Origin of the sequence: Nitrospira sp. SG-bin1, assembly GCA_002083365.1 — a bacterium.
In the GTDB taxonomy this organism is placed as follows: Bacteria; Nitrospirota; Nitrospiria; order Nitrospirales; family Nitrospiraceae; genus Nitrospira_D.
The window spans coordinates 1-57671 of the sequence record LVWS01000018.1 but is presented as its reverse complement, the minus strand read 5'-3'; the positions used below and the strand labels follow the sequence as shown (position 1 = coordinate 57671).

Below are 57671 nucleotides of genomic sequence, written 5' to 3'. Positions count from 1 at the left end.
CTCTTGACGACATCTCACAAATCCTACAAAAGCATGCTTTTTTTTGCCTTATGGATTATAGGTCGTATCTATAATTACCGGAACTTCCTATTATCGAAAGGAGAACCCCATGAGGCGTGGTTGGCTGTTGGTAACCGGTATGTTGTGCGTTGCTCTGTTGACCGCTCCCGTGGGCTGTCGCAAACAGTTTGTCAGTTCGTTTGCCGCTCAAGCGGTCAAGCCAACGGATCTGATGCGGATTAAACATCGCGTCCTGAAAGCAGGGGCCATAGGCACAGATACAGGATTCAAGTTGCTCTGGATTCCTTTCATCAGTCCCAGTGAGGCCGACGCCAAGGCTGATATGCTTGAAAGACTGAATAAGGAAGGAATCAGCACGGCGGGGAAAAATATTGCCTTTTCGAATGTGACCGCAGATAGAGGCGGTTTCGGTTTTATCGGGCTCATTGGAGCTCCCTCAATTAAGTTGGGTGCTGACGTCATTGAGCTCTTGGGAGAGGAACCTTCCACGGCAGTTGTCCCACAGAATTGAGAAATAATTGTTGTGTGTCTCAGCCAAAGTCCTTTCGTGCTGTTAAGAACGATGAGACGTGGATGTAAAGGCACAATCGCGTTTAAGCTCTCAACTCATCATAATGGGGAGCTCACAGATTTGCTCGCGCGAGGCGCGGCGACAACGCCGCGCCTCCTCACTGAGTGATCATTACATGCCGGCCGCGGATAACCGTGAGCGAATCGCGCTGTCCAATCGTTGAATCCATCCGGTATAGTTCTGGTGGATGGTTTTTGCTGCAGCATCATATTTGAGATTGCTGCTGTCTTTGTAGAGAATGCTGTAGTTTTTCGTGGTGTAGGGGATGGCAACGATCGCTTGATGGCTGCGAATATTGTACGTGGCGAGTAGCTCCCCGGGTTTGACGTCTGTCATTTGCCATCCTGCGGCGACGCCTGCTGCCATGATCTCTTTTCTAACCTGCTCCAGTGTAAGCTCTTTCCCAGATGGGCTGGGAACTGGTGCGCTCTTCACTTCGTAAATTTGCGCGCCGCCTCTGCACGCGCTCAAAAATACCAGAATGAGACCGACTGCTATCCATCGGGAGATGGTGTGCTTCATGACTGTCCTCCTTATTCCTATGGTTGATTTCTGCAAGACTCTCCTGCTCTTATTACGGCTGTTTGCCTCAAGTCAAGGTGTTCATGCCCCGCCTCGGTGATCTGTGTCGGTATGAGCCCACGTTGAATAACATGCTTCAATAGCTGTTCAAGTAGCAGTAGGTTCTCAGGGCGCATCCCTCGCTGGTTCCATTTTGACATGGATCGTGGGAACTGTTGAGCTCTGGGATCTACGAACTCAGAGGGGTGACAGTAAAATACAAGGTGACGAGAATGCCGTCCGATCCAGCGCATCATGCGCTGAAGAATCGGAAGTCCAAGGGTGCGGAGCGTCGCGAGGTTGATCGGAAGGAGACATGAGGACGGCGCGATCTCGACGATGTTCTCTCCACCAGACTTGGCAAGATCATGGCGAGATGGACGGTATGGTTCGAGTGGAGCCCAAAAATACGTGAGATAATGGACACGCCCAAATCCCATATCGAAGCGTCGGGCAGGGATCGACGAGTCGTACCGATAGCCCTCGGCCTCCAGTGCTTTAAAGGTCACCGGACTGATCCATAGATTGGGTGCACGAAAGATGGTTGGGCGGACACCGGTCGCTCGTTCTACCGCGCGGGTTGCGAGGCGGATCCATTCGCGCTGTTGGCGATACTCTGCACGGCGGAAGTCTTCGTCTTGTTCCACACCTCCGTGGGCCCAACCATGGGTTCCTAGTTCATGGCCATGGGCATGGCATTGCCGAACGAGGTCGGGATAGGTATCGGCGAATCGTCCAGCAAAAAAAAAGGTACCTTTTATGTTCAGACGCTGACACAGTCTGAGGAGATGCTCGAGGCCGACCTGGGACCCAGGTACCCAGTCACAGTCCACCGTGAAATAAAATTTCGTATGGGCTTGGCTCCGATCGGCGTAATTCTTGGCAGGGGCTCGCGGCAGTCCTGGGCGGGACAACAGCGTGGAAGCTTTAAAGGATCCTAACATGCCGGTTTTGAGCCGGGGGTGACGACTGCCTCGATTTCGACCAGAAGCTCTCCCCGGCAGAGATCGCCTTGTAGAAACAGGGGCTGTGTTTTGGGTAGGAGAGCCTCCTCGATTATGTGTCGAATTGGTTCCACATCTGACTTGTGACGAACGTAGACCTTATAGTTTGCTCGGTGATGATCGATAAAAGAACCGGCATCAATGGCATCAGTCGCATGGCGCAGCAACGTTCGGATATTTTCTATAGTCTCGCGTGTCTGTGCTTCCGTGGAGCCAGTGTGTTGACTGGCATGGCCGACGACACTTGCCGTTCCGGCGACGAATAATTGGGTCGACCCATCCACCGAGGCTATTGTTGCGCGAGAAAATGAGGGGCTGCGCGGTCCGTAGCTTTTTGGATATTCATAGGCATGGATCTGACGCGGGTTCCCAAGATGTCGAGCTCGATGAGTCCCAGCCAGCGCATAGATCAGCAATGGGCCTGATGCAGTGCCGATTGCCGTGCCAGCCGGGAGTGAGGCCGGAAAATCCTGTAGTGTTTCCAGTAAGGCGTCATGGCGGCCCATACAAAAACGCTGGTACCGTTCAAGTCCATCCCTGTGGTCATTGATTCCAGGGAAATAATTCCACAGGCGCCAGACATTGGGATATCCGAGTGATCGTAACTCGGACAACAGACGGAGATAGGCGCGATAGGTTGTGGTTTCCAAGCTTATCCCTGGAGACTCTTCCACCGACAGAAACGCGGCAGCGACATTGCCGTTCATCCCCGCGCAGAAGTGATCACGTTGGACCACTGTCACCGGCTGAGTGCTGGTCCAAACCTCCACGAGAGGCGGAGTGGTCAAAGGTGTCAGATCGATGAACAGGCGTGGGCAGGTGATAGAACGAGGCAAGGCAGGAGGAAATCCGCCGAACGAAATGAGGGCGAGCAGATGAGAGGAGGTGCAGGAGAGCCATTCATCGAGCTCTCTTTCATCCACGAATGTGAATTGAGGACAGGATGTTTCTATGTGGCGACGCTCCACATATCGGGATTGTTTGTGCGCGTCGTGCCCATATGTGTCTGGAGCTTCAGGTTTGGTGATTGACGGCATAGTCAGTTACTGTAGTGACGGTATGAGGCACGCCTGTAATTCGCCGCCGATAGGCCATCCAATTCTCTCGGAAATTGAATAAGTAGACCAGATAATACGCGATCTTGAACAAGAGAATAGGAATGCGCGTAGGGGACTTGCCGAAGGCGTCGCCCGCCAAGATAGACAGCACGGCTTCTTCCATCTTGAAGATACTGCCGGTGGACATGAACAAGGCGCGGAAGGCAGGTTGTGTGAAGTGATAAATGAACCACGAGTAGGTTTTGACGCCCCGACGGACGCTTCGCTCGAACTCCTTGAGACGCACCGTATGCTCTGGTGCCCTTCGAAGAGCGGCATCCACTACCTCTGCACCTAGTGTGGCACTATTCAAGGCCAGATGGACACCGCTGGAGAAAACCGGGTCGATGAACGCAAAGGCGTCGCCAATCATGAGATACCCGTCACCGCTCATGGTTTCCCGACGATAGGAATAGTTGGCTGCGGCGTAGGCTTGTCCAATGAGCCGGGCTTGAGCCATCCGTTCCGCAACCGGGGGACAGAGAGCGATCGTGTCGTGGAGAAACTGTTCCAGTGATCCTTTGCGGGTGCTGAGGTATGAGGGCCAACACACGGCGCCGACGCTTGTCGTGCCGTCTTTGAAGGGAATGATCCACCACCAACCGTGATCGAACCACACGATACTGATATTCCCTTCGTCCAGGCCTGGCAGGCGCTGCACCCCTTCAAAATGACCGAAGATCGCGGCGCTGTTGTGACGCGGGTTTCTGTATTTTCCACCGAAGTGGTTGGAGAGAAATGTATCGCGGCCGCTGGCATCGATCACAAATTTCGCTTCCCAGGCCAAGGACTGGCCGGTCCGGTCCTCCGCCAGCACCAGGTGAGTGGATCCCGTGCGGAACTTAACTTGCTTGGCTTTGATTCCTTCATGGACATGGGCGCCCTTGTTCACGGCATTAGTGAACAAAATCTTGTCAAACTCGGCCCGCTTCACTTGATAGGCAAACGGCTGAGACCCGTCGAGCGCCTTTGAAAAATACAGCGTGCGGGAGCGGCCATGGTAGGGCGACACCACTTCCGCGCCATACTTCGTGATGCCGATTTTCTCAACATCCGGCAGTACGCCGAGGCGTTGCAACATCGGCAGGGTGTGCGGCAGTAGGGATTCGCCAATGTGGAACCGAGGATGCCGGTCTTTTTCGAGTACATGGACCGCCCAGCCCTTTTCCGCCAACAACGCAGAGATAGCTGAACCGGCTGGCCCGCCGCCTATAACGAGAACATCGCAAGGGATCGTGTGTGCGTCGTCACTCTGTCGTGAAGGCATAGTTAAAATCTGGCAATTGGAGTCTGGGAAAGGTGCACAGTATACCGAACATGAGTTGCTAGGGCTAGAGCTGTCTTGCTCCGACCAAAAAACCCCATCGCCATTTTGTTGACCGCTTTACATCGTCATGCTAGTCTCCGCCACCTAATGGGTACTCTCGTGAGTCTCAATCAACATAATAAGGGGGAGCGCGCATGAAAACAGCCAGTTTGCTTTTGGGCATGCTGTTGCTAATGGCAACCACCGCGTGCCATTCGACGCAAGTGAAAATTCCAACGGCTCCGGTCGGCCCGAATGAAAAATCCTTGGGCCCGACTGAGGGCAATAGTGTCGGGATGCTGCTGTTCGGTTTTATCCCGATCCGTCAAAACGAGCGGTTTGAGAATGCCTACAATCAAGCAGTTCAAAAGGCAGGGGGGACGAGATTGACGGACGTCACGATTTCAGAGCGATGGTGGTGGGGGTACGTGCTCAACGGATATGTCTTCAAAGTACAAGGAACCGCCGTCGCCAACAAATGATCCATTCTTTCGTCTAGGAGGAACACATGAAATCACTCGTCCTTGTTCTTGGAAGTCTCCTATTGCTTACGACTGTGGCGTGCCAGTCAACGACGTTGCGCTTTCCTGCGGCGCCGATAGGGCCCAATGAAAAGTCCTTGGGTCCGACTGAGGCGACCAGCGTCGGCATCATGCTTTTTGGGGTCATTCCGATCAATCAGAACACTAGGTTTGAAAATGCCATGCGCGAAGCTGCTGCAAAAGCGGGAGGCACGAGACTAACGGATGTCGCTATCTCTGAGCGATGGTTCTGGGCAGCAGTGCTCGATGGATTCATCTTTAAGGTTGAAGGGACAGCAGTCGGGAGCAAATAAGCGTCCTCGACAGGTCCACTTCTGGACAACGAGTGCTGCGTGTGTATTTGATCGGGCTCTGGCCTGTGTCATGATGACAGGCTAGAGCCCGATTCGTTTTAAGTGATTGTTTGAACGGCCAAGGGGATCAGTTCAGGCTCTTATCTCATGGTGAGGATCTTAGTTGTGAAGAAGAACGATCGGTAAAATGGCCATCCCGACAGGTCAGTCGATTCATGCTATGCTTTTGAAGGAACTTGGGGATGCATATGCGATTGTGGTTGAACTCGCGTTGGGTGCTCTGGTTGTTTCTGCCGCTGTGGGCCTCGCTAGCTTCCGTCGCGTTGGCTGAAAGGAGCCCAGCGAACAATCCAAGTGTAGCGGAACGGATCGGGAACACCGCTAAGAAAGTTGGGAATAAGATTGAGCAAGGATTTACGAAGGCAGCGAAAAAACTTAAGGAAAAGAAAGTGGGAGAAAAGATCGAGCGTAAGTTAAAAAAGGCGGTCACGAAGACCGAGGAAGGGTTCAAGAAAGCCGGTAAAAAGATCGACAAAAAACTCCGCTAACAGACCTCGCTTCAATCCACCACTCCTGTCATACTCCTTCAGAGCCTCGCAATCGCTGAAAATGCTCGGCAAGCACAGCATGAGTCTTCTCGACCAATTCTTCATCTACCATCCTGAACCGTGGCAAGACCGAGATTGGGCTAGGCTCAGTGGATTGCCGCTTGAAGATGTGTGGTTTCAGAGTTCTGATGGCGTCCGGTTGTTTGGGTGGTATGTCGAAACAACCGCCGACCGGCCGGTTCTACTGTGGTGTCATGGCAATGCTGGCAATATCATCAATCGGCTTGATAATCTCAGGTTTCTTTACCAGATGGGTCTTTCCATCTTCCTGTTCGACTATCGAGGGTATGGGAAAAGTCAAGGCGTCCGTCCCAGTGAGAAAGGATTGTATGAAGATGCGTATGGAGCCTATGATTACTTGACGAAGGGCAGAAAGATTCGCGCTGAGCGAATCGTCTTGTTTGGACGATCGCTCGGCGCCTCAGTGGCTGGCGAGTTGGCGACCCAACGACCCGCCACCGGGTTGATTCTTGAGTCGTCATTTTCATCAATCGAAGCCGTTGCCAGGTTGCATTACGGTGGGTTCCTGGCGCATTGGTTCCTGGGAGCAGAATTTCGATTAGTTGATCGTCTTCCGAATTTGTCACTGCCCAAACTAATTATTCACGGGGACAGGGACGATATCATACCCATCAAACTGGGACGCCACATTTTTGATGTGGCCAAACCGCCAAAGGAATGGTATGTGATCCAAGGTGCCGACCATAACAACACGTATCTGGTGGGCGGGCGAGCCTATTTTCTACGACTGGCAGAATTCATCAAGAAGGTGGTCTAGCAGATTGCGGTGTGCCGTTTAGTCGGCGGTTGCGTGGCTCCATCGATTCAATGTCTGTGATGGCCTAAACTTACCGCTCAATCTGTCCTCCGCTATGATCCTTGATTTCCACGTCCTAGTTTTCATGCTCAGCACCGTCATCGTGCTCCTCACTCCTGGGCCGACGAACACCTTGCTTGCAGCTGCCGGTCTAGGACAGGGTTTGTGGAAGGCGCTACCGCTGATAGCCTTCGAGCTGGTGGGCTACCTCATTGCGATATCGGGATGGGGAATTTTTCTCACTTCGATAGAACAATACTATCCATGGTTGAGCAATGTGGTACGCGTAGCCTGTAGCTGCTATCTTCTGTTTGTCGCCGTTAAGATATGGATTTCTACGGGGAAGCTTCCGATATCGGAAGAAGGCTCGATCGGACCAGCTACCGTGTTCATGACAACTATGTTAAATCCGAAGGGGTTGTTATTCGCTTCCACAATTTTCCCACCGCATGCGTTCGACAACGTGCAAATCTATTTGGCTGCAACGGTGTTGTTTATGTGTGTGGTCGTTCCGATCGGTGTTGCATGGGTGGCGCTGGGGGCAGTAGTTGGCAATGGACGTATGATGGCTATGGATCCATTCAAGCTGCAACGGACGGTTGCTTTAGTAATCGGCATATTTTCAATGACGATAGTGTGGACGACTGTTCATTAATATGCGTTGAAGCATCCAAAGTGGCTCTATGCATTTCCCATTTGCCGCAGGATGCCGAAGTTTCTAAGGTATTACCGTTTCGCTTCCGGTGGCGGCCAATTCATTTCCGTGTGTCGTCCGCAATAGTAGCATTGCAGGCGGTACCGGGCTTTACGGCGAGGGTTGGGTAAGGAGATGAAGGTAATGGGCGTGTCGTCGTATGAACAGGTCGGCTGTTCGTGGAGGAGATGCATTTCCGCCATTAAGGTGATGGAGGCCACGTCCCAGGAGGGCTGATGTTCTTCCTTGCCGGTGATTTTCTCGACCGTGTGACACCGTTCGCAGGTGGCTTCGTACGACTTGATGCGGGCGCTATGGGGAGTATGATCCTCCACGTCCATGGCTCCACCGCATCCCGGCTTCGGACAAGTCAGATGTTCATGCTGAAGGACTTGGACGAAACGACGGTGAGCTTCGCGTTCCTGTTCCGATTTCATCGGTACCCTCCCTTTCCTGAACTCTCTTCTCTCCAAAGAACGGCATGCAGGTTGGTTCCCCTGCGCACATCCTTCTCCCGCGAGGTGGGTATGTTGGCCTCACCTGCGCGCATGCACCGGGCACCGCCCTCTGACCGCCGTCAAATCATGTCTCGTGTGCGCGGTCCGCGAGCAACTGAGGTCAATATGCGCGCTCGCTCTTCATATTCCCCAGCCTCCGCTGATCTGAATATTGGCGCCGTTGACATAACGGGCTTCTTCGCTGAGTAAATAACGAACGGCTCCAACGGTATCCTCAACCGTTCCAATATACCCGGCGGGAATGCGTTTGGTCATGGCGGCAAGTTCATGAGGCGGCGCGCTGCCGGAATCGATGAAACCCGGCGAAATAGCATTGACGGTGATGCCGTAAGACGCCAAGAGTTTGGCTAATGTGCGGGTCAGAATAAGCACGCCTGCCTTGGCGACATAGTGGGCCGTCACATCGGGCTGCGCTTCCATTTGGTCGGCATTGGCCATGCTGAAGCTGATGATCCGGCCGGCTCTGCGAGCCTTCATGCCCGGTGCAACGGCCTGCGCGAGGTAGAAGATGGGATGCAGGTTGCCGGCGAACATATCGTTCCAACCCTCGACGGTTTCCTCGAACAGGTTGATGCGATGATAAGGCCCTGCGCCATTGATCAGAGCGTCGATTCGGCCCCATTCTTTTTCAACCTGCATGACCAGGTTTCTGGCTGCGACTGGATCAGAAACATCGCAGCGGACGGCCAATGCTTGTCCTCCTCGCTGCGTGATGTCCTGCGCCGTTATCTTGGCCTCGGCTTCGCTGGTTCTGTAGCAGAGGGCAATCCTCCACTGCCGTGACGCCAGGTCGAGTGCGATCCCTCGTCCGATGCCTTTTGCTCCTCCCGTGATCAGTGCAACGTGCTGGCTCATGTGGTTCCTCGGTTGAACGTTTGATGACGCATTATGCTCTTGAATGCAATCGTTTGGCGAGTGTTTGCAGTACTCCGGCCGTACGACTCGAAAACACACGCTCGTTCTTTGGTTTCTTCGCGTCGGCGATGCTGGATTCAATCATGGCTTGGAGATCGGCAGGTGTATCCACGTCACGCCATGGTTCCAGCAACGCAGTCTTGAGTCCGAGCGAGGAGGCTCTCTCTTGCGTGAGTGGTAACACCTCGTCGGTGGACCAAGGAATGTTGGTGAACAGTTCCGGGGCCAACCGCTTGAGGCCGATCAGACAGTAGCCTCCGTCTAAAGCCGGACCGAGTACGAGATCATGGTTTTCCAGCAGGGCCAAGGCTTGCTTGAAATGATCGAGAGGAAGCGTCGGCACATCAGTCCCGATAATCAGAACACGTTGATATCCACGCGCGAACATCGTCTCAACGGCCTGGTTCATGCGCGCACCGAGGTCGTCGCCGACTTGATCGATCAGCTTGACGCCCTGCCGTTCTTCCATGATCTTGAAAAAGACATGTGTTACAGACGGGACACAGGCGAGGCAGCGATCAAGCGGCAATTTCAGCTTGGCGACTGCGATCTTCGTCCGTTCCAAGGTATCCAGGATGAAACTTCCCTGGAGCGTGGCGGCTTCGTCGGGAGTGAGAGGAGGGCAAAGACGCGTCTTCACCTGACCGGGAACCGGCGCTTTGGCAAAGATCACCAGGGCAGCTTGGTGAGGGAGTAGGAACGGGAGGCCATGGGGTGTCGGTTTCATCGGATGGCGGCGTAAAAGTTCTGGAGTCGGTGAGGGCTGACTCCCGCCCAATACAGGAAGCGCAGAATCCACATCAGGAGAATGGTTCTCAGCGGGCCTTGGGTGTCCCAACGTCTAAACGAGGTGACGACGGTATCCCTGAGCGCCACGGTCGGACCAGCTTGTTGCAGTCGCGTGCTGAATTCGATGTCTTCCATCAGTGGAATCTCGGAGAAGCCTCCGAGCAGTTCGAACACGTGGCGTCGGACAAACAGGGCTTGGTCACCGGTCGCGATGCCCGTCAAGCGCGACCGGCGATTCATAAAGGAGCTGATGACTCGTCCCCACATCGAGGGGCTGTCGAATCGGACGTTGAAGCGGCCGCCGACCGCGGTCCGCTTGGACAACGCTGATTCAACGATCCGGCCGGCTTGCGCCGGCAACTGTGTGTCGGCATGCAAGAAGAGCAGAATCTCGCCCTGGCTGGCCTTCGCCCCCTCGTTCATTTGGCGCGCGCGCCCTTGCGGCGCTTCGATGACGCGAGCGTTGGCCGTACGGGCGCAAAACTCTTGAGCGAGACTCAGAGTGCCGTCGGTGCTGCCTCCGTCAACGATGATGACTTCGGCGAGGGTGGACGCCGACAGACACTCGAGAGTCAGGGGAAGGCTCTTTTCTTCGTTCAGGGTTGGAATGATGACGGAAATCGTCATCTGTGATCACGCCGTGGGTTTCTTGGGCTCAACGAACATGAAGTACATGACCGTGATGATGGTAGTCCAGAAGAGCACTTGCTTGTGCCAAAATAGGACTTCACCATAGTGAAAGAGGCCCAAAGCCAGCCCGATCGCCACGGCCATCACTCCATAACGGAAGGTCGGAGTTTCGATGGCCGCATTGGCCCAAATGGCAAGGCCGGCGAAATAGATGAGAAACGGCACGACATTGATTTCAAACCCGCCGCTGATGGACAAGAACACATTGAGAAAGCCGATAAACATCAGCGCGGTGCCGACCATCAAGCCGATGACGTGTATCTGATGGTCATTCCCGCTTCCCTGCTCTCCCGGTTCGGTCTGACGTGACGGGTGCAGGGATTCGTCTTGAGGTTGTGGTAGGTCGGACGGAGCCATGGTCAGACTTTAAAATGTTTACTGAGCGTCAAGGTTTGTTGCTGATAGGATGACCCCAACAGTGATCCATAGAGCTGTGTCGGCATCCCCGCCATCCTGTCGTAGACGACCTTGAAAAAGGTCTGCCCGTCATGGATCAAGAATGGCACGTCATGCGGGCGAACTTCCAGCACAACTTGCGTGCCCTTGATCTCTCCCTTCGAGCCATAGCCGAAGCCAGGGTCAAAAAACCCCGCATAGTGAGTCCGTAGCTCCCCGCAGGCTGCTTCATAGGCGACCATTTCAGCCGCGTAGCCGGCCGGCACACGAATACGCTCTTTCGAGGCCAGGATATAAAACTCTTCCGGCTCCAATAGCAAGCTGTCGTGGCGATGGCGATGGAGCGGTTCCCAAAAGTCAGCCGCCGCATAATGACCGACTTTTTCCAGGTCGATGACATGGCTGTTCTTCTTGGCACGGTAGCCGATCACCCGGGAGTCTCTCTGATCCGTTCCCGCGAGATCAATGCGCAGGAAGAGTCCACGTTCAACGCGAAAGTCTCGGCTCCCCACGGTCTTGGGGGAGGGAACATTGTGGTACAACAAGGGGGTATTCCGATGCAGCGCCTGCAGCGCTTGGTCCGAGACCGTGGCCTCGCCATGCAAAAATCGAATTTGGTTCAACGACTGCCCCGCGCGAACCTTGATGGCAAACGAGCGCGGGACGACCTCCAAAAACAACTGGCCCCGATAGCCGGCACGGATCTCATCAAACCCGGAGGTGAGATCCGTCACCACGCGGGTGAAGACATCCAGGCGTCCTGTCGTGCTCTTCGGATTCGCCCGTGCGCGGATCGTCTTCGGCAGGGCCAGCTGTTCCAGTAGGGGAACGAGATACACGTGGCCCTTCTCCAGAATCGCCCCCTGGGCAAGGTCCATTTCGTACATCACGAGGTCCGACTGATAGAAATCCATCACATTCAGTCTGGAGGAGATGGCCGACAACTCCGGTAGGAAGCTACTGATCAGACGATAGGCTTTGCGGCCTAGGCGGAGATCAAGGCTGGCCGGCTGGATCTGTCTGTCTTCGATTGTCGGAGAGGCGCTGATAGCTCGGCTCGCGATCAAGCGCTTGATGTCCTGATAGGGAAGAATCCCGGATCGGGGTGCATGAGTGGTCACAAGTCGTCCGCATCTCCGCCGCAGCTGTTACCCCAGGCGGCGTAACCGTCGCGATCAGGGTAGCTGTCACTGCAAGCCGCATAGGCTTCTTCCGAGTCATCGAGCGAGGAACGAACACCCACCATCGGAAGTTCCCGCCGATTGTCAACTCTCGGCTGGGGATAGTGGAACGTCTTCTGCTCATAATTCCGGAGGATCGCTCCGTCCTCGTCCATGTGAACGAGGTAGTCATCCGGCAGCAACGGGATTTTGCCGCCGCCGCCCGGGGCATCAATCACGAAATGAGGCACGGCCATTCCGCTCGTGTGGCCTTGGAGAGCTTTGATGATGTTCAGACCTGTTTCGACGGTCGTCCGGAAATGATTCGTCCCCTTCGTCAAGTCGGCTTGATACAGATAGTAAGGTTTCACCCTTGCAAGGAGCAGCTGATGGACGAGGCGTTTCATCACGTCCGGGTCGTCATTCACACCCTTGAGGAGGACGGTTTGAGCGCCCAAGGGAATGCCGGCATCCGCGAGCAGGCCGCAAGCCGATCTGACTTCCGGCGTCAGTTCGTCCGGGTGATTGAAGTGCAGGTTCATGTAAATGGGGTGGTACTTCTTCACCATGTCGCAGAGTTTAGACGTGATGCGTTGCGGCAACGTGCCGGGGACTCGCGAGCCAATTCTGATGAGCTCCAAGTGGGGGATCGTTCGAAGCGCCTTCAGCACGCGTTCGAGGAGATAGTCGGGGAGCAGCAGGGGGTCGCCGCCCGAGAGGATGACGTCGCGTACTTCCGTGTGTTCACGAAGATATTGGACGGCGAGATCCAACTCGCCTTTCTTGAGGAACCCAGGCTTGCCGACCAGCCGTTTCCTGGTACAGAACCGGCAATAGATCGGGCATTGATTCGTCACCATCAGCAACACCCGGTCCGGATAGCGGTGAACGAGGTGGGGCACCGGGCTCATCACGTCTTCTTCAAGCGGATCGTCGTCGGCCGCAATGTCGTCTAATTCCGCCCGGTCGGGGACCACCTGTTTCCAGATCGCATCATCCTTCGACTTGATGGTTTCGAGGACGGTCGGGGTGATCCGCATGGGATAAGGACCGACGATCGCTTCAAGCTCTTTTTCGTCGAGACCGAACCGCTCCGCCAAGTCCTTGGGCTTTACGATGCTCTTCGCCAGGACCTGTCTCCAGTCTTCCATGAATCATCCTTCGTTGATCAGTTAATCCGGCAAGAAGGGTGTTCGTCGTCTTCACCGGACATATCGGGCGTGGCGCGGACCTGCGACCGAAACTCTGTGCCAGCCGAGGTCCCTGCATGGTCGGCACGAGACCGTTCGTCAAGATAGGCCAGAATGTCGGCGGTTTCCGTCAGAACAAGATCGCCATCCTTGAGGACCGGCACATAATATTGCCCGGAGACTTCATAGACCTGCGTGCGCATCCGTCTGCTGTCGGGAACGACGACCTCGTCACAAGCCAAACCCACGTCAGCCAGTTTTTGACGGACGACTCGGCAGTCAGGGCACCAATCGACATGGAAAAGAGTCATAGCCACGATCGTATTAGGCTACCAGGAAAAAGGAGAAAGTGAAACGCCCATTTTATGGTTTATTGAAAAGGCGCGCATCAGCCGGATCGAAGGGCACAAGGGACCATGATCGCGTCTTGCATGCCATGAAGAATCTTTTTGTCCGCCGGGCAGATGGTGGCCAGGATACCGGCGAGTTCAACGTTTCCCTCAGAAACAAAGTAATAGGGCGAGAGCCGCGCACGGCCTGACATATGTACCATGGCGTGCCCATCTTCATCCAAGAAATCCATCTCGAACCGCCGCCCTTTGTGAAACTCCTGCAGGATATAGGGAGTGGTCGGGAAGGAGGCGAGCGCTGTTCGAAGCGCCTCAATCCATTCCGTCTGAGGTGTGTCATGACCGATTGTTACGCCCCGGCTGCCCCATGCGAGCTCGGAAAATCCGGAAGGCTTGACGACGAAATGCCGCTCCTTTTGCGTGGCTGTTTCAAGATCGGTCCAATTGGCAACCGGACGTCCACCGACTTGTAAGCCGGGGATGGTTGCAATCGCAGGAAGCGGTGTTGGGTCGAGAACCCAGGTCCTGGGCATGAGCGTGCCCAAATGCAGCAGGCAGTCTTCGCCGAGTTCCTTCTCCCAAAACGGTCGCAACACCGGGTGATGGAGCAAGGCGAAGGCCAGTTTTTCCTCCAGGGCCGGCTTGTAGGGAGGAGTCATGGAGACCCACCCTTTTTTCACGGCATATTGAACGAGTTCGGCCTTCGGGACGTTCAGCAAGTCGAACAGTTCATAAAAGCGGTAGATCACGCTGATCGCCTGTTCGGTACCGTCAGTATGAAGGCGGAGCCCTTCCTCTGTGAACCGAATCTCGCGCGGCTCGACGCACCAAGCGGATAACCCTTCTTCGCGAAGCCGTGCAGCCAGCCAGGACATTTCGGGCCGATAGTCCCGGGATTCATCCGAGACCACGATGGCAATGCATCCTGCCTGTTGGTCTTGCAGTGACCGCAACATGCGAGCAAATCCGCGGACCATCCCATCTCTCCCGCCGACGAGCCCTACGGCATGGCCCTCCAGGTCATGGTAGATCTGCGACAGACAGGCGGTAAGTCCGATGCCTCCCGGTACCGAATCGAGCTCGGTGATCACCATGCCATCCTGCGACGGGATGATATCCGGCCGGATGACGCCGGGCAGAACATCGCGAAACCGTTTCATCCGGCTGTATTGCACCAACGCCGGCGGTTTGCCCTGATCGAGATACTTGGCGACCCAGGTCGGTTGAATGCCTTTGACGCTTTCGATGTACAGCCGATTCAATCCCCGATAGAACGACAACAGCTGCGGCCCCAAATCGGTGAAGAAACGCAATTGTTCGGATGACAGGTAAAACGGGCAGGGGCTGATTCGCCAGGAGGCCGTCGCCTGCAATTCTAAGGCGGATCTCTGTTGGGAAAACGCCGATTGAGCTCCAAACAGATTCGCGCGGTGCAATTGCTCGCGAATGGCCCGGCCCCGGTCACGTGCGGTTTCAGGAGAGAGTGTCGGACAGGAGGATTCAGTCTGTGCCAACGAACAATCCTCAGCTTAGGTTCGGGAACGGCGTTAGATGGGCGAAGTCAGCCATGCTAGCACGCACATCGGGGAGCGACAAGAGGCCAGTGGACCGTCCCCCTGGCGTCGGAACTCGCGAGTCGGAAGAAAATAAGTGAAGCGGTCCTGAGCTGACCGGAAGCAAACCTTCCTTGCTACCGTTCGGCATGCATCGTATGATTGGACCTCGATGGGCACCCGTACAGTGGATTCCAAACAAACCATGCCAGTTCTGCCCCAGCTGGTTCCTGATTCGGCGTGTTTCCGTTGCGATGTCTGTTGCCGTTTCCCGGAGGCCGATAGCTTTCTTCGTCCATATTTTACCCGTCGAGAAATCCGCGAGGCGGTAGCGCATGGAGTGGCCGATTCGTTCTTTCCCGACAAGTCGGGCGCGCAAGTCGACCTCGTCAAGAATCCGAACGGGGACGGATATCTCTGTCCCGCGTTTGATCCCACGTCGGGTCGTTGCGGGATCTACGACGTCCGCCCGTTGGATTGTCGGTTGTACCCGCTGGTCTTGATGTGGGATGCGTCGGGACGAGAAGTGTTGCTTGGGTGGGATTCCAAGTGCCCCTTCATGTGCGACGCATCCTCGAGTGCCATTCGCGAGTACGGAGAGCAGGTCGCGACCTTCCTCTTGGATGAAGCGACGATTGAAACGATCGCGGCCCATCCCCGCCTGATCGGTCGTTTTCAGGACGATGTGATCGTGCTCAAGGCCCTCCCGCACCTGACGGTTCGGCTTGCATCACAGCGAGTTGATCCTCGGCTCCGTCCGTTGACGTTGTCGGACGCATCCGCTTTCACGAAGGCTCTGGAACGCGCCCGAGTGATTGGGCCCGACACGCCGGCCGCGTTCGCGTTTCCGTACCATTATATTTGGACGTCGGTGCTCCCTCATTGGTGGATGGAGTGTGATCACACGGTGTTTCTTTTTGCCGACTCTCCTGACGGATGGTTCATGCCGCTTCCCCCGCTCGGAGACGGACCGTTGCATCGGACCGTGGAACAGGCTTTCGCGATGATGCGATCGTGGAACGGGTCGTCGTCCGTGAGTCGCGTCGAAAACGTGACAGAGTCGCAACGACAACTGCTGGAGTGCGACAGGATCCAATTTCGCCGGAAAGAAGGAGACTATCTCTATTCGGCCAAGGAACTGGTCGCCTTGTCAGGAGACCGCTACAAGTCCCAGCGGGCGCTTTGCAACCGTGCGGCGCGAGAACAGGCGATCACGAGCGAGTCCTATCGGCCCGATCACCGGTCCGAGTGCATGCGTCTATATCGCCGATGGGCCGAACAGAAACGACAGGGAGATCTTGATCATATGGGGAAGCTGCTCCTGGAGGATGCGGAAATGGCGCATGGTCTCGTCTTTCAGGAATATGAGCGGATGGGTCTGTCGGGGACCGTCGTGAGAGTCAACGGTGACATCGCCGCCTATACGTTCGGTTACCGGTTGACGCCTCAAACCTGGTGCATCCTTTTGGAAGTCGCGGACCGCTCCATCCCCGGTCTGGCACAGTGGGTATTCCGAGAAACCTGTCGCGCCGCCGTGGCGCAAGGGGCGGCCCAGATCAATACCCTGGACGATGCCGGTCTGCCGGGACTCCGTGCCGCCAAGTTGGCCTACCGTCCATCCGTCGTTCTGGACACCTGGGTGATCACAAGGACGATCTCATGACTCAACCGGAGGAGCGAACCGTTTCAACGGCTCGCCGATACGAGTGGCTGACGTTCGTGATGGTTTTGAGCACGCTGGTTACTCTGGGCGTGGGAACCTTCCTGCTCGGCCATGTTGAACGCAGCATCGTGGCGGCCGTCTGGCTTCCGCTGTTGGTGCTGCTGCTGTGGTCGACGAGTCGGTTGCGAGCGGAGTATCGACAAGCCCAACAGGAAAGTGCGTGGGCGCGGGCGGCTGAGGCGGCGCTGCTGCAAAGTCAGGAGCGCAACCGGGCGATCGTCGATACGGCGCTCGATGGCGTCATTACCATCGATGCGGCCGGAATCGTGACCGAGTGGAATGCGCAAGCGACGGCGATCTTCGGGTGGACCCGCGAAGAGGCGATGGGGAAATTGCTGTCGGACACCATTATCCCGGAACGGGATCGGGAGGCGCATGCGCAAGGGATTCGAGAGTATCTCAAGACCGGTGCCGGCCCGGTGCTGAATCGCCGGATCGAGATCGCCGCGCGGCACAGGGAGGGCCACGAGTTTCCGGTGGAACTCGCCGTCTCGCCGGCACGTATCGGTGAAGCGTATATCTTTAGCGCTTTCGTGCGCGATATTACCGATCGTCGTCGGGCCGAGCGGCGGCAGGCGTCTCAATATGCCGTGACGCGTGTCCTGTCGGAAGCCATGAGACTCGAAGAAGCGGTGCCGAAAATCGTTCAGGCGGTCGGCGAGAGTCTCGAATGGGACCTCGGCGTATTTTGGCGGCTGGACAAACAATCGGGAACGCTGCGGTGCCTCGATCACTGGCAAATCACGACGCTTGCCGCTGATGAGTTTATCGCGCAGATCCAGCATCAGACCTTCAAGCCGGGCGTGGGATTACCGGGTCGGATTTTGGAAAGCGGACAACCGGTGTGGATCAGAGACGTGACGGTCGATCCCGCCTTTGTTCGAGCGGATTTGGCCGCCAAGACCGGGCTTCATGGGGCCTTTGGGTTTCCCATCCGTATCGGGGGTGAAATCGATGGCGTCATCGAGTTTTTCAGCCATCAAGTGCGTGAGCCCGACGGCGAATTGCTCAGTATGATCGCCGATGTCGCTCTCAAGATCGGTCAATTCGGTGAACGCGCCAGAGCCGAAGAGGCGTTGCGCCTGACGGAAGCGCAACTGCGCCAGGCTCAGAAAATGGAAGCCGTGGGGAGGCTCGCCGGCGGTGTCGCCCATGATTTCAACAACCTGTTGACGGTGATTCGCGGGTATAGCGAGTTGATCCTGAGTCGCTTGCCGCCGACGGATCCATCACGGCGTGAGATGGAAGAGGTCAAAAAAGCCGCCGATCGAGCTGCCGGCCTGACCAGCCAGCTGCTGGCGTTCAGCCGACGGCAATTCGTGGCCACCAAGATCGTGGATCTGAACGCGCTCGTCATGAACATGGACGGAATGTTGCGGCGGTTGTTGGGCGAAGACATCATCGAACTCTGTGCCGATCTTGAACCACAGCTGGGTGCGATCAAGGCCGATCCGGGACAGATCGAACAGGTGATCATGAATCTGGCCGTCAATGCCCGGGATGCGATGCCCATGGGCGGCCAGCTGACGATCCAGACCAGGAATGTCACCATCGGAAAAGGCCCTCGGCGTGAAACCATGATGCTCGAAGAGGGATCCTACGTGCTCTTGGCGATCAGAGACACCGGCCATGGAATGAGTGAAGAAACTCAATCGCATTTATTCGAGCCGTTTTTTACGACGAAGGAAAAAGGGAAGGGGACCGGTCTCGGGTTGTCCACCGTGTACGGCATCGTGAAGCAAAGCGGTGGAACGATCGGGATCGAAAGCAAGCAAGGCCTGGGAACCACGTGCAAGATCTTTTTCCCGAAGGTGGACGAGACCACGCAAACGGCGCCCATCGGCAACGGAACAGTGGGGAGAGCGATCGGACGAGAGACCATTCTCGTCGTCGAGGACGATCCGTCGGTACGCGGGCTTGTGCAGGAAGCGCTCCGCCTGAACGGGTATGAGGTCTTGGTTGCGCGTCACGGTATCGAGGCACTTCTGACCGGTGCGAAGCACCTGGGCCCCATCCATTTGTTATTGACGGACGTCGCGATGCCGCAGATGAGCGGGCCGGAGGTTGCCGAAAAACTGACGGTGGCGCGGCCTGAGATCAAGGTCTTGTACATGTCCGGCTACCCCGACCATCCGGTATTCGAACAGGGTGGCGTCAAGCGGGACACGGCCTTTCTTCAAAAACCCTTCACGCCGAACCTACTCACTCAAAAAGTCCGCGAAGTCCTTGATGGGAAGAGGGTGGCGTAACTGGCTGTCCTGAGACCCATCGCTTGATCTTCGCGGTTTATTCCGTTTATTGTGACGATGATTTGAGATCGGTCACAGCCAATCCGATCGACTGATATCCCAACGAGGAACGAATCGTTAATGCAACAGGTACGGGAAGTCGATGTCGCCCAGTATCGCATCCTGCAGGAGCCGTTTTATGCGGAGGTTTGTGGGGAGGTCGGCCTGTTCACGATTGCCGCCGAGAGAAGGCTGCCGGTCATGCTCAAGGGGCCGACCGGTTGCGGGAAGACTCGTTTCGTGCAGTACATGGCGTACAAGCTCGGCCGACCGCTGATCACGGTCGCTTGTCACGAGGATCTCACGGCATCCGACCTGGTGGGGCGGTACCTCCTGAAGGGACAGGAGACCGTTTGGATGGACGGACCCCTGACCGCCGGGGTGAAACATGGCGCCATTGTCTATCTCGACGAGGTCGTGGAAGCCAGAAAGGACACGACTGTCATCATCCATCCCCTCAGCGATGACCGACGGGTGCTTCCGATCGAGAAAAAGGGTCAGATTGTGCAGGCAGCCGACGAGTTCATGCTGGTGATCTCCTACAATCCCGGCTATCAGAGTGTCCTCAAAGATCTGAAGCAGAGCACGAAGCAGCGATTTTTGGCGATTGAGTTCGACTACCCCGCGCCGGACATCGAAACGGCGGTCGTTCAGCGGGAGGCAGGGGTGGAAGCCGCCATTGCCGGCCGTCTCGTCAAGCTCGGTCAAAAGGTCCGCAATCTGAGAAACCACGGATTGGAGGAAGGTGTCAGCACCAGGCTCTTGATCTATGCCGGTACCCTCATCAAGCAAGGCGTACCACCCGAACGGGCCTGCGACGTGGCCGTCGCCCGTCCGATCACCGATGATTCGGACATGCAACGCACGATACTCGAATTCGTCAAAGCGATCTTTTGATCCGTCGATTCTCGTGGATTCCCTTCCTGTCATCGCGCGGGACCACAAGGGCGGCTCCATCCTCACAGTGCATGTCCAACCCAACGCCGCTCGCACCGAATGTGTCGGCATTCACGGCGATGCAGTGAAGATCCGTCTCGCGGCTCGTCCCATTCACGGCGCCGCCAACGAGGAACTGATCCGCTTCATCGCTGCTCGTTGCGCGGTTCCCCGTGCGAATGTGCACATTCAGGCCGGCGCGGAAGCTCGCCGTAAACGAGTATACGTGAAAGGAATGGCGGCAGCGCTGCTATGGGCGCGATTATTGCCAGAGGACAGAAAGGAAGGGTAAAGGCATGAGAGCAAGGGGAATGGGTATGGTCTGCTGCCTTGCGTTGATGGTGACGGCATGTTCCGGCGCGCGACCGGTTCTCTACCCGAATGACCGTTTGCAATCAGTCGGAAAGGACGTTGCAGAACAGGACATCGAGACCTGCAAGCAGTTGGCCGAATCAGCCGGCGCGGAAGAAAGCAGCGGCGGCGGCAAGGTCGGACGTGTCGCGACTGGTACTGCCGTCGGTGCTGGCGCTGGTGCTGCGAGTGGAGCGCTGGGGAGCGTGATCGCCGGGGCATCAGCCGGTCTTGGGTCGATGGTCGGCGCGGCGAGTGGAGCGGTCTGGGGCCTCTTAACCGGCCTGTTTCATGCTGTCGCCGGCCCTTCTCAACCCAGCCAGGCCTATACAGGCTTCGTCAACCGGTGTCTGCACGAGAAGGGCTATGAAGTGACGGGTTGGCAGTGAGGGGAGGAGTGCGTAAGCGCTTCAGTGGATGCTCCTTTGCTCGCTGACCGCCCACGCGGGAGTCGATCCGAAGCGCGATTGTGGGCGATGGTCGGTCAATGCGGAACATCCACCGAGCGCTTCCGTGTGATGGTGAGGGAAGAAAGCTCGGACAATGCGGGCCGTTGAGGCACCCACCCATCCGCTCTGCGAGAGAGAAGGGACAAGAAGATGTGCGCAATTGAAAAAACCTCGACATTTGCTTCAAAGGGTGAGAAGTGAAGAAACAGCAAGAAAACACTCCAGGACATCTCTGTGGCCAATCGCTCTCGGCAGCGTTTGATAGGCATCATCCTTCTCCTGACTGTCACGGCTTGCGCCGACCCACAGCCGATCTTACGGTCCAATAAACAACTCCACTTGTATGGCAAGCAAATGGCTCAACAAGAGATTGAGTCCTGTCGAAGGCAAGTTGAAACGACTGGACTGCGGCCTGGGACCAACCAAAGCGCAAACGCCACGACCGGTGCTGTGCTTGGTCTGACACTGGGTGGCGCCGTCGGTGCATCAGCCGGAGTGGTTGGCGGATTGCCAGGGGTGGCGATCGGGGCCGCTGCGGGGAGCGGGCTTGGATTGGTCGTCGGATTACTCGGAGGCACGTTCAAGCCGCTGGAACCGGACCCCCCGTACGCGGACGCCGTCACGAAGTGTCTAAAAGAAAAGGGCTACGAAGTCAGCGGTTGGGAATAAGCATCCTACTAGCATGTATCTAGTACCGAACCCGATCCATGAACAGGAGGCTGCTTTCAGGCGTGGTTTCTCGGGAGTCTAGGTTCGTCCTGACCAGAATGTGAACTAGCAGATCGATCTGCTCCCCGACCTTCACCATTGGCGCTTTCAATGCACTCATGTTCATCCCGCAAGCTCCTCGATCGATCACCTCTATTCTGCCACTATCATCTTCTACAGTCAGCATAGTCCATTCGTGGGCTCGTCCACAGACGAACCTATTCGTGATGATCTCGGTGTGAATCGCCGTGATAGTGCCGGTCAGCCGGATTTCGCGCATCTGATATTGATCTGGATAAGCTAAGATCCTGCCTATCGGAATCCGTTCTCGAGAGACGAGGGGGATTTTTAAATAAGAACGTGGGAGCTCATCCGATGCCATCGTGGATTGAAAGCGGATGGTCCATGCGCTGATGAGCAAGACCGTCAATAGCACCGCACCAAGACGACTTGCTGCCATAAGTACCTCACCTCAAGCCTAGCATAGGCTTGAGGCCGGAGCCGACTATTCGGCACCGTGCCGCTACTTCGCCACCCGATCACGTCTCTCCTTCTTACTCATCAGTTGCGCGCACCATACTGATCTCTATGATTACAACAAGATGAGTAATTGCACATTAATGGGGGCCGGGCTGGAATACATGTTGCCAAGCGAATATTCATGGGTACAGTTCTCAGACTAGGGTAGGAAGTGCTTTACAACTAAAGACTGAGACGCCATCCTGCAATAGGAGTCAGTGATTGCTTCCGGTATTGGACGAGGAGAGGAGGAGTCATCATGTTTGTTGTTCTCGGTGCGACAGGGAATACGGGCTCAGTGGTCGTGGAGACCCTGCTTAGTAAAAGACAGCCAGTGCGAGTCGTCGTTCGTTCGGCTGAGAAGATTACTGATTGGAAAGCCAAGGGTGCTGAGGTGGCTGTGGCGTCGCTCGACGATGTCTCGGCGTTAACCAAGGCATTGGAAGGAGCACAAGGGGTCTATTTGTTGGTGCCGCCGAATTATGGTGCCGAGGCGTGGCTGGTCGATCAACGAGCACGGATGGATCGTGCTGCGGAAGCCGTGAAGCAGAGCGAAGTACGAAATGTCGTGTTTCTGTCATCCATCGGCGGACATATTTCAGGACCGACCGGTCCGATTCGAGCCGCGAGTTATGGGGAACATGCGCTTGGTTGCGTTGCCAAGCGGTTGACCATTCTCCGCCCCTGCTATTTCATGGACAACTGGGCTCCGGTGATCGGCGCGGCCAAGGCACAAGGAATCCTGCCGACATTCATTGCCTCGCAAGCGAAGATCCCCATGATCTCGACTAAAGATATCGGCAGGATAGGCGCGGAACACCTGCTCACTGGTGGGCATGGCAAGCAGATCGTGGAAATGGCGGGCCCGGAAGAGTACAGCCCGGATCAAGTGGCTTCGGCACTTGGTCGGATTTTAGGCAAAACCATAACGGCTCAACATGCCCCTCTGAGTGCCGTCGTTCCGACATTCAAATCGTTTGGATTTTCAGACGAAGCGGCGCGGTTATTCGAGGAGATGTACGCCTCTTTCTCAAAAGGCTCGATCGGATACGAGGTCCCTGACAAGCTCGTGCGCGGGACGATTTCCCTGTCTGAAGCATTAGGGAGGATGGTGTAAAGGAAGCTGTCATGGCAATAGGAACGCCGGTCATCAAAGAAGTGGTGGGTATCTATCAACCCGGTTCCACCCATATGGTCGGAGACGGGTTTCCTGTGCGCAATCTGTTTCCTAGCAACGATCTTGATCGGCAGATTGATCCCTTTTTGATGCTCGACTATGCGGGGCCGCACTATTTTGAACCGACCGATCATCCACGCGGTGTTGGGGAGCATCCTCACAGAGGCTTTGAGACGGTGACGATCGTCTATGAAGGTCAGGTGGCTCATCGGGACTCGGCCGGCAATGCCGGCATCATCGGGCCGGGGGACGTGCAATGGATGACGGCGGCCTCAGGAGTCGTGCACGAGGAAATGCACGAAAGGAATTGGGCCAAGAAAGGCGGCACGTTACACGCGATTCAACTCTGGGTGAATCTGCCTCGGTCGCACAAAATGTCGATGCCAAAATACCAGACGATTCTCGATGCCGATATCCCGGCAATCGATATCAACGGTGAAGGTACGGTGCGTGTCATTGCGGGATCATTCGAGGGACGTAGAGGGCCGGCTCGCACCTTCACGCCGATCGAACTCTACGATCTGCAGTTGAACGGTGGTACGCGTGCCATCCTGAATGTTCCTTCTGGCCACAATACGTCCATCCTGGTCCTGGACGGTCGTGCTTCCGTTAACGGGTCGCAAACGGCAGGAGAGGCGGAGCTGATCGTATGCCGGCGGGAAGGAACGCAGCTCATCATCGACACTCATGAAAACAGTCGGCTTTTGGTCATGAGCGGCGAGCCGATCGGGGAACCGATCGCGCGCTATGGTCCGTTCGTGATGAATACCAAAACTGAACTCGTTCAAGCGGTGGAGGATTATCAAGCCGGAAGAATGGGACATCTGTCATAGATCGTGTCATCGTGACTCGTGAAAGGTATTTCCTCCAAAAGGGCTGCGTGTGAGAAGGCATACTGTTGATGACTGAGCCAAACACAGGGATCCACATCGACGTCTATTCCGATGTCATCTGCCCCTGGTGCTATGTGGGGAAGCGGCGGCTTGAACGGGCACTCATGGAATGGCACGGTTCCGTACCGGTAAAGGTTCAATGGCGGCCGTTCCAATTGAATCCAACGATGCCGAAGAATGGGATGGATCGCAAGGTCTATCTCGAAACCAAGTTCGGCAGTCTGGACGCTTTCAAAGAGATGGAGGAGCGCTTGCTGAGGCGGGAAGGGCGGAGCAGATACCGTTTGTCTTCGAGAAGATTCTCAGGACGCCGAACACTTTCCTGACCCATCGGCTGATCTGGTATGCCCGACGTCAGGGAAAACAAGATGCAGTGGTGGAAGAGCTATTTCGAGCATATTTTGTGGAAGGGAGCGACATCGGGCATATCCAGACTCTCGCGAAGGTGGCGGAACAAGCAGGGTTGGAGCAAAGAGAAGTCGAGTGTTTCTTGGCGAGTGAAACAGGGATGGCAGAAGTGAAGACAGAAGAAGCCGAAGGTCATCGGATCGGCATTCGGGGCGTACCATATTTTGTCTTGAACGACCTGCATGCGATTTCGGGTGCGCAACGTGCAGAGGCGTTTCTCTCAGCCTTTCAACAGATAGAGGCTGACCTTGCAAAGAACACGAGGTGATTCTGTGCTCAGCAATGAGTGCCGGCTGACACGCGGGGAAGAGCGAGATTGGCTGTGTGAACGATGACCATGCCGCAGACAATCGGGATGATGTGTCTGACCATCTTTACTATTGCTGTAGCTGCTTATGTCCAAGGCGGGAACATGTCGGACGATCAAGCTTTGATTGTCGCGGCAGAGCGCAACGATGCACCAACCGTTCGGCGGTTGCTCAAAACGGGAGCCAACATTCATGCACGAGACGACAAAGGGCGTACGGCATTGTTGGCGGCGACCTCCCGCAATCACATCGAAAGCGCCAGATTGCTGATCGAAGCCGGCGCCGATGTCAACGCCCAGGACCATAAGTTGAATAGCCCCCTTCTCTTGGCCGGTGCCAGCGGATATCTCGATATTCTGAAGCTCACGTTGAAGGCGGGTCCCAATTTCAAAATCTATAACCGTTTCGGTGGTACAGCGCTGATCCCCGCATGTGAACGAGGCCACCTCGATGTGGTGAAAGAATTGCTCAAAACTGAAATCGACATCGACCACGTGAACAATCTGGGTTGGACGGCGCTCTTGGAGGCCCTTATCTTGAGCGACGGCGGACCAACGCATCAGGAGATCGTGCGCCTGCTGGTGTCAGCCGGGGCTAACGTCAATCTTTCTGACAAACAGGGCGTGACACCGCTCCAACATGCTCAGCGGAGTGGTTATAAGGAGATTGTCGGCATCCTCGAGTCGTACGGCGCCCGATAGAACAGAAAGCTGACAAGGAACGCAATCATTCACCGAGGAGGGCAGAATGCGGAAGGATGGCGAGTTTCGTTTCAGGAGAGGATCATGGGCCGGTGGTGCCCGATCGGACGCCAGGCCCGCGAAAAAGTTTGCCGTTCCAACATCACACAGGAACCCCGCGAGTGGGAAGTCCGGTGGTTATGTTCAGCACATGGAGGGTGATGCCGTTCACGCGTTGATTCTGTGGACGAACCAATTCTCACTCGATTCTAGAAGAAGCACTGGAACCGTTCAACATGCGATGAAGATCTCGCGGTTAGTGGTCGGATGATCTGTGATGCCTGCCGTGGAAAGGTTGGTGGACGATGGCCGTTCAAGTGTATGGCTGCAACCACGTCGTGATCGAAGTCACCGATGCCAAGAAAGCAGTCAAGTTCTATCAGGACGTGTTCGGGTTGAAGATGCTGCGAGGCGGTGAAGGAGCTGCTTGGTGCAAACTCGGCGAGCACCAGTTCATGGCTATTTTCGAGGTCGCGAAACTACAGCCCGATCGCACCAAACATTTCGGGCTCATGGTTCGTGACGCGCGGCAGATTCAAGAAGTGCGCAGGAAGCTGACCAAGAAGTACAAGTTGAAGCTCCATCCGGACTTTCGTTGCGACTTTCGCGACCCATGGGGAAACCGCATTCAAGTCGGCGATCTCAATGATGAATCGCTGGTCTGGCTGCTTCCCTATCAGGAGGTGCAAAAAGCCGGTGTGACGTTTGTCTCGAACCAACGCAAAGAGAAGCAACGGCGACACAATTGAGAAGGAGAACAACATGGCGGACTATAAAATCATCGCAGTTGTCGGCGCGACCGGCGCACAAGGCGGAGGGCTTATCCGCGCGATTCTCAGCGACCAAGAAAGCGGCTTTACGGCCCGTGCGATCACACGTGACGTGAATCCGATAAGGCCAAGGCTTTGGCCAAGCTCGGGGCCCAGGTCGTAGCGGCCAATCTGGACGACGTTGAGAGTGTGAAGCGAGCGTTTGCCGGAACCTATGGGGTGTTCTGCCTCACGAATTTCTGGGAGCACTTCTCTCCGGAGCGAGAACTGGCACAAGCCAAGGCGCAAGCGGAGGCGGCGAAGGCGGCCGGAGTCCGGCATGTGATCTGGTCGACGCTCGAGGATACCCGCAAATGGGTGCCGTTGTCGGACACTCGCATGCCGACGCTCATGGGCCGATATAAAGTCCCACATTTCGATGCGAAGGAGCAGGCCGACGAGGAATTTACGAAGGCCGGCGTGCCAACCACATTCCTTCTCACGTCGTTCTATTGGGATAATCTGATTTTGTTCGGCATGGGTCCGAAGAAAGGACCTGACGGAACACTCCTGTTCACGTTGCCGATGGCGGACAAGAAGCTGCCCGGTATTGCCGCGGAAGACATCGGCAAGTGCGCGCTGGGTATTTTCAAGAAAGGCACCATGTACGTAGGAAAGAGGGTGGCGATTGCCGGCGACCGTCTCACCGGAGCGGAAATGGCTGCAGCCATGACGAGAGCCTTGGGCCAAACGGTGCGGTACAACAGCGTGACGCCGGAACAGTATCGCAACTTCGGATTTCAAGGGGCTGATGATCTGGGCAATATGTTTCAGGTCAAGCGGGACTTCAACGAAGCCTTTTGCGAACCCCGTGACCCTGCCATTGCCAGGAGTTTGAACCCATCACTGCAGTCGTTTGAAGCCTGGTTGTCTCAGAACAAGGATCGGATACCCCTTACATAAGGAGAGTCCAGAACATCGAGCAATAAACGGGCGACTGATACGCCACGGTTCCTTCATTGGCTATTTTCCCGTGAAGCCATGCGCCATGCCCCATTGGTGCATGGCCTCCACGACCGGTTTGAGGCTGACGCCCAGAGGAGTCAGAGAGTACTCCACTTTGGGAGGGACTTGTGCATAGACAGTCCGTGCCACCAAACCGTGCCGTTCCATATCTCTGAGCTGTTGCGTCAGGACTTTCTGAGTGACGCCATGGAGCGCGCGTTGCAACTCGGAGAAGCGTTTGATGTCTTGAAAGAGATACCACAAGATGACAATCTTCCACCGCCCGCCGATGAGTTCCACCGTTGATTCTGCCGGGCACGTCCGACGTGTGACCATCTGGGCTCCGTCTCACCAGCCGGTATCCAATTGGTGCCTGCCGTACCGAATGGTGCCTTCTTGTCTTCGCCGCGATCCGTCTTATACCGAATCACACGACCCGAGCAAGATCAAAATGGCGGGGCAAGGATCGCCGGAAAGGAGAACTATCATGACGATGACGCGAAACACACAGTAAATAGAACGGAGCGAGATTATGTCGGTTCAGAATCCTTCAGATAGACACTTGGACGAGCTTTCCCAGGCGCTGCTACGACTCCATAAAGCGTTGCTGGACGCTGAACGAGTGTCGTACGAGCGCCTGCACGGCCGTATCGCGTCCAATGGAGCATTTCTGCAATTGGTGTTAGGGGATTCCTGGTTTGCTTGGCTGCGTCCGCTGTCTTACTCTATCACCAGGCTGGACGAACTCGCCGAAACAGATCGGATCTCGTCCGGCACCGAACTGACCGACCTGCTTGACTCGGTACGGAGTCTGCTGACGCCCGCGGAAGAGGGTGAAGGATTCGCCAGACACTATTACGACGCGCTGCAACGGGTGCCCGAAGTGGGTCTGATACACGCCCAAGTGAAACTGTTGCTTCGTCCACGACAAGCGCCTACAAGGAGGGAGCCTGATGAGCACTGATCTCGAAAAGGTGAAGAAGTTTGCCAAGGATCTCCGGAAGACGTTCCCCCGCAGCCCCCGAGAAAAGCTTGGCGGCTATGTGATTGCGGCTCGGTGCATCGACAAGTGCAGGGCATTTCTTCTCGACCTGAACGGTGAATACAATTACTGGCCCTGTTCTTTGGCCAGCCAATGGTTCGCGTTTACCGGGATCACACCGGAGCAATTCAAGGACGCCGTCGCCACCGGTGCGTCGGATGACGACCTCGCCCGATGGATCAATGAGCACTCCAAGGTGAAGGATCCGGACGAGGTGCTGAAGTGGAACAACCGGCTGCGCGACATGAGACTGAGCGATATGAGCCTCCAGGCGCAACAATACCTGGAAGACTATATTCCCAAGTTCGTGCCGAACCACCGCCCTGTCTATGTGTGGTTTGATGTCTACGATCTTGAGGAGAAGCGGCTGTGACGGTTTGATCAACGGGTGCAGGAGAGAAGCCACGAATAAGAAGATACTCGTTGTGCTCATAAAGATGGCCTGAGTGCTCACAGTACTGGTAGTGCGGCATTTGCTGTAGTCGTCGGATCGGCAACGTATGATTCGACCAACGGTCTATGACGATAAAATCGGAAAAAGCCAAGATGCTGGCCGGCGAGCTGTATCGTTCGGCTGACCCGGAGCTTGTCGCAGACGCGGAACGGGCTCAACGCTGGGTGGCACGGTACAATGCCACGCCCAGTGACGCGACGGAAGCCCGCATGGCGCTGCTGCGCCGGCTCTGTGGTTCAGTCGGCGACGACACGGTGATCAGACCGCCCTTCGCCTGCGACTATGGCTATAACATCCGGCTCGGCCGGAAGACCTTCATCAACTTCAACTGTGTCTTTCTCGACTGTGCGCTCATCGAGATCGGGGACAATCTGCAAATGGGACCGGCCGTGCAGGTTTACACCGCCGCGCATCCGCTCGAAGCGGATGTACGGCGATCCGGACTGGAATATGCCCGCCCGATCCGCATCGGAAACGATGTGTGGATCGGAGGCGGTGCGATCATTCTTCCGGGGGTGACCATCGGCGACCGCAGCATCATCGGCGCCGGCAGCGTCGTCGTGCATGACGTCCCGACGGCGAAGGTGATTGCAGGTAACCCGGCGCGCATCATTCGCACTCTTGATGGCAGCAGCGACATGGAGGTGTGAAAACGGAGCAAGCGGCGGCCATGCGGCATCACCGGCATGCGTGTGGTGACCGATTACAAGATATTTGTGAGTTCGGATCGATGAATTGGTGGGAAAATTGTTGTGCTGGTTGGCGGAGCAATCTCCGATCGATGTATCAGTGACCTGACTGTTAAGACGAACTAGGCAAGCAAATGAGCTATCTACCGATCAAAGACTATGGCCTGATTGGCAATATGCGCACGGCAGCGCTCGTCGGTCAGAATGGATCGATCGACTGGCTGTGCCTCCCGCATTTCGACTCGCCCAGTGTGTTTGCGGCTATTCTCGACGATGAGAAGGGAGGCCGATTCGAAATCACCGCCGTTGATACGGACATCTCTTCGAAACAGCTCTACTGGCCGGATACCAACGTCCTCGTGACACGCTTCTATGCGGTGAGCGGGGTCGCCGAGATTCTTGATTTTATGCCGGCCGGTTTGCCTTCGGAATCTCCCTGGCACCATCAATTGATCCGCCGAGTGCGAGTCGCGCAGGGCACTATGGAGTTTCGAGTTCGTTGCCATCCCGCTTTCAATTATGCCCGCACGTCTCACCATACGCAGGTGACGAAGCAAGGAGCTAGTTTTCATTCGCCTGATCTCAGTCTCGGCTTGGCGACTGATATCCCTCTGACACCGGACGAGCGAGGAGTCCACTCCGTGTTTGCTCTCCAGGAAGGGCAGTCGGCGGTGTTCGTCCTCAGACCTCTAGCAGCCGACGGCAGTTGCGGTCCATGACCGTCGTCAGGCGAAGCCGATGAATTGTTCGAGCACACCGTCAGGTATTGGCGCCACTGGCTCTCGCGATGTACCTATACCGGCCGATGGCGAGAAATGGTGCACCGTTCGGCTCTCTGTCTGAAGCTCCTCACGTTCGAGCCGACCGGCGCTATCGTGGCGGCGCCGACGTGTAGTTTGCCCGAAACTTCGGGAGGTGTCCGCAATTGGGACTACCGATACACCTGGATGCGTGATGCGGCCTTTACCGTCTATGGCTTTCTGAAAATTGGATTTACGGAGGAAGCGGACCGCTTCATGGAATGGCTGGCGGCGCGTGCGAAAGAAGCCGGGGCCAATGGTTCTTTGCAGATCGTCTACGGAATCGATGGTCGCCGGGATTTGACGGAACAGACCCTCGACCATCTGGAGGGATATCGCGGCGCGAAGCCGGTACGAATCGGCAACGGAGCTTACAACCAGTTGCAATTGGACATCTACGGGGAACTCCTCGACGCCGTCTATCTGTATAACAAACACGTCATGCCGATCAGTCACGACACCTGGATGAGAATCAGGCATCAGCTCGATTGGCTCTGTGACAATTGGCAGCAGCCGGATGAAGGCATTTGGGAAACCAGAGGCGGACGACGTCAGTTCGTCTTTTCCAAATTGATGTGCTGGGTCGCGATGGATCGAGGCCTTCGCTTGGCTGATAAGCGGTCCTTCCCGGCTGATCGAGGTCGGTGGCTGCACGTCCGAGATCAGATCTATGATGAGATCATGCAGCGAGGATGGAGCGACAAGCGTCAGGCGTTCGTTCAACATTACGGCAGCGATTCGTTGGACGCCTCGAATCTCATCATGCCGCTCGTGTTTTTTCTTTCACCGAACGATCCGCGGATGCTCGATACGTTGGCGGCTATTACACGTTCGCCGAAATCCGGCGGACTGCTCTCCGATGGATTGGTCTACCGATACGATAGCGAAACCGGTGAAGACGGTCTGCATGGGAAAGAGGGGACGTTCAATATGTGCACCTTTTGGCTGGTGGAAGCTCTGGCCCGTGCGGGACGTGTTGATCGTGCCAAGCTTGAAGAGGCACGCTTTCTATTCGAACGGATGTTGGGCTATGCCAATCACGTTGGGCTGTATGCAGAAGAAACTGGGACCGGTGGTGAAGCACTTGGGAATTTTCCTCAAGCCTTCACCCACTTGGCGTTGATCAGTGCCGCGTTCAATCTTGATCGAGCATTAGGGAGGAAATTGTCGTCAAGAGATGAATGAGTTGTGGCTGATTCGACATGGTGAGACGGAGTGGAGCGCGGCCAAGCGGCATACCGGCCGGACCGACATGGCGTTGACCTCGGCGGGTGAGCGTCAGGCTGCCGCCTTGAGCCGGTCGCTGGCCGGTCGTCAGTTTGCATCGGTGCTCTGTAGTCCGCTCCGTCGTGCCCGCCAGACCTGCGAATTGGCGGGTTATGGCGATGCGGCCACCGTGACCGAGGACCTGCTGGAATGGGACTATGGCATCTATGAGGGAAGAACGACGCAGGAAGTCAGATCAGAACAGCCTGGATGGTCGATCTGGACGGCTTCCGTCGCGAAGGGCGAGTCGATCGAACAAGTGGGTGACCGTGCCCAACGGGTGATACAGGCGGCGTCAGCCGCCAAGGGCGATGTAATACTGTTCGCTCACGCCCACATCCTCCGCATACTTGCCGCGTGCTGGCTTGGTCTACCGCCCGACGCGGGGAGGCTCTTCGTGCTTCGTACTGCCTCGATAAGCGTGCTCGGCTTCGAGCACGACACACGCGTCATGACTCGGTGGAACGTCCAACATGAGGACCAGACATGAAAGCGCATTATTTGGGCCACGTTGTTTTCTATGTGAAGAATCTTGAACGATCGCTCGGTTTCTACCGAGACCTACTGGGATTTCAGGAAGTCGGGCGGATCTTTAACGGAGCGGCGGCCGCCCTGACGTCAGGGCGCACGCATCACGAATTGCTGTTGATCCAAGTCGGCGATGCGCCTGGGCCGTCCAATGGACGCCGACGTGGGCTTTACCATATCGGGATCAAGATCGGCGACAGTCTCGAGGCATTGCGCCAAGCCAAGCGGGAATTGGAACAAGCAGGGATTGCGATCGACGGCATGAGCGATCACACGGTCAGCCAAAGCTTGTATCTCAAAGACCCCGACGGGAACGAGGTCGAACTCTACGTTGATGCGGACGAGTCGATATGGAAGAGCAATCCGGCGGCGGTGGTGTCGCCGATCAAGCCACTCAATCTCTAATCGGTTGTTGTTGGAGAGGCATTTCTGCCATCAATGTGATCGAGGCGCCGATGAGGAACCGAATGGGAAAATAGTCGAACGGATGGCGATGTGCAATAGGAGTCCTGCTCTTGTCGATCGCGATCAACGAATATTCAGCCGCGTGTGATATTTCGATCGGCCGGTGGAGTCTTGAATCGATGCCTGTCAATTCTCAGGGTTTTAATTCTCGAGTCCAACGTCTGCCTGGGCAGTCCCAGCTTGACTGCCGCACCCGCAGGTCCTCCGGTTTGACCTCCGCAATCCGCTAATGCGGCTTCAATGAGTTGCCTTTCATGTTCAGCCAGTGTGGTGCTGAGGGGAACCTTCGCTCTCGACCACCGCGGTCCTTCCGGTTTCAGCCAGGTCTCGTCGACGGAAAAGGTTTCGCTTTCGCATAGCACGACAGCCCGCTCAATGACATTTTGCAGCTCGCGAATGTTGCCCGGCCACTCGTAGGCCTGAAAGAGCGCCAGGGTTTCTGTTGGGATGTCTCTGATCTGTTTCCCGGCCTTTTTTGCATAGCGCTCAACCAGATAGGTGACGAGCAACGGGATATCGTCGATTCGCTCGCGCAGCGAGGGGATCTGGATGGGAAATACATTGAGCCGATAGAACAGGTCTTCGCGAAAGGTGCCTGCCGCTATGGCTGCTTTGAGGTTGCGGTTCGTTGCCGCCAGTATTCGCACGTCCACAGGGATTGGCTTGCTGCCGCCGACCCGTTCGATTTCTCTCTCTTGAAGCACTCGCAAGAGCGTGATCTGGGTTTCAGCCGGCAAGTCCCCGATTTCGTCCAGGAAAATCGTGCCGCCGTCAGCCAGCTCAAATCGCCCGAGACGTCGTTGGAGTGCACCGGTGAACGCGCCTTTCTCGTGTCCGAACAGCTCGGAGGCAATGAGCGATGCCGGGATGGCTGCGCAATTGACACGAATAAACGCCCGGGAGGACCGGTTCGAGCGTCGATGGATGGCCCGAGCAACCAATTCCTTGCCTGTCCCGGTCTCACCGAGCACGAGCACCGTGGAATCCGACTGTGCCACTTTGGCGACTTGCGTCAAGACGTTGCGAATGGCTTTTGAGGACCCGACTATCTCTTCAAACATCGACGTACTGTTGATTTCTTCGCGCAACGCCAAGTTCTCTTTGTGAGTTCTTTCTTCGGCCCTTTTGCGATCGTCAATGTCGGTTCCCGTGCCGTACCAGCGGATGATCCGACCCTGTTCGTCCCTTAACGGATTATAGCGGATGAGAAACCAGCGATACCGCCCGTCCTTGCGGCGAATTCGTACTTCGAGTTCAAACGGTGCACTGTGTTCGAGTCCATGCTGACGCTCGGTCTTCACTCGTTCGAGATCATCGGGGTGAAACAGTCGGACGCGAAAGTCATCCGCCATGATGTCGTCTACGCTCAAGCCACTATAATCGAGCACCAAGCGATTTACATACAGCAGGTTTCCATCGGGTCCAAGGACAGAGATGAGTTGAGCGATGGCGTCGGTGATCTGCCTGAGTTCTCGTTCGTCCTGACGAAGTTGATCCTCTGCATATCTCTGCTCAATGGCCACGGTCGCGAGATGAGTGATTTGTCCGATGAGGTGTTGATGCTGTGGGGTCGGGCGACCAGGCTCGCGCGAGTAGATCGCGAAGGTGCCCAACACCGTGTCATTGGATGACAAGATTGGAGTGGACCAACAAGCCCGTAACTCATGTGCCATGGCCAACTCACGCCATCCTGACTTGTCCCATCGCGTGTCCGATGCAACATCGGCCGCAATCACTTGTTCTTTCAGACATGCGGCCATACCGCACGGACCCGCATCGAGATTCACGGGCCTGCCATGGATCGACGTATTGTAGGTCAATGGAAGACTGGGTGCCGCTCCGTGCTTCATGCGATTGTGAATTGCATCAACCAGCAAAATGCTGCAGCAGGACTCGCTCGCAATGCTTTCAATGAGCCGGCACAAGGCATCAAGAATGTCCGGGAGCGGACAGCCGGTGGCCAGCATTTCGAGAATGCGATTTTCTCCGCTGAGCAACGTTTCGGCCTGCTTGCGGTCTCCAATGTCAGTATGTGTTCCATACCAGCGGGCGACGATTCCCTGCTCGTCGTGCAGGGGCACCGCCCGAAACAAAAACCAACGATAGTGACCGTCGAAGCGGCGGATCCTGGCTTCAGCCTGGCCCGGCTGCTGAGCCTTCAACGTCGCGGCCCATGTGTCAATCAAGCTCGGGAGATCTTCCGGATGGATGATGTCGGTGAGCGTCCAGATCCAACCGTGAACCTGTTCCAAGGAGACGCCCGTGTACTCAATCCACTGTCCGTTCAGATACTCGATGGTCCCGTCGGCCTTCGCAACCCAGACCAGATTTTGCGTGGCGGCACTCACGGCATAAAAGAGGTCATCGAGGGTATCTGAGGGTTGATCGGCTGCATGGTGACTGTTGGTGTGCATAGGTTCTCTTCCAGCTGGGGCGTGTTCCACTTCAATCAAGGCCCACCGAAGCGGTCGCCTGCTGCTCTCAAAGAGCTGTTCAATCTTAGCGTTCACGAAAACAACGCAACCCATTCTACTCCCAATGCTCATCACAATTCACCAACCTCCCAGGACAATGGGCAAGCTTTCGACTTGGAATGTGGTTTACGGGGCACATGGCTGAGGAAGGCTGATGGACCATGTCCTTTTCCCTCTTTACTGCTTTGACCTCCGGCCTCCGTGGATATCTGAGGTGAAGCTGAGTTTTCGGCACCGCGCTGTAAATTCAGCGGATCATTCCCAGCATTTCTTTATTGCGCGGGGGAAATCCAAGAGCGAAAGCGTTCATTATTCTTTGGTTTCAATGACATCGATGGCGAGATCGGGCGAAGGTGCCATTGGAATGCGAATTGCCTATCGCCTTCATCATGAAGCGACGAGCACTTTCGTGAATCAAGACGGGAAGGAGATCGCGATGACCAACTCAGTTGCCGAACACAGGCAGCGTTCGAAAGAGACGGCAATAGGCCCACGATCCGACCGTGAGCCTCTCGGCGTTTCGGTAAGAAAGGAGGATGTGAAGATGGATGGCTAGCCCCGCACACAACGATGAATACTGCCGAGAGGAAAGACAAGAATGGGTGATGAGTTGTGGAGAAAAGTCTCAACCCCGTGCGTTCAACCTACAAGGAGGACAGGACCATGCCATTGTGGAAGATTTACCATCCAACTGAAGCATTTACAGCCGACGATAAGAAGACCCTGGCCAAACGAATCACGGACGTGTATGCGGGCGTTCCGATCCCGCGCTTTTACGTCGTGTGCGTATTTGAAGAAATGGCAAAGGGGTCGTGTTTTGTCGGCGGCGAACCGCATCACAAATTCATTCGCTTCAAGGTGGATCAGATTGCCAGAACGATACCTGGCCCGATTCTCAGGGAATGGTGGATGCGGACGCTGGATGACGCCATCGCTCCATTCGTCAAGGACAAGGGATACGATTGGGAGATTTCCATCGACGAAACCCCGTTCGATCTATGGTCGCTCCAAGGAGAACTCGCCCCGCCTTTTGAATCGGTGGCTGAAAAGCGGTGGGTGAAGGAAAATAAGGCGAGTCGCTATACCTTAGCGGAAAAACTTCCGGTCAATTTGGTTCTGGCTCCTGGCATAGCGGATCGGTAAGGTTTAGCTTCGCCAGTGTGGCCCATGTGCAGAGAGTCGTGCCCAGGAAGATGGCGGTCGCCAGGCTGTGCGATCTCTCTTGGGGCACAGTCACCCCTTATGCCATGTGCTTTTGCTGATGACGTGCGCGGAACGACGTACTTTACAGAGGAGATGAAGATTATGCCCTATCAAACCATCAACCCAGCAACTGGAGTGATCGTAGAGACCTACCACGACATACTCGACACCGATCTGGAAGAGGCGATTGCCACGGCACACGCGTGTTATGAGCGGGATTGGCGTCATCGTTCGGTTACGGAACGGGCGCGAATCGTTTCGGGTGCGGCGGCGAAGCTCCGTGAGCATGCGGAGGAGTATGCGCGATACGTCACCCTTGAAGTAGGGAAACTGATCGGCACGTCGCGTGCGGAAGTGTCGTTGTCCGCGGATATTCTTGACTACTACGCCGGCCACGCGGAGGAGTTTCTGAGGACGAGGACACTGCCTGAATCTCCAGGCGCGACGCTTGAAACACGGCCGCTCGGAATTATCCTCGCCATTGAGCCATGGAATTTTCCCTATTATCAGATCGCGCGGGTCCTCGGACCGCAGCTGATGGCCGGCAATGTGGTGATCGTCAAACATGCGGAAAATGTCCCGCAATGCGCGCTCGCGTTCGCACGGCTTTTCGAATCGGCCGGCGCGCCCCCTGGGGCCTATACGAATATCTTTGCCAGTATCCGCCAGGTCGAGCACCTCATCGAAGATTCCAGGGTGCGAGGGGTGACCGTGACCGGAAGCGAACGCGCGGGCTCTGCAGTCGCGGAGCGCGCCGGGCGCAACCTCAAGAAATCGGTGATGGAACTCGGAGGCAGTGATCCATTTATCGTTCTCGAAGACGCTCCGTTGGAAGAAAGCATCGAGGCCGCTGTCTTTGGACGGATGTTCAATACCGGTCAGAGCTGCGTCTCTTCGAAACGGATCATCGTTATTGGAAAAGAACGCGGCAGGGACTTCCTCGAGGGGTTTGTCAAAAGAATGGCGATCCTCAAGGCCGGCAATCCCGAAGATCCGTCTACCACACTTGGTCCGCTATCGTCCGAAAAGGCGATGAACGTCCTGCTGAAACAGATAGACAGTGCAAAAACAGGCGGCGCTCGTGTAGTGCTCGGCGGTGGGCGAATCGATCGACCTGGTTTCTACATCGAACCTACGATTCTCACGGATATTGACCCAAGCAACCCTATCTACTCGCAGGAATTATTCGGGCCGGTCGCCTCCTATTATGTTGTGGAGAGTGAGGACGAAGCTATTGCGCTGGCCAACGCGACACCCTTCGGGCTTGGAGCTTCTGTCTTTACGAGTAATATGGAGGACGGCCAGCGCGTTGCTGAGCGAATCGACAGCGGCATGGTCTTTATCAATCAACCAGCATGGACTGCGCCGGAGTTACCGTTTGGCGGTGTTAAGAATTCAGGATTCGGCCGAGAATTGTCGGAACTTGGTTTCGGCGAGTTTGTGAACAGAAAGCTCGTTAATCTTGCCCCTGCGGGCTCGCCATTCTGGGGTCCGGTGGGCGACAGAGTGATGAGTGGAACTGCCCTGTAAACGACGAGGTGTTGTTATCCAAGCTGGTCTTGGATCTGTTCGCGGTCCTCATAGGGAGATAGTTCACCATAGCAGGGAGTGGACGCTTGGTCGAGGAGCCCATCCGCGAGGAGCAGCCGAATGTCCAACGGATTATGGCCTCACTGGCTCGGATGTGTGTGCAGGCGACGATTATGCAAAAGCTGATCGCCGCAGTGCTTGATCAAGATGGGGTCACTCGATGAGGAACGGAGAGAGTGAGCCGCAATGGACAACAGTCTCTAGACATGATGAAACAGTGGGCGCAACAACGGAAGGGTGGTGGCATAGGCAGCGGAGGTCTCGATCGACGGGATGAAGTGATTACACCGTGAGCCAAAATCTTACCTGAAAGGCCCCGAGGGGAATGAAGTAAAATTTTACGTGGATGCCGATGAAGCGCCGTGGAAGAACAATCCGGCGGCGGGGGTGTCGCCGATAAAGCCACTCAATCTATAAGTGTTCGCCCATGTTGGAGGAGGCTCCAGGCTTCGCTGGAGGCTCCTCCGGCAGGTAAACACAACCGGTGTGCGGGAACCAGCAAGGCATCTCTAGGGCAGCGTATACGTCAGGTTCGGCCAGACGGCATAGCCGACGGCTCGACCCGTCCCTTTCTCTTGCAAGTCGAAGACGATGCTGGTGTGAAACGGGATCGTGCCTGAGATCCCTGCGAATCCTCCAGCACCACCGGTGAACGTAAACTCGCCGCCACACTCCTTCAGCGTTCCTGTGCACTTCCATTGGGCAAAGGCGATGTCCTTGCCCCCATGTGCCACAATCGTGCACAGGCCGTCCTCCGCGTGCTGATCCTGCTTTCGGTTGAGATTCACACGCACGGCACAGGTCAGTTTTGAGGAATGGACCACGGTCTTGGCCTCATCCTTATGACGAGCCATCAGCACCCCTTTCACGATTCCGCTGATGACCTGCTCTCCATCGCCGAAGTTGTGGATCTCGCCGGTGCCCTTCCAGCTGGCATTGGATTCCCCCGCTTCAACGGTCTTCGCGTATGCCATAGAGCCAATGCACGAAAGGACAACCGCAGTCACCGTTACTATGACGATGTAAACAATATTTGTCATGCCATCTCCTTTCGACTTCGATGATGATTTGTAAAGGAGGTTGACTGTAAGGCAGACTGGCGGCGACTTCTGTAATCTAGGTTACCGAATTCCGTTCATGCTGTGAGCTATAAGGGGGCGTTTATGGCACAGACCAACAACACTCAGGTATCGGGCCATTCGTTCAGTCAGCCACAGTGTATTGAAGGCAGCGGTCTCTTTCGCGACTTCCAGATAGAGGAGTTGGACCGCCTTCATGATTGGATTCGCCAAGGCGTCTTTCAAGCAGGCCACGTATTCTATCGACCGGGAGAGCCGGGCGAGGTGCTGTTCATCATCAAAAGCGGCGCCGCGCAGCTGTATCGGATGTCGCCGGACGGCCAGAAATTCGTGTTCGCCCATCTGATGGCCCAGTCGTTCTTCGGCGAAATGTCGTTTCTCGGCCAACGGATGCAGGAATGCTTTGCCGAAGCCGTCGAGGATTCGGAGATTTGTATCCTGACCCAGTCGAATCTCGAACGTCTGATCTCGGAGTATCCGCGCTTTGCGCTACGTCTGGTCGAAGCCATGGGAAACCGACTGCTTCACGCAGAACGGCAGCTTGCCGACTTGGCATTGCAGGGTCTCACTCCTAGGCTGGCCACCTTCCTGTTCAAAGAAGCCAAGGACGGGGTGGTACAGGGATTGTCGCACCAAGAGATCGGTGAACGGCTGGGCGTCTACCGGGAGACGACGACGTACGCTCTGAACGAACTGAAGTCGGCTGGGATCATCGAAATCGGCCGGAAGCAAATTCGTATCGTCGATGTCCAAGGGCTGAGAGAGGCATCCACGAGGTAGCCACGCAGCGGGTGGAGGATGATGCCTCGCTGTGAAAGAAAGGAGCCATCATGGCCGACCGCAGTATCACCATCATGAACAACGGGCCTTATCTTGTGTCGGGTTCCATCCCGCTCTCACTGCAGACGATCGAACCAGACGATGAAGGCGGCTCGGGCGAGTGGGTCGAGGGAAAGGCCATTCCCACTTCAACGCAATATGCGCTCTGCCGATGTGGCGCATCGAACAGGAAGCCATTTTGTGACGGCACGCATGCCACCATCGGTTTTGACGGGACGGAGACTGCCAACCGTGCTCCTGTCATGGATCAGGCTGAACGGCTCGATGGTCCCACCATGCAGCTTGTCGATGCCAGAGAGTTGTGCGCCTCCGGACGGTTCTGCGATCCGCACGGCCGCGTCTGGAATCAAGTGAAACACACCGATGATCCCGAGGTGCGGACGAGGTTCATTCAACAGGTGCAGAATTGCCCCGCCGGCCGATTAATGGCGATCGATAAAGCCACGGGACAGTCGTTGGAACCCACGTTGCCGGTGTCGATCGGCCTGGTCGAAGATCCGCTCTGGGGATGCAGCGGTCCGTTATGGGTGCGTGGGGGGATTCCAGTAATCGGCGCGGATGGCCACACTTATGAACTACGCAACCGGATGACGCTCTGTCGTTGCGGGAGGTCCAAGAATAAACCCTTCTGCGATGGAACCCACGGGGACAGTCCAAAGTTTCGTGACGGGCTCTGAGAACGATACAGATTCCAAACATAATGCGCATCACTGTCAGCCTTGCACGGGGATAATCTCGCCGCAGCCTCAGACACCGGAGCCGTGGTAGTGAACAGCGTTATGCCTATAAAACTCGAATACCATCTTTAATGGCATGACGACATGCGGTATCGTTGGCTGGGACCAGACCAATCCGAGAGTGAAGGAGTGGAGCATGGCTGAAAGCCGATGGACGGAGGTGGGCGCAGTGGAGGAACTGAAGCGCAAGCCTTTGCAAGAAGTCATGTGCGGCAAGACAGCGATCGCGCTCTCATATAGAGATGGGGCATTCGCGGCGATCTCTGGAGTCTGCAATCACGTCGGCGGACCACTCGGTGAGGGCCGGCCCGACGGCGACTACATCGTCTGTCCTTGGCATTACTGGAAGTTTCACTACAAAACAGGGCAAGGCGAATCGGGATATGACCGGGACCAGGTACCGGCCTATGAAACGAAGATCGAGAACGGCCGGCTATACATCGATTTATCGTCGGCCACGAAACGCAAGAAGCAACCGCACGCCCCTCACCCATTGGCTCGCCCTGTCGTCCGGAAACCAGGACCGATTCGTATCGTGGGGATTTCCACGACGGCGATGACGGCGGACCATCCCCGGTTCAGCACCTCTGATACGCTGCTGGAGGCGGCACTGAACCATGCACAACAAATCGGGCTAGAGGCCCAGTGCATCAAGCTCCGGGATCTGAGCTTCCGGGCCTGCGAAGGGTTCTACTCGAAAGCTGCACCGGCCTGCACCTGGCCCTGCTCGATTACGCAGATGGATCCCACGGATCAACTCGATCGGGTGTACGAAGCGATCGTCCATTGGGCCGACGTGATCCTGGTTTCAACACCGATTCGGTGGGGCAATGCCAGCAGCTTGTATTTCAAGATGGTCGAGCGGATGAACTGCATCCAAAACCAAGAGACTATCGCGAAAAAGCACCTCCTTAAGAACAAAGTGGCGGCCTTCATCATCATGGGCGGGCAAGACAATGTACAGGGCGTGGCCGGACAGCTCATGACCTTTTGGGCGGAGGTCGGCTGCCAATTTCCTCAATTTCCGTTCATCGCCCATTCACGAGGTTGGAGCGCGGAGGACATGGAACGGAACGTCAGTGAGGTGCAGAACAGCCGCGAGCTGCGAGAGGGGGCGCAGGAGCTGGTGGCCCGCGCAGCAGAGATGGCCAAATTAATGGTCACCGGACAGATTCCCGATCATCCCCTCGCACCCGGTGGTCGCAAGGCCCATCAGTTGGACAGCGAACCTACCGGCTAGCATGCCCGATTGCACCGAGAAGGTATGTGACGAAAACAGTGAGATGCGTTCTAGGTTTGCCATAGGGGTCTTCGTCGGGGAGCCTCATTATATGACTTCGACGCCTCGGTCATCCGGAGGTTCCGAGGACGGCAAAGGCTGATGTCGGCTTTCGAGAATCGACCGCAATCGGAGAAAGGAAAATTGGTCGGTGAATGCAAGAAGGGAGTCGTCGGCCTGCAACACAGTCGTCCCGTCCGGAACGAAACACTTACCGTTTCGAGCGATCAGGAGTATGAAAGCGCCCTTCGGAAGGCCCAGGTCCAGCAATCGCTGTCCGATCGCCCAGGAGTATTCCGGGATCCGGACTTCAAGGAGCCCGCTCTTGAGGCTGGTCGGCGCGTCCCATATCGGGGAGGACTCCTTGCGCGGCGACAACGGCTCGTCGACCTTCAGCCAGCGAGCTGCAATGGGGATGGAAGTTCCCTGCAACAACACAGATGTGAGGACGATAAAAAACACGAGATGAAATGTCGTGGTGGCCTGAGGAATCTCGGCGAGGAGCGGAAAGGTGGCCAGAATAATCGGCACGGCCCCGCGCAGCCCTACCCAGGCGACCATGGTTTTCTCCCTCAGGCTGAGATGCGTCAACGCCAAGGTCGCAAAGACAGCCACCGGCCGCGCAATGAACATCAGGAACAACGCCAAGAGCAGCCCTGTACCGGCGATCGGTACGAGCTGCGTAGGGAAGACCTGCAACCCTAGAACCAGGAACATGCTGATCTGCATGAGCCAGGCCAGTCCGTCGTGAAAACGGGTCAGACTTCGTTTATGGACGAATTCGCTGTTTCCCATCATGAGGCCGGCCAAATAGACGGCCAGAAACCCGTTTCCGCCGAGCCATGTGCTTCCGCTGTACGTGAAGAGCACGAGCGATAGGGTGAGAACGGGATAGAGCCCGTCATATTCAAGGCGTAGCCGGTTCACCAGCAGCACCATCAACTTGCCGACCCCGTACCCGATCGCTCCGCCGAGAACCATCTGCCGTATGAACATCGGCACCAGGTCGAACGGTGAATCGGAAGTTCCCGTGATCAGGGAAATTATGCCGATGGTGAGAAAGACTGCCATCGGATCGTTGCTGCCGGACTCGAGTTCGAGCAATGGTTTCAAGGTGCCGCGCAGGCTGACGTAGCGTGACCGCATCACGGCAAACACCGCCGCGGCATCGGTCGAGGACACGATCGCGCCGATGAGGAGTCCTTCTAACCATGACATCTGCAACGCTATCGTGGCGAACCACCCGACCAGCCCGGCCGTCACGGCGACCCCCACGGTCGACAGACCTATGCCGATTCCCAACACCCTACGGACGCTCGCCCACTCGGTGTCCATCCCGCCGGCAAACAGAATGAAGGCGAGCGCCACGACGCCGAGAGACTGGGCCAACCAGGGGTAGTCGAAATGTATGCCACCCGGACCGTCCGACCCCGCCAGCATCCCAATACCGAGGAACAACAAGAGCGCTGGGATGCCCATTCTGCCAAACGTTTTACTTGCGATGACGCTCAGCAATAGGAGCCCGGAAGCAGCGAGCAGGATAAACTCGATCGTCAGTGTCATGTCTCCTTACCTATGAGGGCTCGCACGTTCATCGTCAGCACGAGACGGCCGGCTCGGATACGTATCGTTCAACCGTACTTGCTTGAGCGATATGGCAGTTCAAGTGATGGTGAAAGAGGATATCCTCTTCTACCTCCTTACGCGAACTCTATACGGATCGACCCGCCATGGTCGAGTTGTCGCAAGATCACACGGGACCGGAGAACGAAAATACCATAGACCAAGTCAAGAATGCCGCTGACTCATAACGCAATCGTGGTCCGTTAATAGAGAGCAGATCCGGAGGGATATGACGGACGGGAATTGCACGGAGAAGACGGTGCGAAACTCAGAATGAAACGGTATACTTCAGCCCTGCAGTCTGCTCTTAACGATGACAGAGGAGGAACAGATATGGCACAGCCACGCATTGCAGCGAAGGAGCCGGCAGTCCTGACCCTGGAAGCCGGCACGTACTTCTGGTGCCTCTGTGGACGATCAAGAGACCAGCCGTTCTGTGATGGGTCGCATGAAGGAACCGGGATCGAGCCGGTGGAGTTTTCCTTATCTGAAACCAAAGAAGTGGCGCTGTGCCAGTGCAAGCACACCAAAACGCCGCCATATTGTGACGGCACGCACCAGACACTGTGACGAATATGACCAGTGTATGAAGGGTCGGCTGGAAGAGATATGTGAGGCGAGGTATATAATTCTGCCTCGTCGCTCTGGGGAGAGATTCGATGTCTGTGGTCGATCCCCTGGCTGAGCAGTACCGCGCCCTCCTGGAAGTATCCGAATCCATTGCGGCGCACCACGATCTGACCGAATTGTTCCGTGCTCTCGCCCAGCGACTTCCTCGCGTGCTCAAGTTCTCATCCATCGTGCTGGCCCTGCATAACCCGAGTAAGAATGTCATGCGCCTGCATGTGCTGGAAGACCCGCGGCCCTTGCCTGTGTCGCCCGGTCTCGAATTTCCCGTCGAAGACGTTCCGGGCGGTTGGGTGTGGCAGCATCAGCAGCCTCTTGTCTGCATCAATCTTGAGCAAGAGACTCGATTCCCCAAGGTGATGCCGATGATCCGCCAGGCGGGTATCCGGTCATTGTGCATCGTCCCTCTGACTTCGGCGCGTGAGCGTCTGGGTGCGATGGGTGTCGGAAGTCTGGAAGATCATCACTACGGACAAGCGGAGATCGATTTTCTGCAGCAGGTCGCCAAACAAGTCGCTGTCGCGGTTGAAAACACGCTGAACTTTACACGTGCGCATCAGTCTGAGCAGGAAATACGGCGGCAGTATGAGCGTGAGCGCTTGATGCTGGAAATCAACAATGCCGTCGTGTCGCACCTCAGTCTTCGCGACCTCCTCAAAGCAATCTCTCTCAGTCTACGTCGCATCATCCCCCACGATGCCGCGCTGTTGACACTTCACGAGCCCGGGGGCGATCAGCTTCGCCTTCACGCCCTGGATTTGCATATGTTCGGCACAGTTCCCTTTGAGGAGGGGGTGCTCATTTCGTCGCACGATACCCCCGAAGGGCAGGCCATCGCCTCACGGCAACCCGTGTTGGTTGGTCCCGTTGTGGATTTGACGCGATTTTCTTCCCCCTGGGTCCTGCACGCGGTCGAAAATGGCGTGAGATCGGGCTGTGCGGTTCCCTTGATCACACACAACCGTACCGTTGGGGCACTGAGTGTCGTGAGTGTGCACGAAAATGCGTTCGGTGAAGCGGATGCTATGCTGCTCAGCCAGTGCGCCAAGCAAATCGCCATCGCGGTCGAGAACGTCCTGGCGTATCAGGAAATCGCAACCCTGAAAGACAAACTCAACAAAGAAAAGCTCTATCTTGAAGACGAAATCCGGAGCGAATTGAACTTCGAGGAGATTATCGGGGAGAGTCCGGCGATCAAGCAAGTACTGAAACAAGTGGGCATCGTGGCGCCCACGGACTCCACAGTGCTGATCCTTGGTGAGACGGGTACGGGGAAAGAACTGCTCGCCCGCGCCATCCATGACCGAAGCAAGCGCCGTGACCGGACCTTTGTCAAACTGAACTGCGCGGCGATTCCCACGGGATTGCTCGAGAGTGAGTTGTTCGGCCACGAGCGGGGGGCTTTTACCGGGGCGATTGCCACCAAAGTCGGACGGTTCGAGCTGGCGGATGGAGGCACGCTCTTCCTCGATGAAGTAGGGGACATTCCCCTTGAATTACAGTCGAAGCTGCTGCGGGTTCTCCAAGAACAGGAGTTCGAGCGGCTGGGCAGCACCAGAACCATCAAGGTGAGTGTGCGGCTCCTCGCGGCCACGAATCGGGACCTCGCAGACATGGTGGAGAACAAACTCTTTCGGAGCGACCTGTATTATCGGTTGAATGTGTTTCCGCTCACCGTACCGGCGCTGCGGGACCGCCGCCAAGACATTCCTCTTCTGGTTCGGTATTTCGTCCAACAGTTGGCTCGGCGCATGGATAAGAGTATCGACATGATTCCCACCGAGACCATCACGGCCTTATCCCGCTACGACTGGCCTGGCAACATTCGTGAGCTGGAAAACTTAATCGAGCGGGCCGTTATTCTGTCTCAAGGGACCGACTTGCGTGTTCCTCTCGGTGAATTGAAAACCGCGCGAGGCCATGCGGATCAATCTGTAACAACCCTCCAAGCGGCCGAGCGCGACCACATCTTGCGCGCACTTGAAAAAACCAATTGGGTCATAGCTGGCCCCTCCGGAGCCGCTACGCTGCTCGGCATGAAACGGTCCACGTTGCAATCGAGAATGGTCAAGCTCGGAATCTCTCGCCGGCCCTGATACCGATATTTCGGCACCTACCGATATCTCAGCACCCTTTTCATCGGCACCGATCCTAATTCTGCAGCGCATTCACACGCACAATAAGTCCTCTTCGCTCGTTCTTTCCACTATTTGTATTGAATCGTGACTGAGCCGCTGGGTTGGAATGGTCCGTGCTTAATGGCATGGACAACGACGAGTTACTAGGGTTCACCGCCTAGTGGTGTCGGCGTTGAGGCGGAGCAAGCCGCATAGAGCCAACGGTTTGATCAATACCATCTCGTTAGGCCAAGAGAACAGCTAAGGAGGAGAGTATGGAACTCAAGATACCGAATGCGGAACAAGCGTATTGGGGATTGCGTGCCATGAAGACGGTCGCGATGGCAGATGGGGTGCTCGATGCGTCCGAGCGTCGCATGCTGGAATCCATCCAACGGATTTTCGGCACGACACATGATCTGGAGCACCTTGCTCTCATCACGCCGACTGACCTAGCCCGGTCGTTTCCCGATCCGCAGCTCAGGAGGCAGCTCGTACAAGGACTCGTCATCATGACGCTTATCGATGGAAAGGCCGGCCCAAAAGAAACAGATCTTGTTGAACAATTTGCACAAGCGCTGGAGGTTGATGCCCCTGAGGTGAAGAACCTGCGGCATGTCCTGAAGGGAGAAATTCTCCAGCTTCGCCTTGATCTGGTGCGCCGGTTCTGGTTGCGGCAAAAGGCGATCGAGGCCTGGAACAAGGAGGGCCTCAGAGGGCTCTACAAGTTTGTTCGGGGGATGATGGGACGGTATGAAAACAAGGAATTAGCAGCTCGCTACCAGGGGTTGGAACATTATCCGCCTGGTTCCTTGGGTCGTTCCCTTTGGGAATATTGGCATGCAAACAGTTTTGCGCTTCCCGGTCAAGAGGGTGGCGCACCAGAACAGATCCTCTTTCATGACTGCGCCCATGTCTTGTCCGGCTATGGGACGACTCCGGAAGAAGAAGTCCAGGTCGCCTGTTTCAGCGCCGGTTTCCAGCGCCGCGAGCCGTGGATGTTCGTGTTCTTCGTCCTGCTGCAATTTCACGTGGGCATCCGCATGACGCCCATCGCCAAGGCACGGACGGGCATGTTTGATCCGTTGAAGGCCATGATCGCCATCCGCCGAGGGGCTGCGATGAACCTGGACCTGAATGACGGCTGGGACTATTGGCCTGTGATGAATGAGCAGATTGAGGAACTCCGCAGGCGATACAACATTCTACCGATAGAAGCTTTTCGACCGAAGGATCAGCGAGCAACTGCGGCCCTCGCATAAAAAGTATGGCAGCTTGATGCCACATCTCTAGGAAAGGAGAAGGTCATGACGACCGCGAACCGTTATCTGACATCTTGGGAAAGTTATTGGAGTTCGGTGAGTGGCGCACCGGGCGAAATATTTTGGGATGCCGACCCTGTGTATGCCGCTCAACAAGATTTGGATTTGTTTCAGAGTCACGTTGATCCACACCTGCCGTTGATCGATATCGGATGTGGGAACGGCACGCAAACGCGCTTCCTGGGAAGTCACTTTGCGCGAGTGATTGGGACAGAGATCGCCCCAGCGGCAGTCGAACTGGCTGGGAAAACTAATGCGGCTGCGAACATCTCCTATCGGTTGCTCGATGTACTCAATCCTGACGATGCCCAGGTCCTTCACGAGGAGATCGGCGACGCCAACGTTTATCTGCGGGCCGTGCTGCATCAACTGTCACCCCATGACCAGCCGACAGCTGTGCAGAGCATCAAGCGGTTGATCGGGGAAAAAGGAGCGTTGTATCTGGTCGAACTATCCTCAGCCGCTGAGCCGTTCTTTGCTCAACTGATTGAACAGTATGGACCGCCCCCAGGCCTGGCACGGGTATTTCAACACCAGATCACGCCGGGCATGTTGCATGAAGACGATTTGGCATCATTGTTCCCGGCAGATCGCTTTACGCTTCTCAAGACAGGACCGAGTCACATCCGTACCGTTCACAGTCTCCCAACAGGCGACGTTGTGAAGGTGCCGGCCTTCTATGCGATCCTTCGCCGCCGTCAGTAAGTTCAGGGCGAGTCCGTTCGAGAGATGAAAGTGACAGTGGGCCGTATGAAAGGAGCAGCGATGAAAACGTGCGATCCGATAGATCTCATTACACAGCTTGTTACGGCTATGAATGAGCAGGATTTGGAAACAGCTCTGACATTGTTTGAGCCTGGTGCGTCATTCGTCATGAGGCCAGGCGTCGTCGTCAGTGGGACTGCAGGGATACGCCAAGCCTTGGCAGGTTTCATGGCGTTGAAGCCGACATTGACTATTGAAGCACAGCAGATCGTGCAGGCAGGCGATGTGGCGCAGTATTGCGCCAGGTGGAGCATACAGGGAGTCGATCCAACGGGAGCTGCTGTGCAACTCGGTGGCCGATCCTCCAGCATCTTGCGGCGTCAGTCCGATGGGTTGTGGCTCTTCTTGGTGGATAACCCGTGGGGGACGGACATTGTCGTATAGCTCATCCGAAGTGTGTGGTTGAACAAATCAGTCAAACTGAAAGGAGCCGTTATGAGGATCATTTATTACTTCATCGTTGTGGTGGGTTTGGTTGTTAGTCTGGTTGGAAGCGATGGTTCGTTTGCCTCGGCAAAGACTCTTGAAGCTGGGTACGCGAGTACGAGTTGGATAGGCAGCGGAGAGGTCCATGATCTCCCGGATGGGGGGCAGGTCATCAACGCCATCGTGAAAGGGGTGATGGTTGTCCGCCATTCGAACGGCGCGGTCGGTGGGATTGTTCATACGGCCCAGGTCGAATGTCCGATTCGCGTCACCCTCAATAAAACAAATGACCACAGAGTCTACTTCGGACTCTGCACGATTCTCGCCCATGAGGGGAAAGACGTGGGCTATGCCGAATGGAAATGCTCGGGAGGGCCTATGGAATGTGAAGGCGAGTTTACGTTTACAGGCGGGGCCGGTGGATTCAGCGGAATCTCAGGAGCAACTCCGTTTTTTAGCCGGATTGTCTTCGAGAAGCTGGAAGCAAGTAATGCTCGGGCCGTCGGGTACGCGTACTGGCCAAACCTCACGGTTGCATTGCCCTGAGGCGGCCTTACTTTGAGCACGGGATGATTGGCAACGAAGTAGCCGAGACGAGCTGTGGCTGTCTTCCGTGACAGCAGAGGCATAAGTGTTGATAGAGCCCACAGCAAAGAGAGGGGCAGAAGGTGCTGAAGATGACCGAACGCCGAGCGATAAGACAGGCCGTTCCTTCATGCGCCCTTGAAGAGAGGCTGGTGGATTCTTGGGTCGAACAGCTCCAAGGTGGACGGACCCGCTATCCCGACTTCCTGACAGCCAAACTGAACTTGTTTGACTCGGATTGGCGCTATTCAAAACGTGCTGCAATCAGTTAGTTTCAATGGTGAAGGGCGCTCGGCTGTGGTTGGCCGCTTGATGTGCTTGCTTGGGAACAGTTGGCGGTCGCAACTGATCCCGAACAAAGAAGCGGTGCTCATCATCTGATGCCCTGACAGTGTCAACCTCTTGAGCAGTCCTGGGGCGATGGTTCATACTTGTAAAAGTTATGGACCGATCGCCCATCTCTCCTTGTGAAACGCTGGCAGAGCGGTATCAAGCCCTGCTGGAAGTCGCGCAGGCTATCTCCGCTCATCGAGATCTCGACGCGCTCGTCCTGGAGCTTGCGCAGCGCCTGCCTCGGGTCGTCCAGGTCAACTATGTTGACCTTTCCCTGCATGACCCCATGAAGAAGGTGATGCGGTTGCACACCATTCAAGCCAATGTGCCGGCCGATCTTGTGGGCGGCCATGAAGTGGCGGTTGACGACTGCCCTGCGGGATTGGTTTGGCAAGGACAACAGCCTCTCCTCGTGCCAAATTTGGCCGACGAGCAGCGATGGCCCATGGTCATCGGCCACATGAAGGAAGATGGGACGGAATCATTCTGTTTCGTCCCGTTAACCACAGCACGAGGGCGGTTGGGCGCCATGGGGTTCTTGAGTTTGCAGAAAGAAGCCTATAGCGACAAAGACATAGAATTTCTTCAACAGGTGGCGCAGCAAGTGGCGGTTGCGGTGGAGAACGCATTGGCCTTCCATCAGATTGCCGAGCTCAAGGACAAGCTTGCGAAAGAGAAGCTCTATCTCGAGGAAGAGCTCCGAGCCGAGCACGGGTTTGACGATATCCTCGGCGACAGCCATGCCCTCAAGCAGGTACTCAAACAAGTGGAAGTCGTGGCTCCGACGGATTCGACCGTGTTGATCCAAGGAGAAACAGGCACCGGCAAGGAACTCATCGCTCGGGCCATTCATCGGCTGAGCGGGCGAGGCGAGCGCACGTTCGTCAAACTGAACTGTGCCGCCATTCCGACAGGGCTGCTGGAAAGCGAGCTGTTCGGACACGAACGAGGCGCGTTTACGGGAGCCATTTCGCAGAAGGCGGGACGATTCGAGCTGGCTGATAAAGGCACGATCTTTCTCGACGAAGTGGGAGAGATTCCGTTGGAGCTGCAATCCAAGCTGCTTCGCGTCCTGCAGGAACAGGAGTTTGAGCGGCTTGGTGGCACCAAGACCATGCGAGTCAACGTGCGCTTGATCGCCGCCACCAACAGGGATCTCAAGGCATTGGCGGAGAATAAAGAGTTTCGGAGCGACTTGTACTATCGGTTGAATGTCTTTCCCATCACGTTGCCTCCGCTGCGCGAACGCCGCGAAGATATTCCTGTCTTAGTTCGGTACTTCACCCAGCATTATGCCCTTCGCATGAAAAAGAACATCCAAACCGTTCCTACCCGGACGCTGGAGGTGCTCTCCCGCTATGCATGGCCCGGCAACATTCGTGAGCTGGAAAATCTGGTCGAACGGTCCGTCATTCTTTCGCAAGGAACGGATTTACAGGTGCCCGTCAGTGAGTTGCGGACAGAGAACCACGCGACGGTCTCTTCCATGACGTCGCTGGAGGAAGCCGAACGCGAGCAGATCCTGCATGCTCTCCAAGAATCCAGATGGGTGGTCGGCGGGCCGGGAGGCGCGGCGGCCCGCTTACGAATCAAGCGAACCACCCTTCAATCGAAGATGCAAAAATTCGGCATCACCCGTCCTCGTGAATAATCGCTCCCTTGCCGCTCGAGCGGTTCGCATGCCTATATCCTCCGATCGCTGAATCCGTCCCGTAACTATGGCCGTCTTCTCCGATCATCGCTGAGAAGGCCACTGTATCGCTTGTAACCTGCATTACCTAGGATAAATCCTAGTATGGATTGTATAGCGGATCAGGTTAAGGTCGGCCCGCCCGATACACGTATCGGCGCATTGAATCCACTGAAGGTACCTGTAACGAATGACCGGGTAAGCGCCGGGAGCCGTTCACCGGAGTTGCCAGACTAGCACGCTGTCCTTAAAGCATCGCTATCCAAAGGAAGGAGCCAACATGAGAGCTATGAAGTACGGGGTTTGTGTGATCGGGATCGCTCTATGCATAGGAAAATTGGGAGGTTCAGTGGCTGATGCCAAGACCGTTGAGGCAGGAGATTCCAGTTCCAGTTGGAGCGGAACCGGCGAGTTCTTGGAGCTGACACATGGAGAACAGGTCGTCAATGGAATGGTGAAAGGAGTGCTGATCTCCCGTCATAAAGACGGAGGCAAGATGATCGTCCATTCATCCAAACTGACTTGTCCGGTCCGTGTGAACCTCAACAGAACCAAAGATTATCAGGCGATGGAAGGCCTCTGCACGATCGTGGCGCATGAAGGCAAAGACGTCGGATATGGCCACTGGAAGTGCGCTGGAAATTTAAAAGAGTGTGAGGGCCAGTTCACGTTTACCGGTGGGTCTGGTGGATTCACTGGGATGTCAGGAACCACTCCTTTCCAAACAAGTATCATCTTTGAACTGCAGGAAGGGAAAAACGGTCAAGCGATTGGGTATGCGGTCTGGCCAAATTTAACCTACACCTTGCCTTAAAGTGTTCCATGATCCCGTGGCACGAGCCGATCGCTCGGCAGCGTGCCGCGGGATCGGCAGATCGCCCTACAATCCGTGAGCCCTGGCACCTTGTCCATCGAAGTATCACCCCTATCATTTCCACTGTTTGGATAGTGCCGGCTATTCAAGCTGATACTGGCCTATATGTTGCCACTTCAATGAATGTACCCTTAAACGAGGGAGGTCGATCATGGCGGCGGTGGGGTTATTGGCGAAACAACTTATTACAGACCGAGAAAACCAAGCCGATCCCATACGGTGCTCCAGATGCAGGGGACTTATGATCGTGGAAGGATCTTTTGATTCGACTGTCGGGGCAGCCCCTGTCGATTGTCTGGCAAGACGCTGTGTGCAATGCGGAGAAGTCGTCGATCCGGTTATTTTACAGAACCGCCGATCGCAGATTGAGAGTAATCCAACTCGAACCGTAAAGTGACAAGGTTGTAACGTGTTGAAGATCACTCCGCAGCGGGGGGCATCACCAAACTCACTTTTGCTCCTCCTGGAGGGACGATTGGCCGGCCCTTGGGTGAAAGAACTTGATGCGTATTGCCAGCAGATGTCTCGGGATGGCCGACAGTTCACGGTGATCGACTTGGTCGGTGTGACATTCGTCGATGCGGAGGGCAAGTCGCTCTTGGCGCGCCTATGGGGGCAAGGAGCGGAGCTTCGGGCATCCGGCTGTTTGACAAGGTGTCTCGTCGAAGAGATCACTAAAGGCGAGAAGTTCAATTCATCAACGAGGGGGCAAACAGGACTGATCGGCTTCGAGAGCAACGCAAGGTGAAACGTGCGATGTGGGCCCATCCCACGGTCGTAATGAAATGGCCAAGAGATGCCGCCTGTCTCGGACTTGCCGCCGTCTCATGTGTCTGGATACAATGCCGCATTTTGCCTGGCCATGGAAACGGCGATGAAGTTAGGATTAGACGCATGAGTTTTATGGGCATATATCTCTTCAGATCCTTCGCTCTATTGATGACATCAGCCGCGATCGCCGCGGTGCTTGGATGCAAAGATGACGTAGGGTCGGCTCCTTCACCGCCTCCGACCCCGCAGGTGGAAGTCGTGACGGCGGTCGCCCGCACCGTGCCGGATGAACCGGAATTCATCGGACAAGCGGAAGCGTCTCGTCCGGTTGAAATCCGCTCGCAAGTCACCGGTCTCCTGAAAGCGGTGTTGTTTTCGGAAGGACGAGAGGTGAAAAAGGGCGCCAAGCTTTATCAGATCGATCCGGTGCCGTTTGAAGCGGCTTACAAAAGCGCGCAGGCCAGGATCGCGGAAGCGGAAGCGCGCTTGGTTCAGGCCAAGCAGGATCTGGCTCGTGTGAAGCCGTTGCTTGCAGAACAGGCCGTCAGCCAAAAGGACGTGGATGACGCCATCGCCGAAGACCTTGCGGCCAAGGCCGCGGTGCAAAGGGCTCAGGCCGATTTCATCAAGGCCAAGTTCGATTTTGATAACACCACCATCGTCGCTCCAATCACCGGCCTCATCGAGCGAAGCCGGTATTACGAGGGACGGTTGGTTTCGGCTCAAACCGATTTGCTGACCATCATCCATCGTATTCATCCGATGTATGTGGTGGTCAATGTCCCGGAGACGTTTCTGCTCAAGCGACGTCAAGATGCCATCGCAGTGGGGCTTCAACATCCCGGCCTCACTCAGTTGAAAGGCATGGTCATCCTTGCCGACGGCAGCATCTATCCACATGAGGGCGTCCTTGATTTCACCGATGTCGGCCTGCGGACCGAAACAGGATCGAGGCGGGCTCGATTCGTCGTCCCCAATCCCGACGGAGTGCTGCTGCCGGGGCAATTTGTGAGGGTACGTTTCAAGGGAACGGTGAAAGACCATGCCCTGTTGGTGCCGCAGCGAGCGGTCCAACAGGGGCCGCAGGGTCCCATTGTATTTATCGTGGGTGAAGACGATAAGGTGGAAATTCGACCGGTCAAGGCGAGTAGTTGGCAAGAGCAGCAATGGATCATTGAGTCGGGTGTGCGGTCCGGGGAGCGGGTGATCGTCAGCGGCTTTCATACCATACGGCCAGGTGCGCCCGTTCACCCGATTCCCGTCGCCGTATCCCCGGACAATCTTGAGCAGAACAACGGAACCCCAAACGACGTGGCCGACCCCGCCGGAGACCGAACGCCCGAAGCCCCGAAGGACCAACAGTGAGCTCACGTTTCTTCATCGAGCGGCCGATCTTTGCCTCGGTCATCTCCATCGTCATCGTCGTCATCGGACTCGCGGCGCTCACTACCTTGCCGATCGCCCAGTTCCCTGACATCAGCCCGCCCGTCGTCCAGATCGAGGCCGACTATCCCGGCGCCAGCGCTGAAGTTGCGGCGGATTCAGTGGCGCGAACGATCGAAGTCCAGTTACCCGGCATCGACAACCTCCTGTACTACGATTCCACGAGCACGAACGACGGCCATATCAGCATCAGGCTGACGTTCGAGATCGGGACCAACGTGGATATCGCGCAGGTGCAGACCCAAAATCGCGTGAAGCTGGCCGAGCCGCAATTGCCCCCCGAAGTGGTGCGGCAGGGGATCAGCGTCTTGAAATTTTCTCCCGATCTCCTGGTGGTCGTGGCGATGAGTTCGACCGATCCGACTCAGGATTCGGTCTTTATCTCGAATTATGCCTTGCTGCGCGTCTTGGACAATCTCAAGCGGATCCGTGGCGTCGGACAGGCCGTCGTCTTCGGACAACAAAATTACTCGATGCGATTGATCTTGAATCCCGTGCGGATGGCCCAGCTGGGTGTGACGCCCACCGACATCGCCGGTATCGTTCGGGAACAAAACCGCGATTTCCCTGCCGGGCAAGTGGGTCGCGAGCCGGCTCCCATGGGAACGGAATTGACGATCCCCATCATGACGCAGGGACGATTGACGGAAGTAAGTGACTTCGAAAATCTGATCGTTCGGGCCATGCCGGACGGATCGCTGGTGCGTCTAAAGGACGTCGCGCGGGTCGAATTGGGTGCCCAATCGTACGTGATGCAGGGTCGATGGAACGGGAAGCCGAACGTCTTCCTCATCACCTTTCTGGCTCCCGGCGCCAACGCGCTCGAGACGGCCCAGCACATTCGCGCTGAAATGAGCGAACTTGCCAAGGCCTTTCCGCCGGGGCTGATGTACGACATTCCTTACGACACGACCAAGTTCATCGAGGTGTCGATCAAGGAAGTGCTCAAGACGCTCGCCGAGGCGATGACCCTCGTCATCCTCGTCGTGTATCTGTTCCTGCAGAGTTGGCGGGCCACCTTGATTCCCGCCACCGCCGTCCCGGTTTCACTCATCGGCACGTTCGCCGGTATGGAAGCCTTGGGATTTTCCATCAATACGCTCACGCTCTTCGGCATGGTGTTGGCCATCGGCATCGTGGTCGACGATGCCATCGTCGTCGTCGAGAATGTCGAGCGGCACATGAGGGAAGAATTCGTGTCGCCACGGGAAGCCGCGAGAAAGGCCATGGCGGAAGTCACCCGTCCGGTGATCGCGATCGTTCTCGTCTTGGTGTCGGTCTTCGTGCCGGTCGCGTTTCTCGGCGGAATCATCGGCGAGCTCTATAAACAATTCGCCATCACGATCGCCATGGCGGTGACGATCTCGGGACTGGTGGCTTTGACGCTCAGCCCCGCGTTGTCGGCCTTGGTGCTGAAGCCGGGCGGCGAACATCACGAGACGGGGTTTTTCGCGTGGTTCAACAAATTTTTCGACTGGACCAGGGAGCGCTATTCCAGAGCCGTGGATGTCGTCATCAAATGGCGGGCCGTGTCCTTCTCGGTGTTTGCGGTGATCGTGGTCGCGGCCTTGGGGCTCTTTCGCATGATTCCTCCCGCCTTCTTGCCGGACGAGGACCAAGGGTATTTCATCACCATCGTGCAGCTGCCCGACGGCGCGTCCAAGCAAAGGACCGATGAAGTCCTTCAGAAGATCGAACGGTATTTTCTCTCGGTCCCGGCCGTCCACTCGACCGATGCGATGTCCGGCATGAACTTCGTCTTCAATACGCGAGGGCCTAACTCCGCCACCATGTTCGTTCCGTTGCACCATTGGGACGAGCGCAAGCCGGGTGAACATGTTCAGGCTTTGGTCGGGGCGGCCTACGGAGAGTTTGCAAAAATTCCGGAGGCTTTGGTTCTCGCCTTCAACGCCCCGCCGATTCGCGGGATCGGCGCGACGGGCGGATTTTCGCTGCAGGTGCAGGATCCGAGCGGCGGAGATTTCCGGAAATTGGCCGCCGCCACCCAGGAATTCGTGGCGAAAGCCAAGGAGAATCCCGCCATCGCCGGGATCGGCTCCAATTTCCGCGTCACGGCGCCGCGATTGTTCGCCCGCGTGAATCGCGAAAGGGCGAAGGCGCTGGGGGTCCCGATTTCGGAAATCTTCGATACGATGCAGGCCTACTTCGGCAATTTCTATATCAACGACTTTCTCAAATTCGGTCGGGTTTATCGCGTTCAAACGGAGGCCGAAGCCGAGTTTCGCGCGAGCCCGGACGACATCGGGAACGTGTATGTGCGATCGCTGAGCCCGGCCGCCACGGCGCTCGGCGGCAGAAGCGCCACGCCCGGTATCGGCGGCACCGGTCTCGGGGGAATGATGATTCCGCTCGATACGGTGGTCGAGACCGAATTCACGAGCGGTCCCGACCCGGTAACCCACTTCAATGGGTTCAACACCGCCTGGGTGCTGGGAGCCGCGGCTCCCGGCTACAGTTCCGGTCAGGCGCTGGAGGCGCTGGAACGTACGGCGCAAGAGGTGTTGCTTCCCAAGGGCTACACCCTCGAATGGAGCGGCATTTCATATCAAGAGGCGAAAGTCGGCGGACAGTCGGGATTGGCGTTCGGATTCGGCCTGTTGATGGTTTTTCTGGTACTGGCGGCGCAGTTCGAGAGTTGGACCGTGCCGCTCGCCGTCATTCTCGCGGTGCCGTTCGGCGTGTTCGGCGCCATGTCCGCCGTGTGGTTGAGAGGAATGACGAACGACGTGTATTTCCAGATCGGCTTAGTCACGCTGATCGGGTTGGCGGCCAAAAATGCCATCTTGATCGTCGAATTCGCCAATCATCGACGAAGCGACGGCATGCCGCTCCAGCAGGCGGCAAAGGAAGCGGCGCGGTTGCGATTCCGAGCGATCATCATGACCTCCATGGCCTTCATAGGCGGCGTCTTGCCGTTGGCGATCGCCAGCGGAGCGGGAGCGGCCAGCCGTCAATCCATCGGAACCGGGGTCTTGGGGGGGATGCTGACGGCGACGTTTCTTGCGATCTTTTTTGTCCCGCTGTTCTTCGTCACAATACGGAGGATCAGTGAGCGATGGGCGCCGGTGAAACAACGGAGCGACTTACCGGAGGGGCCGCCTGAACGGGCTCGCCAAGAGTACGCCGGGACATTGGTGGACGGAGAGCATTGATCATGTTTGCTTCGACTTGCCGCAGCATATCTGTCCTGGTACTTGCCGCCGCCCTGGCCGCCTGTGCGGTGGGGCCGGACTATGCCCGGCCGCCGACGGACACCGAGGCTCGGTTCCGGATGGCGGAGGGGCCGGCCGATCTGCCCT

At 56.3% G+C, this 57671-nt stretch carries 53 protein-coding genes and 8 pseudogenes; 43 read left to right on the top strand and 18 right to left on the bottom strand.

Translation table 11 applies throughout. The annotated features are described in order from the left end of the window. Positions 1 to 109 precede the first annotated feature (109 nt). Positions 110 to 532, top strand: a complete 423-nt coding sequence (locus tag A4E19_01185; GenBank protein OQW35411.1) for a hypothetical protein — start codon at positions 110 to 112, stop codon at positions 530 to 532. Positions 533 to 703: 171 nt separating this feature from the next. Here the strand turns inward: A4E19_01185 and A4E19_01180 are convergent, their stop codons facing one another. The 4 genes and pseudogenes from A4E19_01180 to A4E19_01165 form a co-directional block, all read right to left on the bottom strand. After that, entirely contained in the window at positions 704 to 1114 is a 411-nt protein-coding gene (locus A4E19_01180; GenBank protein OQW35410.1) for a hypothetical protein, read from the bottom strand. Positions 1115 to 1131: 17 nt separating this feature from the next. Beyond that, positions 1132 to 2097, bottom strand: a complete 966-nt coding sequence (locus tag A4E19_01175) for a hypothetical protein (GenBank protein ID OQW35409.1) — start codon at positions 2095 to 2097, stop codon at positions 1132 to 1134. Further along, a complete protein-coding gene (locus A4E19_01170; protein OQW35408.1) occupies positions 2091 to 3194 on the bottom strand; it encodes a hypothetical protein in 1104 nt (367 codons plus the stop codon). The genes A4E19_01175 and A4E19_01170 overlap by 7 nt, the downstream gene beginning before the upstream one ends. Positions 3195 to 3234: 40 nt before the next feature. Beyond that, positions 3235 to 4521 (bottom strand): annotated as a pseudogene (locus A4E19_01165) (hydroxylase). Between the two features lie 194 nt (positions 4522 to 4715). Here A4E19_01165 and A4E19_01160 point away from each other — a divergent pair. The 5 genes from A4E19_01160 to A4E19_01140 all read left to right on the top strand — a co-directional run bounded on the left by A4E19_01160 (position 4716) and on the right by A4E19_01140 (position 7475). Further along, positions 4716 to 5042 carry a hypothetical protein gene (locus tag A4E19_01160; protein OQW35407.1) on the top strand — a complete coding sequence of 109 codons (327 nt, stop codon included), beginning with the start codon at positions 4716 to 4718 and terminating at the stop codon, positions 5040 to 5042. Positions 5043 to 5068: 26 nt separating this feature from the next. After that, positions 5069 to 5395: a hypothetical protein gene (locus A4E19_01155; protein OQW35406.1), complete on the top strand. Its 327-nt coding sequence runs from the start codon at positions 5069 to 5071 to the stop codon at positions 5393 to 5395. Positions 5396 to 5637: 242 nt separating this feature from the next. Continuing rightward, entirely contained in the window at positions 5638 to 5943 is a 306-nt protein-coding gene (locus tag A4E19_01150; GenBank protein ID OQW35405.1) for a hypothetical protein, read from the top strand. Positions 5944 to 6022: 79 nt separating this feature from the next. Beyond that, positions 6023 to 6781, top strand: a complete 759-nt coding sequence (locus A4E19_01145; protein ID OQW35499.1) for a peptidase — start codon at positions 6023 to 6025, stop codon at positions 6779 to 6781. Positions 6782 to 6875: 94 nt separating this feature from the next. Then, on the top strand, positions 6876 to 7475 hold the full coding sequence (locus A4E19_01140) for a multidrug transporter MatE (GenBank protein ID OQW35404.1): 600 nt from the start codon (positions 6876 to 6878) through the stop codon (positions 7473 to 7475). Between the two features lie 71 nt (positions 7476 to 7546). Here the strand turns inward: A4E19_01140 and A4E19_01135 are convergent, their stop codons facing one another. The 9 genes and pseudogenes from A4E19_01135 to A4E19_01095 form a co-directional block, all read right to left on the bottom strand. Continuing rightward, positions 7547 to 7951, bottom strand: a complete 405-nt coding sequence (locus A4E19_01135; protein OQW35403.1) for a hypothetical protein — start codon at positions 7949 to 7951, stop codon at positions 7547 to 7549. Between the two features lie 201 nt (positions 7952 to 8152). After that, the gene (locus tag A4E19_01130; GenBank protein ID OQW35402.1) at positions 8153 to 8887 is read right to left on the bottom strand and encodes a 3-oxoacyl-ACP reductase; all 735 of its coding nucleotides are present in this window, start codon (positions 8885 to 8887) and stop codon (positions 8153 to 8155) included. Between the two features lie 31 nt (positions 8888 to 8918). Beyond that, positions 8919 to 9674 (bottom strand): hypothetical protein, encoded by a 756-nt coding sequence (locus A4E19_01125; GenBank protein ID OQW35401.1) that lies wholly within the window; start codon positions 9672 to 9674, stop codon positions 8919 to 8921. Beyond that, the gene (locus tag A4E19_01120; protein ID OQW35400.1) at positions 9671 to 10363 is read right to left on the bottom strand and encodes a hypothetical protein; all 693 of its coding nucleotides are present in this window, start codon (positions 10361 to 10363) and stop codon (positions 9671 to 9673) included. The genes A4E19_01125 and A4E19_01120 overlap by 4 nt, the downstream gene beginning before the upstream one ends. Positions 10364 to 10369: 6 nt before the next feature. Then, a complete protein-coding gene (locus tag A4E19_01115; GenBank protein ID OQW35399.1) occupies positions 10370 to 10783 on the bottom strand; it encodes a hypothetical protein in 414 nt (137 codons plus the stop codon). Between the two features lie 2 nt (positions 10784 to 10785). Next, entirely contained in the window at positions 10786 to 11943 is a 1158-nt protein-coding gene (locus A4E19_01110; GenBank protein ID OQW35398.1) for a 2-deoxycytidine 5-triphosphate deaminase, read from the bottom strand. Positions 11944 to 12059: 116 nt separating this feature from the next. After that, positions 12060 to 13133, bottom strand: a pseudogene (locus A4E19_01105) (lysine 2,3-aminomutase). 134 nt (positions 13134 to 13267) lie between these two features. Continuing rightward, positions 13268 to 13483 (bottom strand): annotated as a pseudogene (locus A4E19_01100) (hypothetical protein). A gap of 77 nt (positions 13484 to 13560) precedes the next feature. Next, entirely contained in the window at positions 13561 to 14970 is a 1410-nt protein-coding gene (locus A4E19_01095) for a hypothetical protein (GenBank protein OQW35498.1), read from the bottom strand. Between the two features lie 277 nt (positions 14971 to 15247). Between A4E19_01095 and A4E19_01090 the strand changes: the two genes are divergently transcribed. The 6 genes from A4E19_01090 to A4E19_01065 all read left to right on the top strand — a co-directional run bounded on the left by A4E19_01090 (position 15248) and on the right by A4E19_01065 (position 21491). Continuing rightward, a complete protein-coding gene (locus A4E19_01090; protein OQW35397.1) occupies positions 15248 to 16738 on the top strand; it encodes a hypothetical protein in 1491 nt (496 codons plus the stop codon). Continuing rightward, entirely contained in the window at positions 16735 to 19047 is a 2313-nt protein-coding gene (locus tag A4E19_01085) for a hypothetical protein (protein ID OQW35396.1), read from the top strand. Before A4E19_01090 ends, A4E19_01085 begins: the two co-directional genes overlap by 4 nt. Before the next feature lie 120 nt (positions 19048 to 19167). Beyond that, entirely contained in the window at positions 19168 to 19983 is an 816-nt protein-coding gene (locus tag A4E19_01080) for an AAA family ATPase (GenBank protein ID OQW35395.1), read from the top strand. 31 nt (positions 19984 to 20014) lie between these two features. Further along, positions 20015 to 20314 (top strand): hypothetical protein, encoded by a 300-nt coding sequence (locus A4E19_01075; protein OQW35497.1) that lies wholly within the window; start codon positions 20015 to 20017, stop codon positions 20312 to 20314. Between the two features lie 4 nt (positions 20315 to 20318). Beyond that, complete coding sequence (locus tag A4E19_01070; GenBank protein ID OQW35394.1) at positions 20319 to 20762, top strand: hypothetical protein; 444 nt, start codon at positions 20319 to 20321, stop codon at positions 20760 to 20762. A gap of 294 nt (positions 20763 to 21056) precedes the next feature. Continuing rightward, positions 21057 to 21491, top strand: a complete 435-nt coding sequence (locus tag A4E19_01065) for a hypothetical protein (GenBank protein OQW35393.1) — start codon at positions 21057 to 21059, stop codon at positions 21489 to 21491. A 19-nt stretch (positions 21492 to 21510) separates the two neighbouring features. Here A4E19_01065 and A4E19_01060 read toward each other — a convergent pair whose 3' ends face one another. Continuing rightward, positions 21511 to 21990, bottom strand: a complete 480-nt coding sequence (locus A4E19_01060) for a hypothetical protein (protein ID OQW35392.1) — start codon at positions 21988 to 21990, stop codon at positions 21511 to 21513. A gap of 318 nt (positions 21991 to 22308) precedes the next feature. Between A4E19_01060 and A4E19_01055 the strand changes: the two genes are divergently transcribed. From A4E19_01055 to A4E19_01025, 7 genes and pseudogenes are all read left to right on the top strand, one after another. Next, a complete protein-coding gene (locus tag A4E19_01055) occupies positions 22309 to 23166 on the top strand; it encodes a hypothetical protein (protein OQW35391.1) in 858 nt (285 codons plus the stop codon). A 32-nt stretch (positions 23167 to 23198) separates the two neighbouring features. Next, on the top strand, positions 23199 to 24059 hold the full coding sequence (locus A4E19_01050) for a short-chain dehydrogenase (GenBank protein OQW35496.1): 861 nt from the start codon (positions 23199 to 23201) through the stop codon (positions 24057 to 24059). 68 nt (positions 24060 to 24127) lie between these two features. Next, positions 24128 to 24795 (top strand): annotated as a pseudogene (locus tag A4E19_01045) (hypothetical protein). Positions 24796 to 24885: 90 nt separating this feature from the next. Beyond that, complete coding sequence (locus A4E19_01040; GenBank protein OQW35495.1) at positions 24886 to 25536, top strand: hypothetical protein; 651 nt, start codon at positions 24886 to 24888, stop codon at positions 25534 to 25536. A 46-nt stretch (positions 25537 to 25582) separates the two neighbouring features. Beyond that, positions 25583 to 25846, top strand: a complete 264-nt coding sequence (locus A4E19_01035) for a hypothetical protein (GenBank protein ID OQW35390.1) — start codon at positions 25583 to 25585, stop codon at positions 25844 to 25846. Positions 25847 to 25880: 34 nt separating this feature from the next. Continuing rightward, positions 25881 to 26324, top strand: coding sequence for a glyoxalase (locus tag A4E19_01030; GenBank protein ID OQW35389.1), 444 nt, complete (start codon positions 25881 to 25883; stop codon positions 26322 to 26324). Positions 26325 to 26337: 13 nt separating this feature from the next. After that, positions 26338 to 27287, top strand: a pseudogene (locus tag A4E19_01025) (nucleoside-diphosphate sugar epimerase). Between the two features lie 60 nt (positions 27288 to 27347). On the opposite strand, the gene A4E19_01020 reads toward A4E19_01025, so the two are convergent. Next, positions 27348 to 27665, bottom strand: a complete 318-nt coding sequence (locus A4E19_01020) for an HxlR family transcriptional regulator (GenBank protein ID OQW35388.1) — start codon at positions 27663 to 27665, stop codon at positions 27348 to 27350. Between the two features lie 196 nt (positions 27666 to 27861). On the opposite strand from A4E19_01020, the gene A4E19_01015 reads away from it, so the two are divergent. The 6 genes and pseudogenes from A4E19_01015 (at position 27862) to A4E19_00990 (ending at position 32513) form a co-directional block, all read left to right on the top strand. Then, positions 27862 to 28293: a hypothetical protein gene (locus A4E19_01015; GenBank protein OQW35387.1), complete on the top strand. Its 432-nt coding sequence runs from the start codon at positions 27862 to 27864 to the stop codon at positions 28291 to 28293. Beyond that, positions 28283 to 28744 (top strand): hypothetical protein, encoded by a 462-nt coding sequence (locus tag A4E19_01010; protein OQW35386.1) that lies wholly within the window; start codon positions 28283 to 28285, stop codon positions 28742 to 28744. The genes A4E19_01015 and A4E19_01010 overlap by 11 nt, the downstream gene beginning before the upstream one ends. A gap of 152 nt (positions 28745 to 28896) precedes the next feature. Next, positions 28897 to 29475, top strand: a complete 579-nt coding sequence (locus A4E19_01005; GenBank protein OQW35494.1) for a maltose acetyltransferase — start codon at positions 28897 to 28899, stop codon at positions 29473 to 29475. Positions 29476 to 29648: 173 nt separating this feature from the next. Continuing rightward, positions 29649 to 31499: pseudogene (locus A4E19_01000) on the top strand (glucoamylase). Continuing rightward, on the top strand, positions 31492 to 32070 hold the full coding sequence (locus A4E19_00995; protein ID OQW35385.1) for a phosphoglycerate mutase: 579 nt from the start codon (positions 31492 to 31494) through the stop codon (positions 32068 to 32070). Before A4E19_01000 ends, A4E19_00995 begins: the two are co-directional and overlap by 8 nt. Further along, positions 32067 to 32513, top strand: coding sequence for a glyoxalase (locus tag A4E19_00990; GenBank protein ID OQW35384.1), 447 nt, complete (start codon positions 32067 to 32069; stop codon positions 32511 to 32513). Before A4E19_00995 ends, A4E19_00990 begins: the two co-directional genes overlap by 4 nt. A gap of 134 nt (positions 32514 to 32647) precedes the next feature. Here the strand turns inward: A4E19_00990 and A4E19_00985 are convergent, their stop codons facing one another. Continuing rightward, positions 32648 to 34987 (bottom strand): hypothetical protein, encoded by a 2340-nt coding sequence (locus tag A4E19_00985; GenBank protein OQW35383.1) that lies wholly within the window; start codon positions 34985 to 34987, stop codon positions 32648 to 32650. 214 nt (positions 34988 to 35201) lie between these two features. Here A4E19_00985 and A4E19_00980 point away from each other — a divergent pair, with 214 nt between their 5' ends. The 3 genes from A4E19_00980 to A4E19_00970 all read left to right on the top strand — a co-directional run bounded on the left by A4E19_00980 (position 35202) and on the right by A4E19_00970 (position 37780). After that, positions 35202 to 35603 carry a hypothetical protein gene (locus tag A4E19_00980; GenBank protein OQW35382.1) on the top strand — a complete coding sequence of 134 codons (402 nt, stop codon included), beginning with the start codon at positions 35202 to 35204 and terminating at the stop codon, positions 35601 to 35603. 107 nt (positions 35604 to 35710) lie between these two features. Beyond that, a complete protein-coding gene (locus A4E19_00975) occupies positions 35711 to 36190 on the top strand; it encodes a 4-oxalocrotonate tautomerase (protein ID OQW35381.1) in 480 nt (159 codons plus the stop codon). A 162-nt stretch (positions 36191 to 36352) separates the two neighbouring features. Beyond that, on the top strand, positions 36353 to 37780 hold the full coding sequence (locus A4E19_00970; protein OQW35380.1) for a succinate-semialdehyde dehydrogenase: 1428 nt from the start codon (positions 36353 to 36355) through the stop codon (positions 37778 to 37780). A 569-nt stretch (positions 37781 to 38349) separates the two neighbouring features. Here the strand turns inward: A4E19_00970 and A4E19_00965 are convergent. Next, positions 38350 to 38880 carry a hypothetical protein gene (locus tag A4E19_00965; GenBank protein ID OQW35379.1) on the bottom strand — a complete coding sequence of 177 codons (531 nt, stop codon included), beginning with the start codon at positions 38878 to 38880 and terminating at the stop codon, positions 38350 to 38352. Between the two features lie 123 nt (positions 38881 to 39003). Here A4E19_00965 and A4E19_00960 point away from each other — a divergent pair, with 123 nt between their 5' ends. The 3 genes from A4E19_00960 to A4E19_00950 all read left to right on the top strand — a co-directional run bounded on the left by A4E19_00960 (position 39004) and on the right by A4E19_00950 (position 41736). Then, positions 39004 to 39699 carry a hypothetical protein gene (locus A4E19_00960; GenBank protein OQW35378.1) on the top strand — a complete coding sequence of 232 codons (696 nt, stop codon included), beginning with the start codon at positions 39004 to 39006 and terminating at the stop codon, positions 39697 to 39699. A gap of 50 nt (positions 39700 to 39749) precedes the next feature. Then, positions 39750 to 40436 carry an iron-binding protein gene (locus A4E19_00955; protein ID OQW35377.1) on the top strand — a complete coding sequence of 229 codons (687 nt, stop codon included), beginning with the start codon at positions 39750 to 39752 and terminating at the stop codon, positions 40434 to 40436. Positions 40437 to 40632: 196 nt separating this feature from the next. Beyond that, positions 40633 to 41736, top strand: a complete 1104-nt coding sequence (locus A4E19_00950) for a (2Fe-2S)-binding protein (protein ID OQW35376.1) — start codon at positions 40633 to 40635, stop codon at positions 41734 to 41736. A gap of 87 nt (positions 41737 to 41823) precedes the next feature. On the opposite strand, the gene A4E19_00945 is transcribed toward A4E19_00950, so the two are convergent. Then, positions 41824 to 43338 carry a K+/H+ antiporter gene (locus A4E19_00945; protein ID OQW35375.1) on the bottom strand — a complete coding sequence of 505 codons (1515 nt, stop codon included), beginning with the start codon at positions 43336 to 43338 and terminating at the stop codon, positions 41824 to 41826. A 393-nt stretch (positions 43339 to 43731) separates the two neighbouring features. Here A4E19_00945 and A4E19_00940 point away from each other — a divergent pair, with 393 nt between their 5' ends. From A4E19_00940 to A4E19_00885, 12 genes and pseudogenes are all read left to right on the top strand, one after another. Further along, complete coding sequence (locus A4E19_00940; GenBank protein OQW35374.1) at positions 43732 to 43968, top strand: cytochrome C551; 237 nt, start codon at positions 43732 to 43734, stop codon at positions 43966 to 43968. Between the two features lie 89 nt (positions 43969 to 44057). After that, positions 44058 to 46121 carry a Fis family transcriptional regulator gene (locus A4E19_00935; protein OQW35373.1) on the top strand — a complete coding sequence of 688 codons (2064 nt, stop codon included), beginning with the start codon at positions 44058 to 44060 and terminating at the stop codon, positions 46119 to 46121. Positions 46122 to 46417: 296 nt separating this feature from the next. Further along, the gene (locus tag A4E19_00930; protein ID OQW35372.1) at positions 46418 to 47404 is read left to right on the top strand and encodes a hypothetical protein; all 987 of its coding nucleotides are present in this window, start codon (positions 46418 to 46420) and stop codon (positions 47402 to 47404) included. A 45-nt stretch (positions 47405 to 47449) separates the two neighbouring features. After that, positions 47450 to 48169, top strand: a complete 720-nt coding sequence (locus tag A4E19_00925) for a hypothetical protein (protein OQW35371.1) — start codon at positions 47450 to 47452, stop codon at positions 48167 to 48169. Positions 48170 to 48229: 60 nt separating this feature from the next. Next, positions 48230 to 48613 carry a hypothetical protein gene (locus A4E19_00920; protein ID OQW35370.1) on the top strand — a complete coding sequence of 128 codons (384 nt, stop codon included), beginning with the start codon at positions 48230 to 48232 and terminating at the stop codon, positions 48611 to 48613. A 51-nt stretch (positions 48614 to 48664) separates the two neighbouring features. Further along, positions 48665 to 49201 (top strand): hypothetical protein, encoded by a 537-nt coding sequence (locus A4E19_00915; protein OQW35369.1) that lies wholly within the window; start codon positions 48665 to 48667, stop codon positions 49199 to 49201. A gap of 122 nt (positions 49202 to 49323) precedes the next feature. Then, positions 49324 to 49512 carry a hypothetical protein gene (locus A4E19_00910; GenBank protein ID OQW35368.1) on the top strand — a complete coding sequence of 63 codons (189 nt, stop codon included), beginning with the start codon at positions 49324 to 49326 and terminating at the stop codon, positions 49510 to 49512. A 170-nt stretch (positions 49513 to 49682) separates the two neighbouring features. Then, positions 49683 to 51224 carry a hypothetical protein gene (locus tag A4E19_00905; protein ID OQW35367.1) on the top strand — a complete coding sequence of 514 codons (1542 nt, stop codon included), beginning with the start codon at positions 49683 to 49685 and terminating at the stop codon, positions 51222 to 51224. Between the two features lie 328 nt (positions 51225 to 51552). Further along, a complete protein-coding gene (locus tag A4E19_00900) occupies positions 51553 to 52077 on the top strand; it encodes a hypothetical protein (protein ID OQW35366.1) in 525 nt (174 codons plus the stop codon). A gap of 469 nt (positions 52078 to 52546) precedes the next feature. Beyond that, on the top strand, positions 52547 to 52885 hold the full coding sequence (locus A4E19_00895) for a hypothetical protein (GenBank protein OQW35365.1): 339 nt from the start codon (positions 52547 to 52549) through the stop codon (positions 52883 to 52885). A 146-nt stretch (positions 52886 to 53031) separates the two neighbouring features. Next, positions 53032 to 54168: pseudogene (locus tag A4E19_00890) on the top strand (efflux transporter periplasmic adaptor subunit). 101 nt (positions 54169 to 54269) lie between these two features. Next, positions 54270 to 57428: pseudogene (locus A4E19_00885) on the top strand (RND transporter). Positions 57429 to 57671: the final 243 nt, after the last annotated feature.

Bases quoted from the DNA above. Each gene is read 5' to 3' on its own strand.
- A4E19_01145 (OQW35499.1), top strand. From the start codon at position 6,023: ATGAGTCTTCTCGACCAATTCTTCATCTACCATCCTGAACCGTGGCAA.
- A4E19_01090 (OQW35397.1), top strand. From the start codon at position 15,248: ATGGGCACCCGTACAGTGGATTCCAAACAAACCATGCCAGTTCTGCCC.
- A4E19_01125 (OQW35401.1), bottom strand. From the start codon at position 9,674: ATGAAACCGACACCCCATGGCCTCCCGTTCCTACTCCCTCACCAAGCT.
- A4E19_01085 (OQW35396.1), top strand. From the start codon at position 16,735: ATGACTCAACCGGAGGAGCGAACCGTTTCAACGGCTCGCCGATACGAG.
- A4E19_01175 (OQW35409.1), bottom strand. From the start codon at position 2,097: ATGTTAGGATCCTTTAAAGCTTCCACGCTGTTGTCCCGCCCAGGACTG.
- A4E19_01120 (OQW35400.1), bottom strand. From the start codon at position 10,363: ATGACGATTTCCGTCATCATTCCAACCCTGAACGAAGAAAAGAGCCTT.
- A4E19_01060 (OQW35392.1), bottom strand. From the start codon at position 21,990: ATGGCAGCAAGTCGTCTTGGTGCGGTGCTATTGACGGTCTTGCTCATC.
- A4E19_00945 (OQW35375.1), bottom strand. From the start codon at position 43,338: ATGACACTGACGATCGAGTTTATCCTGCTCGCTGCTTCCGGGCTCCTA.
- A4E19_00975 (OQW35381.1), top strand. From the start codon at position 35,711: ATGCCATTGTGGAAGATTTACCATCCAACTGAAGCATTTACAGCCGAC.
- A4E19_01070 (OQW35394.1), top strand. From the start codon at position 20,319: ATGAGAGCAAGGGGAATGGGTATGGTCTGCTGCCTTGCGTTGATGGTG.
- A4E19_00915 (OQW35369.1), top strand. From the start codon at position 48,665: ATGAGGATCATTTATTACTTCATCGTTGTGGTGGGTTTGGTTGTTAGT.
- A4E19_01115 (OQW35399.1), bottom strand. From the start codon at position 10,783: ATGGCTCCGTCCGACCTACCACAACCTCAAGACGAATCCCTGCACCCG.
- A4E19_01170 (OQW35408.1), bottom strand. From the start codon at position 3,194: ATGCCGTCAATCACCAAACCTGAAGCTCCAGACACATATGGGCACGAC.
- A4E19_01035 (OQW35390.1), top strand. From the start codon at position 25,583: ATGCGGAAGGATGGCGAGTTTCGTTTCAGGAGAGGATCATGGGCCGGT.
- A4E19_01180 (OQW35410.1), bottom strand. From the start codon at position 1,114: ATGAAGCACACCATCTCCCGATGGATAGCAGTCGGTCTCATTCTGGTA.
- A4E19_00900 (OQW35366.1), top strand. From the start codon at position 51,553: ATGAAGTACGGGGTTTGTGTGATCGGGATCGCTCTATGCATAGGAAAA.
- A4E19_01155 (OQW35406.1), top strand. From the start codon at position 5,069: ATGAAATCACTCGTCCTTGTTCTTGGAAGTCTCCTATTGCTTACGACT.
- A4E19_01135 (OQW35403.1), bottom strand. From the start codon at position 7,951: ATGAAATCGGAACAGGAACGCGAAGCTCACCGTCGTTTCGTCCAAGTC.
- A4E19_00995 (OQW35385.1), top strand. From the start codon at position 31,492: ATGAATGAGTTGTGGCTGATTCGACATGGTGAGACGGAGTGGAGCGCG.
- A4E19_01140 (OQW35404.1), top strand. From the start codon at position 6,876: ATGATCCTTGATTTCCACGTCCTAGTTTTCATGCTCAGCACCGTCATC.
- A4E19_00955 (OQW35377.1), top strand. From the start codon at position 39,750: ATGGCCGACCGCAGTATCACCATCATGAACAACGGGCCTTATCTTGTG.
- A4E19_00990 (OQW35384.1), top strand. From the start codon at position 32,067: ATGAAAGCGCATTATTTGGGCCACGTTGTTTTCTATGTGAAGAATCTT.
- A4E19_01010 (OQW35386.1), top strand. From the start codon at position 28,283: ATGAGCACTGATCTCGAAAAGGTGAAGAAGTTTGCCAAGGATCTCCGG.
- A4E19_01160 (OQW35407.1), top strand. From the start codon at position 4,716: ATGAAAACAGCCAGTTTGCTTTTGGGCATGCTGTTGCTAATGGCAACC.
- A4E19_00935 (OQW35373.1), top strand. From the start codon at position 44,058: ATGTCTGTGGTCGATCCCCTGGCTGAGCAGTACCGCGCCCTCCTGGAA.
- A4E19_01055 (OQW35391.1), top strand. From the start codon at position 22,309: ATGTTTGTTGTTCTCGGTGCGACAGGGAATACGGGCTCAGTGGTCGTG.
- A4E19_00960 (OQW35378.1), top strand. From the start codon at position 39,004: ATGGCACAGACCAACAACACTCAGGTATCGGGCCATTCGTTCAGTCAG.
- A4E19_00940 (OQW35374.1), top strand. From the start codon at position 43,732: ATGGCACAGCCACGCATTGCAGCGAAGGAGCCGGCAGTCCTGACCCTG.
- A4E19_00950 (OQW35376.1), top strand. From the start codon at position 40,633: ATGGCTGAAAGCCGATGGACGGAGGTGGGCGCAGTGGAGGAACTGAAG.
- A4E19_01040 (OQW35495.1), top strand. From the start codon at position 24,886: ATGTGTCTGACCATCTTTACTATTGCTGTAGCTGCTTATGTCCAAGGC.
- A4E19_00970 (OQW35380.1), top strand. From the start codon at position 36,353: ATGCCCTATCAAACCATCAACCCAGCAACTGGAGTGATCGTAGAGACC.
- A4E19_00985 (OQW35383.1), bottom strand. From the start codon at position 34,987: ATGCACACCAACAGTCACCATGCAGCCGATCAACCCTCAGATACCCTC.
- A4E19_01015 (OQW35387.1), top strand. From the start codon at position 27,862: ATGTCGGTTCAGAATCCTTCAGATAGACACTTGGACGAGCTTTCCCAG.
- A4E19_01080 (OQW35395.1), top strand. From the start codon at position 19,168: ATGCAACAGGTACGGGAAGTCGATGTCGCCCAGTATCGCATCCTGCAG.
- A4E19_00905 (OQW35367.1), top strand. From the start codon at position 49,683: ATGGACCGATCGCCCATCTCTCCTTGTGAAACGCTGGCAGAGCGGTAT.
- A4E19_00980 (OQW35382.1), top strand. From the start codon at position 35,202: ATGGACCATGTCCTTTTCCCTCTTTACTGCTTTGACCTCCGGCCTCCG.
- A4E19_00925 (OQW35371.1), top strand. From the start codon at position 47,450: ATGACGACCGCGAACCGTTATCTGACATCTTGGGAAAGTTATTGGAGT.
- A4E19_00965 (OQW35379.1), bottom strand. From the start codon at position 38,880: ATGACAAATATTGTTTACATCGTCATAGTAACGGTGACTGCGGTTGTC.
- A4E19_01185 (OQW35411.1), top strand. From the start codon at position 110: ATGAGGCGTGGTTGGCTGTTGGTAACCGGTATGTTGTGCGTTGCTCTG.
- A4E19_01030 (OQW35389.1), top strand. From the start codon at position 25,881: ATGGCCGTTCAAGTGTATGGCTGCAACCACGTCGTGATCGAAGTCACC.
- A4E19_00930 (OQW35372.1), top strand. From the start codon at position 46,418: ATGGAACTCAAGATACCGAATGCGGAACAAGCGTATTGGGGATTGCGT.
- A4E19_01150 (OQW35405.1), top strand. From the start codon at position 5,638: ATGCATATGCGATTGTGGTTGAACTCGCGTTGGGTGCTCTGGTTGTTT.
- A4E19_01020 (OQW35388.1), bottom strand. From the start codon at position 27,665: ATGGTCACACGTCGGACGTGCCCGGCAGAATCAACGGTGGAACTCATC.
- A4E19_01130 (OQW35402.1), bottom strand. From the start codon at position 8,887: ATGAGCCAGCACGTTGCACTGATCACGGGAGGAGCAAAAGGCATCGGA.
- A4E19_00920 (OQW35370.1), top strand. From the start codon at position 48,230: ATGAAAACGTGCGATCCGATAGATCTCATTACACAGCTTGTTACGGCT.